We start from the raw sequence: 57,348 nt of genomic DNA on the forward strand, positions 1-57,348 counted from the left end.
GCCGCCCGCCTGATTGCTGTAGCTGCTTCTGCGCCAGGCGGCGCCGTTCAGATCGGGACGGGAGATTCGCGCCACGGTAGTTGCCCTCCAGCTCAGGGACGGTTGGGCCCGGCCTTCAACTCGCGTATGAAGGCGGTCCAGGAGGCGGTTTCGAAGCACAGCGCCGGGCCGTGCGGGGCTTTGCTGTCACGAACGGGGATGACGGCCTGGAACTCGTCGGCCACCTCTACGCAGTTGCCGCCCGCCTGATTGCTGTAGCTGCTTCTGCGCCAGGCGGCGCCGTTCAGATCGGGACGGGAGATTCGCGCCACGGTAGTTGCCCTCCATCGTGGACCGGATCACGTCGAGCGACATGAGCGGGGGCAGGGCTGCCGCCCGCAGCCGATCGTAAATCACCGTGTAGCGGCTGACGTCGGCCGGTTCCTCGATGAGCTGCCCGTAGTCCGCACCCTCGGTGTAGGCCATCTCCAAGCCGTCCGGCAGGGTCAGGATCGTCAGCGAGCCGCCCATCGCCTCGTGCCCGCCTTGAGCGAATGGCAGCACTTGCACGGTGATGTGCCGCTCCATCGCAGCGTCGAGCAGGCGCGCCAACTGCTTCCGCATCACGGCATCTCCGCCGATCGGACGCCGTAGTACCGCTTCATCCAGGACGACCCACAGCTCTGGGCGGTCAGGCGACCTCAGTCGATCCTGCCGTCCCATACGAGCTGTGACGCGCTCCTCCAACTGCTCCTCGCTGTCCAACAGGGCATCCAGGCTCAGAACAGCGCGCGCGTACTCCTCCGTCTGCAACAGCCCCGGCACCACATGAGCCGCGTACTCGCGGATGGCCACCGCCCGCTCCGACTCCTCCATGAACCTCCGCGACCAGTCCGGGAACGCCTCCCGGTACACGTACGGCCACAACTCGATCAGCAGGTTGTCCGCACCGAGGGCCGCGTCCAGCGCACGCGCCAGCTCCAGCGTCGGCTTCGCTCCGGACGCCCGCTCGATCTGTGTGATCCGCGTGCTCACTACATGGACCAGGGCGCCGAGTTCGGCCTGGGTCAGTCGCGCCGCCGTCCGGAGCCTGCGTACCCGTGCGCCGAACAGGGCGGCCATCGACACGCTGGAGTCAATTTCGTTGGCCAAGGCGTCACTTCCGTTCCTTACAGGCGGAGAAGTAAGGCCGTTATACCTGTCGAGCGTAGGGCGATCGGACGACTCTTGAGCACGGAACGTGACGACTGGTGTGCGTCGCGGGATGCCCGACTCGACGGAACGGACGGACAAACCGTGCTGACAGGAACGACCACTGAGGGAGACGAGCCGCGCGGGAGCGTCGTGCCGCCCGCGGAAGCCGTGAGGCTCGACGGCGAGAAGGGCGAACGACACACGCTCACCGCGCAGTTCGCCGACTCCCCGCAAGGTGCGCGGCTCGCCCGGCGGCTCGCCGTCCGGTGGATGGAGGAGTGGGGCTACCCGCCGGAGTCGGACGTGTCCTGCGCCGTCGCCCTCGTCGTCGGTGAACTCGCGGCCAACGCCGTACAGCACGGTCATGTCCCCGGACATGACGCCGGTCTTCTGCTCGCACTCGACGAGGCCGCGGGCCTCGTGCGTGTCGAGCTCGCGGACGCCGCCTCCGCGGAGGGGCTGCCTACGGCCGCGCCCTCCTCGTGTCCCGAAGGAGAGTCCGGCCGAGGGCTGCTCCTGGTGGACATCCTGGCTGTGCGCTGGGGGGTGGTGCCTCGACACCCTGCGGGCAAGACGGTGTGGGCGGAGCTGTCCTCAGTCATAACTGCCCCTCAATAGCGATGAGTTGATAACCAGGGTTACCGCGAAATTCCTGGTCCCCAACAACCCTCCGTCCCTAACGTCTGTCCCGTCACCACGGGCTCGGCAGAGCCGTCGGAACGGACCGCGGAAGGGCGGAGAGCGCCATGACGGAACACCCGCAGGACAACGAGTCCCCGGAGTACAGGGATCAGGCCGGGCGGGTCCCCGGCGCTGAGGGCGGTGACCCCGGCACCGGAGGCTCGGGCTCCCCGACGCTCTCCAGGCTGGCCGACCGCCTCGAAGCGTCCGCCCTCGCCGAGCCGGCCCGGGAACTCCTCCGCGAGGCGCTGGACGGCTCGGGGGCGGGAGCGGGGGCGGGCGCTGACACGTCCGTCGGCCCGCACCCGAGCCACCGGGTGTTCCTGGAATCCATCAGCGTCAGCGGCTTTCGGGGCATCGGCCGCACGGCACGTCTGCCGCTGAGCGCGAAGCCCGGTGTCACCCTCGTGGTGGGGCGCAACGGTTCGGGGAAGTCCAGCTTCGCCGAGGGCGTCGAGACGGCGTTCACCGGACGCACCGCCCGCCTCGACAAGCAGCGCGGTGAGGTGTGGCGCCGGCACTGGCGCAACCTGCACGACGGAGCCGACCCGAAGGTCGAGGTGCGTCTCGCCCTCGCCGGTGACTCCCGGCCGTCCACGCTCACCTGCACCTGGCCGGGGGACGACGTCACCGCTCCCGACATCGAGTTCAGGCGGCCGGGACACGGTCGGCGGCCCTTCGAGGACGTCGGCTGGGGGCAGGGGCTGAACGACTACCGGCCCTTCCTGTCCTACTCCGACCTGGACAAGGTGATCAGCGGCAAGCCCAGCGAACTGTACGACTCCGTCGCCTCCATCCTCGGACTCGGCGAACCGGCGGCCGCCGACGGGCGTCTCCAGGCCACCGAGAAGACGCTCAACTCCGCGGTGAAGACGGCCGAGGCGGAGCTGCCCGCGCTCGTCGAGGCGCTGTCCGTGCTGGACGATCCCCGGGCGGCACGTGCGCTCGCGGCCGTCAGCGGGGCGGGGACTCCCGACTTCGACGCGCTGGACGCCCTCGTCACCGGACTGCCCGACGCGGACGACGACCGTCTCCGGGAGCTTCGAGCGACCGTTGACCTGACCGGTCCCGACCTCGGCGCGGTCGGCGCGGCCGTGGACCGGCTGCGCGAGGCCGTCGCCGTACTCGACGACGTACGCGCCTCGGGTGCCGAGGACGCCCACCAGCGCGCCGAACTGCTGTCCAAGGCGCTGGATCACAGCCGTCAGCACGCGGACGAGGAGACCTGCCCGGTGTGTGGATCCGACCGGCCGCTGGACGAGGCGTGGGCCGAGCGGGCCGCCGAACAGGTGGCAGCCCTGCGGCGGGAGGCCGTCACCGCGCGGGAGGCGCGCACCGAGCTGCGGGGCGCGATGGACGCCGTCCGTTACCTCGTCACGCGGGTCCCCGCGTGGCTGCCCGCCCCGCTGGTCGTTCCGTGGGAGGAGTGGGCGGCCTGCCGGGCGGTCGACGACGCCGAGCGGCTCGCCGCCCGCGCCGAGACCGCCGCACTCGTCCTCGCCGACGCGTGCGCGGCTCTGCGGGAGGAGGCCGCCCGGGAGCTGGAGAAACTCGACGAGGAGTGGCGGCGCTGCGTCACCCGCCTCGCCGCCTGGCTCGACCGGGCCAGGACCGCGCAGGCCGGCAAGCCCCGGCTGCGCCAGGTCAGGGCGGCCCGCAAGTGGCTCAAGGAGGCATGCGCGGAGCTGCGCGAGGAACGGCTGCGGCCCTTCGAGGACCACTCGCAGCGGATCTGGGAGGAACTGCGCCAGCAGAGCAACGTCGACCTGCGCTCCGTACGCCTGACCGGCAGCGAGAAGGCGAGCGTCCGCAAGCTCGTGATGGACGTCGCCGTGGACGGTACGGAGGCCGCGGCCCTCGGCGTCATGAGCCAGGGCGAACTGCACTCCCTCGCGCTCTCGCTCTTCCTGCCGCGTGCCGCCGCACCGGACAGCCCCTTCGGGTTCGTCGTCATCGACGACCCCGTGCAGTCCATGGATCCCGCGAAGGTCCACGGCCTCGCGAAGGTTCTGCACGACCTCGGCGAGACCCGCCAGGTCGTGGTCTTCACCCATGACACGCGGCTCCAGCGGGCTTTCACCAACCAGGAGCTGCCGGTGACGGTCCTGGAGGTGGAGCGGGAGGCGCGTTCGGCGGTGACCGTGCGCCGGGTGACCGATCCGGTCGGCCAGGCACTGGACGATGCACGCGCCCTCGCCCGTACGCCGAACCTCCCGCCGGCCGCCACGACCCACGTCCTGGCCGGCCTCTGCCGCACCGTCCTGGAACGCGCTTTCTCCGAGGCGGCGTGGCTGCGCCTGCACCGCGCCGGACTGACCGAGCACGAGGCGGAGAAGTCCGTCACGGCCGCCGTCAAGCTGATGGACATCGCGGCCCTGGGGCTCTTCGGGGACCAGTCCAGGACGGGTGACGTCTACCGCGAGCTGCGCAGACGGTGTGGTCCGGGGGCGGTGGACCTCATCCGGCGGTGCCAGGAGGGCGCCCACCCGTCGGGCACCTCGATCCCCGACTCCCGCCGGTTCGTGGACGACATCGAGGCCGTCGCGCGGACCGTGCGCAAGCCGGAGGAGACCGCCCGGTGAACGCGACGATCCGTCAGTTGCTCGACACCGCCGATCTGCTCATCGAGGACGACGGCGGTCCCGCCGCCACCAGTCCTGTCACGGGCGGTCCCGCCACCACGGGGGTCGGTGCGGCCGTACCCGCCCCGCCCACCCCGCGCACCGCCACCGCGGCGAGCCGGTATCGCGGAGCCGCCTTCGCCCTCCGGGCCGCGCTGGAGAGCGCGGTTGCCGCACGGCTCACCGCGCACGGCGCCCCGCGCACGATCCGTGAGGGCCCTATGCGGGCCGCTCTCCTCTGGCTCCGCGGCTGCGCCGAAGCCGGCACCGCCCGCCGGGCGAAGGCCGCGTGGAGTCAGCTCTGCCTCGGCTGTCACTACCACCAGTACGAGATCGGCCCCACGGAGGAGCAGGTCCGCGCCTGGCGTACCGAAGTCGTGGCGATCGTCGCGCTGTTGACCCGCTGATGACATCCGGTCGGCGCACCTTCTGCCGGCTCGGCCACCAGGGAGGCGGGCCCTCGCCAGGGGCGCCGCCGGAAGGAGACCCACGTGAGACACCACCGGGGGCGGGTATCGCCACCGCGCAAAAGGAGCGGCACCATGGCCACCCGTACGTCCAAGCGCACCCTGTACCGGCTCAGGGGCGTGTCTCCCACCGTCGACGCGATGTTCGATGCCCTGGACACGGATCAGCTGGAGCGGGTCCACGCCGATTTTCATGTCCCAGAGAATCTCGGGGTACCGGCGGTCCTGGTCACCGGCAGCTTCGAGCAGCCCGTCGCGAGCTGGTGCGACGAGATCTTCCGTACGACGGGCATCGAGGTGTCACGGCAGGTCAACCGCTCCGCTGGACTGCTGATGCTCGCCGTCGACGGTGAGGTGTACGCCATCGGCTACGACCAGGGCTTCCGCCTGGTGCCCGACCGGCTGAAGGACCACCGCTTCGGGCTGAGCTTCGCATCCCGCCGGGTAGACCCCGGACGAATCCGGGACCTGGTGTCGCACACCCCGGGCGCAGGGCGCACCGACATCACCCTCATCCCGAGCGGTGCCTCGGTATGGAGCCTGGGAGTCGTTGAGCACGCCCAGATCGTGCGCCGCCTCGGCGGCCACCTGGACGACGTCCCGCTCACCATCTCCCGCGACAACCCGGCGAAGATCTCCAGCGCCGAGGGTGGTGCCGGCCTGCGCCTGCGGCTCGGTGTGGAGGGTGCCGACCTGATCGCCGACATCCGCGCGATCGCCCGCGTGCTGAGTGAGGAGAAGCCGAGCCCGGAGCTGGAGTTCGTCGAGCACGTCGTGCCCGTCGACGATCCCGGCCTCCTCACCCGCCTGGAGACCGCCCTCGATGACCTCCTGGGCCAGGAACCTGACGGGAGGATCGGCGTCGCCGTCCCCGCTGACCATTGGGACGACTACAACGCCGCCCGGGGGTTCAGGGCCAGGATCAACAGCGACGCGGCCGGCCGGTCGACCGACGACTTCGATCTCGACTACGTCCTCTGCCGGGCCCGCGTCCAGCGTGCCGGCAGCCGCGTGGCCGCACTCCGGGAAGGAACCGTCACCCTCTACCGGCACAGCCGCGCCGACCGGACCGACGAGGTGTGGACGTCCAGCGCGCTCCGGTGGATCGAGGCGGAAGTGTCTCTCGACTCCCACCGATTCTTCCTGATGGACGAAGACTGGTACGAGATCGACCAGGAGTATCTGAAGGCGAACCGCTCGCACGCCGAGCGGCGGCGGGTCGCTGGTTGGTCGCAGACGATGGCGCCCTGAAGTCCCTTCGGCCCGTTCTCGACCTTCCACGAGATGTACCAGCCCCCGGAGTGTGCCGGGGGCCACCCGGCACACTCCAGGAACGCGATCAGCGCCGGTCTCCCCGAAGGGGACCGGCCCCTTCGGCTGATGTGTCGCTTACCTGCTGCGACGGTCCATAGGCGTACGCAGTTGTCCGCCGCTCTGTATGGGTGTTGTCACGCAGTTGAAAACTCAGACTACTACCCGCCTTCGACGGGTCAGATAGCTCGCCATCGAGCGTTCTTCGAGCGAGCCTTGCCGACGAGCTCGACCCGGCCTTTATCGCGCAAAGCCTTCAGAGCTCCCCTTACCTGGCCGAAGTCCAGTCCCGTCTGTTCCTCGATTTCGTTTCTGAGAAGAGACTCAGACCCCAAGGCAGAAAGCACTTTGTTCTGTAGATCGCTCAGAGGTTCCGTGGCGTCCGATGCGCCCATCAGGGGGATGGGCACATCCACATATTCAGCCAGCAGGTCCTCGGCCTGATCCTGGACCTGTCCCGCAAGCGTGTAAATGGTCGATCCCCTGGTGCCGACCTGCTCAACGATATCTCGATCGACTAGGTCCTTCAGATCCCTGCTAGCAGCTCGACTGTCTTGTACCCCTGTGGCCGCGCGATACGAGCTGTTGGTCATGACTTCCCCGTTTCGCATCATGACCAGTGCTGTCATTTGTGGTCTAGAGAGAGGATCAGAGGAAAGGCTGCTAAGCCAATTCAAAGCCTCTTCGTCGACTAGAGCATGATTTGGGAATTCTGCTGTGAAGGACGAGATGTCATCGGTGAATCGCGGAGGTTCCATGCCTGCATCCACGAGAGCAATACGCATCCGCGCGATCCCGCTGCCGCGATTCTCGCAAACCATCCGGTTGTCGCTGTAGGGGGTATCCTCAAGAATTTTGAGCAGTGCCTTGTTTCGCGAAGAGGAGATAGTCTCGGTGCCAAGTGAGCTAACCTCGACCGGTCCGTACAATCCTCCAGGATTGCGGATGACCAGTCGATCCGGGTACATCTCAACCTGAACCTGCATGCCTCTGGCGAACTCGGAGTAGTCGCGATGCACTAGCGCGTTCACTAGTGCCTCACGTAGTACCTCTTCAGGATATTCCCACTCGTCGGTCCTGAAAAGGCCTGTCACGATGCTGCGGCGTCGCATGTTCCGCTTAAGAATGCGGATACATTCGCTCACCATCTCGGGAATTGACCCATCGATGGATCTGTTCTCGGTGAAACGCTCACCCGAAGGTCCTAGCACGCCGGCTTCAGGTGTGGGGTAGGCTACGAATGTGATGTCCAGTTGGGGTTCGAACTGCTGCGGATAGATTCCGAACACCAGCAAGCCGGCAAGCGAGGGAACTAGCTCGTCGTCATTATTTACGAGGACGTTGAGCATTCTCAGCGCTTCGGCATCGCTAATCCTGCTGAAGATTGGTGACTTTGTTTCGCGAACGCGGCGGAGGAACGCCCGGATCAGTTCACTGTCGAGGTTCTCTAGTGAGGCTTCAGTGACTGGCTTCAGATCTTGCTTCTGCTCATTCCTATTTGCCAGGAGAAGTGAAACTTCGTAGTCGGTTAGTTTTCGGTCGCCATCGCTTACGCGAACCCTTGATCCACCCCAAGGGCCCAGGTTCTTCTTATGGCAGGGCCTTTGATCCTTTGGGATGGATGGAATGTGGCACGTGATTACGTGCTTCCCATCTGTCTCGAACGTCCGAATTTCGGCGCGAACTGGTGGCTCCATCTCGCTGCATACCGCTGCGAGATTGGCCTCAATTTTCGCAGGTTCATGCACTCCGACGACGGAGAAGTCGCTCTTCTCGTCCACGCCAAGAACGATGAGTCCGCCTTGAGCGTTCGCGAAAGCGCTGATCGTTTCCCACATGCTCGCGGGCAGACCACCCTGAGAACGCTTCACCTCACATGTGAAGTGATCACCGCCGAACCGGCGCAGCTTCGCAAGCAACTCTTGCAGGTCAGCTTCGGTCACTTGCCTGTCTCCTGCCAGGTCTGGGGAGCCTCAGAGTAGCGTCTTGGTAGTCCGTCACTCTCATGACGTACCCATGATGATTGAAAAACTTGCATGATGGCCCCTAGCTACTGAACTTGATTGGGTGATGTCGGAACCGTTCACCTGACGGCGGCGGGTCCGCTCCGGTAGCCCTGGACCGTGAGATACGCACAGGGCGGCGGGTTGACCGACGCCGGGCGGGCCGCGAGGGAGCGGGTCCGGCTGCGGGCCGTGGAACGCTTCGAGGGTGGGCAGAAGAACAGGGCGATCGCTGCCATGCTGCGGGTCAGTGAGCGGTCGGTGGAGCGGTGGCGTCGCCGCCAGTGGCGCGAGCGCGGCGGGGGTCCTGTCGAAGGGATCGCCGGGGCGGCCGAGGCTCTGCGACGCGCAGGTCGCGAGGCAGGAGCAGGAGCAGGAACGCGGTCCGCTGGTCCACGGCTGGGCCGATCAGCGGTGGACCCTTGCACGGATCAGGACGCTGATCGGTCGGCTGTTCCACGTGAGCTACACGGTGGAGGGCACGTGGCTGCTGCTGAAGCGGCACGGCTGGTCCTGGCAGCAGGCCGCCCGGCGGGCGATCGAGCGTGACGACGCGGCGGTCGAGGTCTGGAAGGAGGAGACCTGGCCGCGGGTAAGAGCGCCGCGGCGGCGGGTGACGGCTGGATCGTCTTCGAGGACGAGGCCGGCCAGTCGATGACGCCGCCGCGCGCGAGAAGACTGGGGACGCAAGGGCTCAACGCCATTGGTGCGGGTCCGTGGCCGGGGCTCGGGTCGGGTGTCCATGGCCGGGCTGACCTGCTATAAGCCGGGGAAGCGGTCCCGGATGTTCTACTCGGTCCGCGAGTACCGGGGCCGCAAGGGCGAGCCGAAGGGCATCGGCTGGTGCGACCTGCGCGACCTGCTGGTCAGAGCGCACATCCAGCTCGGCGGCCCGATCGTGCTGGTCTGGGACAACCTGCGCATGCACCTGGCCGAAGAGATGCGCCGATTCATCGCCGACCACACGGACTGGCTCACCGTCTTCCAGCTTCCGAGCTACACGCCGGATCTGAACCCGCAGGAGGGCATCTGGTCGCTGGTCAAGCGTGACATCGGCAACTTCGCCGCAGCCGACCTCAGCCAGATCACTCGCGCCGTCAAGCGCCGGCTCAAGCAGATCCAGTACCGCCCGGACCCGGACCTGGTCGACGGCTGCCTGACCAGCACCGGTCTGAGAATGGACGACTGACCAACATCACGTATACGGAGTCAGCACCGCCCACCGAGTGACTGTTGGAACGTGATCACTGCACCACTCTGGGGGTATGACCACGACCCCGGCCCCCACCCTGTCGGCACGCCTTCACTCTCTGGACACCGGAGCCTCGAAGCCGCCGAAAACGGATGGCCGGCAGCCTCCCGCCCGGTCATCCTGACCCAATGGGAGACAGAGCCAATGTCATCGTGGTCCGCGAGAATGGCACACATGAGTTGTACCGGACCGGCTGGGCGGTAGGAATCGACCTCGACCTGCTGGAAGGGCCGACGCCGGTTCTCGCCATGCTTCCCGGACTCCGCCAAGACGGCTGGTGGTTGGACGACACCATGGCCCAGGGCGGGATACTGCTTGACCTCGGCCGGAAGGTGCTCCTGTTCTTCGCCTGGGAGGGGCCTAGCACTGAGCTCCGCCACCGCGCGGCCATGTTCGAGTTGATCCGAGCCGCGTGGCCGGGCTGGGAGGTCCGCTGGCTATATGACGGCCCGGCCGAACTGCGTGAGTACGTCGGGCTGGACCCGGAGTACGTCCGCTGCCGCGATTCGGACCCTTCTTTGGCCCCGCTCCTCGCCCCGGACGACGAGGACTTGGCCGGGCTTGACCCAGGCGGTGTGGTGATCACGGTCAGCACCGGCCTCTGCCACGTCGCCTCTGACGCCTTCGACCACCCTGTCCGCGAGGGCGCCGCTCTGCTCAACCGCCTGGCGGACGCCCCCAGGCACGGAGGCTGCCACCTGCACGTCAACTCCGGCATCCACCTCGACCCGGAACGCCGCCACCTGGGCTGGTGGTCCCTCTACTCCTCGCCACAGGCTTACCAAGTACCAGAGTTGTGGTCGGGCTGGACGGTGGAGTTCTGGCAGGACAACTGGGAACGGCACGTTGGAGCCAGTGACCGCTTCTCTCCGGCGGCGTTCGACGCCGGAGAGGAAGCCAGAGCCGCAGTGCTCGCCGAGGCCGGGGAACGCCGGGCTATCCGGGCCCGCAACCGCGCCCAGGTCACCCGCCTACGGACCGCACCGGCTCGATCCTAGGTGGGAGGACCGCAACCGGCCTGATCATGGACGACTGGCCGACATCACGCATTCAAGCTCAGTAGTCGGTGGAGTCTCAATGGCGAGGCCAAGCCGTGTGTGTGCCCGGCGGGGTGGGGGTGAAGGTTCGGTTGCCGTTGAGAAGGGCCCACAGGACGTCGGCTCGTCGGAGGGCCAGGGCGATGACGGCCTGGATGTGTTTGCGGCCTCTCCTCGGCCGTGAGCAAGCCGCTCGATTCGGCGAATGTCCGACGTGCCTTCCGCCAGGCGCTCAAGGGCGTCGAAGGGATCAACGCCGACGAGCGGACGCCCCCGGGGCTCCGGCAAAGCTTCGTCTCCATGCTCTCTGACCGTGGCGTGCCGCTGGAGGGATCTGCCGGCTTGTCAGGCACTGCGGTACGGCCGTGACCGAGGAGGTCTACCGAAAGCAGATCCGGCCGGTGATCCAGACCGGTGCCGTGGTCATGGACGGGATCTTCGGCACAGACACGCAGCGGTCGTAGTCACTCGGCAAGCACTCGGGAATCGACAGTCACGCAAAATAGACACGCAGCAACACCAGAGGGCCCTCACCGATTAGGTAAGGGCCCTCTGACCTGGTACTTCACTGTCGGGGTGGCGGGATTTGAACCCACGACCTCTTCGTCCCGAACGAAGCGCGCTGCCAAGCTGCGCTACACCCCGATGTCACCGTCTTCACGGCGACATCGATTACTTTAGCCCACCCGCGCGCCCAGGCGAAATCCGGTTTTCGCGGGGTCCCGGCGGTGCGAGATGGTCGGGGGACGGTCGGCGGAGCGGGCTAGGCGGGGCTCACCAGGGTGAGGAGGGTGGCCTCCGGGGGGCAGGCGAAGCGGACCGGGGTGTAGCGGTTGGTGCCGCAGCCGGCGGAGACGTGGAGGTGGGACGTGCGGCCGGCGGTCTGGTGGGTGGAGAGGCCCTTGACGCGGTCGGTGTCGAGGTCGCAGTTGGTGACCAGGGCGCCGTAGAAGGGGATGCAGAGCTGGCCGCCGTGGGTGTGACCGGCCAGGATCAAGGGGTAGCCGTCGGCGGTGAAGGCGTCCAGGGTGCGCAGGTAGGGGGCGTGGACGATGGCCAGGGAGAGATCGGCGCCGGATTCGGGGCCGCCCGCGACCTCCTCGTAGCGGTCGCGCTTGATGTGCGGGTCGTCCAGGCCCGTGAACGCGATCTCGCCCGCCTCCAGCTTCAGACGGCCGCGGGCGTTGTTCAGGCCGACCCAGCCCGCCGAGTCGAACGCGTCCCGGAGGTCCTCCCAGGGGTTGTGCACCGCGCCGACCGCGGGAGCGTTGCCGTTCAGCCCGTGGCGGCCCTGGGCCTTCTCGAGGAGGTAGCGGGCCGGATTGCGCAGCTTGGGGCCGTAGTAGTCGTTGGAGCCGAACACGTACACGCCCGGGAACTCCATCAGCGGGCCGAGCGCGTCCAGGGCCTCCGGCACGCCCTCCGGGTCGGACAGGTTGTCCCCCGTGTTCACGACGAAATCAGGGCGGAGCCCCGCGAGGGACTGCAACCAGGCCCGCTTCTTCCGCTGCCCCCTGACCATGTGGATGTCGGAGACCTGGAGGATCCGCAGCGGGCGCATCCCGGGCGGGAGCACCGGGACCGTCAGCCGTCGGAGCCGGAACGACCGGGCCTCGAAGGCGGCGGCGTAGACCAGGCCGACCGCTCCGACCGACGTGATTCCCAGAGGTACTCCGTAGCGTGCGCGCATGTGTCCATCGTCGCAGACCGGCGCACGCGGGCAGCCTGTCGGGCGGGCATTTGCCCGGCCGCGGTCCGTCGTACGTGTCGGTGGTCGCCGCCATGGGAACCGGGTGCCGACGGTCCGGTTACGGGGACCCGGCAGCCGTGCCGCCCGTCCCTTTCCGGTGTCAGCCCAGGTACGGCCGGTCCCGGTGATCAAGGAAGCGTCGCAGCGGAGCCGCTGGCGTGGACAGGAGATCGGGGAGATCGCCCGGGGCGACGAAGCGCAGCTCGGCGGACTTCCGCGGGATCGCCACTCCCCGCGGGTAGGCAGGCAATGAACCGTCGGGCTGCCTCACCGTCCGTACACGTGATCACATGGCATGGGCCGGTGCCCCTTCGGCCAGTGCGGTGACCTCCGTATGAACCGCACACCGTGCCGCCGTCCTCGGCAGCGAGCCGGTCATGTCCATGCCTCAGTGTGGCCCTCACCGTTCCTGGCGGTCCCGCCGCACATCCTCGCTGTCCTGGTCGGGAGGCCGTTCAAGCCGTTCAGCCGCGTCCGATCAGTTACGGGAGTGCTGGTCCCGGGCGCTCCACAGCTGTGCCATGGGCCCGGGACTGGCGAGATGAGACGGGTTCGAGAACGAGTGTCAGTGGTCAGAGCCAGCCTGGCTGTGATGGTGGGCCGACCCGATGCCCGCAGGCTCAGGGCATGGCGGCCAAGGGGGGTGGCCCCTTAGGATCCCCGAACCTGATGGTTCCGGGGCGCCGAGCAGCTACGACCCCACCCCCCTTTCCACTCTCCGGCCCGGCCGGCCTTCTCCGCCGTGGTTCACGCCGGATCGGTCGGTGACGGTCATACGGGTCGCTCTGTGAACGGCCACCGCTTCGACCCGTCCGAACGGACCCGAACAGCGCTGAACGAGACGGAAAGCCGTGACTGTCCTCCGCCCCCGGCTGAGCGGGCCGGCCGCCACACCGTCGGGAAGCCACCGTCGGGAAACCATGGCCGTACCGGCCGGCTCCTCACCGACCCGCAATGACCGATGCGGTGGTGACGAAGCCGGGAAGGCTGCCCCATGCGCTCGCGACCGCCGTCGGGGAAAATCTCGCGCACGATCTCTGCCTCTGCGGGAATGATGGCGGTGCCGCTCTTGTCATAGCCGTAGCACTGCGTGCCGGTGTGCGGCTTGCCGTCCCGGAGGCGGTTGATCAGAGCATCCGCGTCAGCCTGCCAGAATCTTCCTTACCCCTTCTGACCTGCGAATCCTCATTGACCGGGTCCATGAGAAAAGGCTATGAAGAAGTCATGACTACGCTCAAGGCCACGCTCCAGCAAGACCTCACCGAGGCGATCAGGGCGCGCGACGAACTGCGCTCGTCCACGCTCCGGCTGACCCTCTCCGCGATCACCAAGGAGGAGGTTTCGGGTAAGACGGCCCGGGAGCTCTCCGATGACGAGGTGCAGAAGGTGATCGCCAAGGAGGCGAAGAAGCGCCGGGAGGCCGCCGAGGCGTTTGCGCAGGGCGGACGGGCCGAGCAGGCGGAGCGGGAGAAGGCGGAGGGGGTGCTGCTGGACGCGTACCTCCCGCAGCAGCTCAGCGATGACGAGCTTCGCCAGATCGTCGCCGAGGCCGTTGCGGAGGCCAGGGCCGGCGGGGCGGAGGGGCCGCGGGCCATGGGGGCGGTCATGAAGATCGTCAATCCGAAGGTCGCCGGGCGGGCGGAGGGCGGCCGGGTCGCCGCGACGGTGAAGCAGCTCCTCGCGGACTGAACACGCTCAAGAAACCGAGTGGGCGGAACACGCTCAAAGAACTGAGCGGGCTCAATACGCTCAACGAGCCGAGGTAAGTGAGTGCGCTCAACGAATCGAGTGGGCCGAGTGCGCTCGACGAACCGAGGAGTGAGCACCCCGCCGCGCAAGCCCGAGGGGCCCGGGTCGTCGTGACCCGGGCCCCTCGGTGCGTATTCAGGAAGGCGGTAGCCGGCAGGCGGGTCGGCGGCGGCTCACCCCGTCGCGCGCTCGGCGATCCCACCCTCCGCGCTCACCTTACGGTTCGAAGCCGTCCTGGCCGCCTCCGTTGCCCTCGCCGCCACCGCCGGTGCCTCCGTTACCCCCGCCTCCATTACCTCCGCCTCCGTTGCCCTGGCCGCGGTTGTCGGCGCCGCCGATCAGGTTCGGGGGGAGGGAGATGCCGGGAATCGGGCCCTCGCCGTCACCGTCGCCCCCGTCGCCGGGCTTGCCGTCGTCCGGGCGCTCGGGGCGCTCCGGGGGCTTGGGGGCGTCCGGGATCGGGACCTTGTTGAAGGTCGGTGCGGCCTCGCCCTGGAGGGCGCCGCTCATCATCTCGCGCCAGATGGATCCGGGGACCTCACCACCGAAGACCTTCGGCTTGTAACGGCCGCCGATCGTGATGTTCTCCATCTTCACCTGCTGGCTGGCGCTGCCCACCCAGACCGATCCGGCGAGGTTCGGGGTGTAGCCGACGAACCAGGCGTTCTTCCGCTCGTCCGTCGTACCGGTCTTGCCCGCGTTGTCACGGCCCGTCAGGCCGGCCCGCTGACCCGTACCGGAGTCGATCACACCGCTCAGCAGCGAGTTGATGGTGTCGGCGGTCCGCTCGCTCATCGCCCGGGAGCAGTTGCTCTTGGGCAGTTCGAGGTTCTTGCCGTCGGCGGTGCGGATCGACTCGAAGACGACCGGTGTGCAGTACGTGCCCCGGTTGGCGAAGGTCGCGTACGCGTTGGCCATGGTCAGCGGGGAGATTCCGCGCGCACCCAGCGACATCGCCGCGGGGGAGACGGGCAGCTTCTCGTCGTCGCCCTGGATCACCCCGAGCTTGTCGGTCATCTCCACGACCGGGCAGAGGCCGATGTCCGCGATCATCTGGACGAAGTAGGTGTTGACCGACTTCGCCATCGCGTCCTTGAGGACGTAGGGACCGACCTCCTCCTCCAGCTCGTTCTCCACCTTGCTTCCCTCGGTGTTCACCCAGGGCTTGCCGCCGTCACACGTCTGGATCGGGCTCGGATACGGCATGGAGTACGGCGCCGGATACGACTGCCCCGGCGATTTGCCCTGCTCAAGTGCCGCGGCCGCCACAAAGGGCTTGAAGGTCGAGCCGACCGGGAAGCCGAAGTAGGACCCCTTCATCTTCTTGTCGACGGAGTAGTTCATCGTGGTCTCGTTGTTGTCGAAGCCGTACGGCTTCGACTGGGCCATCGCCAGAACCTTGCCGGTTCCCGGCTGGACCAGGGTCACCGCGCTGGCGACCTTGTCCGACTTGTAGACGTACTCCTTGATGGCGTCCTGGGCGGAATTCTGCGCCTTCGGGTCCAGCGTCGTCCTGATCGTCAGACCGCCGCGGTTCCAGAGTTTGGCCCGGTCCTCAAGGGTCTTGCCGAAGACCGGGCTGGACTTGAACACCGCTTCGATGTAGTCGCAGAAGAAGCCTGCGCCCATTTCCGCCGTGATACAGCCGTTCTTGGGCTTGCTGACGTTGAGCTTGATCGGGGTCGCCTTGGCCTTGTCCGCCTGGTCCTGGGTGATGTCCCGGATGTCGGCCATGCGCTGGAGCACGATGTTCCGGCGCTTGGTCGCCTCCTCCGTGTCATTGACCGGGTCATAACGGCTGGGGGACTGCACGATGCCCGCGAGCAGCGCCGACTCCTCCAGCGTCAGATCCTTGGCCGGCTTGGAGAAGTACCGCTTGGCCGCCGCCTCGACGCCGTACGCCTGCTGGCCGAAGAAGGTGATGTTGAGATAGTTCTCCAGGATCTTCTTCTTGCCCAGCTCCTCCTCGACCTGGATCGCGTACTTCAGCTCCTGGATCTTGCGGCCGAGCGTCTGCTGGGTGGCCTCGGCGACCTTGTCGGGGTTGTCGCCGGCCTCCTCCACGAAGACGTTCTTCACATACTGCTGGGTCAGCGTCGAAGCGCCCTGGGCGACACCGCCCGACTGGGCGTTGCGGTTGAGCGCGCGCAGCACGCCCTTGAGGTCGATCGCGCCGTGCTGGTAGAAGCGCGAGTCCTCGATGGCGACGATGGCCTTCTGCATATACGGCGAGATCTTGGCGAGCGGTACCACCGTGCGGTCGCGGCTGTAGACGGTGGCGATCGTGCTTCCGCCGGCGTCCTGGATGGTGGTGCGCTGGCTGAGCGGGGGCTGCTTGAGGTTGGCGGGAATCTCGTCGAATCCCTGGACCGTCCCCTTGGCCGCCAGTCCCAGCGCCCCGGCGGCCGGCAGGGCGATGCCGGCCAGTACTGCTCCGGAGAGCACACTGACACCGAGGAACTTGGCGGCTTGCTGGGTCCCGGTCAGACCACCGCCCGAGCGCTTCTTCGACATGTAGGCAGCCTACGTTCTCATTCGCCGGACATAGGTATAGGCCATGGCCTAAGCTGCTCTCAACTGTCACAGCCGTGCGGTTTTGTATCAAGGCATTCCAGGAATCCACAGCAACTTCGTGGCGTGTCCTCTAGTCATCGGACGCCTCTGACGGCGAAAGTGGAACCTGAGACTCCGCGCCCGAATTCCACCGGAATCTTCCTTGTGCGTCATCAGATGCCCGCTGTGACTCAGCCGATCTGCCCCGCTTTGTCGGGTTGTTCCACTATGCCTTTACCTCACTCCCCTGGGTGATCTGCCACGGACCCATAGTCCGTTCGGGCCATTCGAGATTGGGCCCGCAGGGGGTGTTGCGCCGCGCCCGCCTTCCGTAACGTCCTCAACTGGCAGCGGTGAATATGCCGCTGCCGCCGTGGGGGAGCCTCGATTCGGGAGAGGACGGCAGCCGGAATGGGCTGGGTAACCGACTGGAGTGCGCAGGCAGCCTGTCGCACTACCGATCCGGATGAACTGTTCGTACAAGGGGCAGCGCAGAACAGGGCCAAGGCGGTGTGCACCGGATGCCCGGTGCGGACCGAGTGCCTGGCCGATGCCCTCGACAATCGCGTGGAGTTCGGCGTGTGGGGGGGAATGACCGAGCGGGAACGGCGCGCGCTGCTGCGCAGGCGTCCCACGGTCACCTCCTGGCGCAGACTCCTTGAGACGGCGCGCACGGAGTACGAGCGCAGCGCGGGCATCCTGCCCGTGGGCCTCGACGACGACGAGACATACGCGGCGTACGCGGCTGTGGGATAACTCACAGCAGCGGGATGTGGTTCAGGGGTCCGTCCGGAGACGGTTCGGAGCCTCGCCCCCCGGGGTGTCGCCATGTCCCGTGTGCGCCGGGCCCTTCGTCCGGTGGATGCGCGCGACCTGCGCATCCGGGGCAGGGCGCGTGGTGTGGCGCGGTGAGCACGGCGGACAGGCCGTTGCGACTCCGCGCCTCACACTCGCCTGCCCCTATGCCCTCGATTGCTCGTTCTTGCTCACGTTCCCCACGCACGTCTTCCCGCTCAGGGCTCCACGGACGGGCGTCCCTCGGCAATCGGGTCGGCAAACGGGTCCCATGGCGTGATCTGACCGGGGGGTCGTACCCCGCTGAACCCGTCACCTGCCGAGCCGCCCGGGCCCGGTGTCACCGAGTCGGCTGAGGTCCACCGAGTCGGCCGGGCGGATCTTCACCGCAGGTCCATCGGCCTGGGGTTTCGTACCCGTTCGTACCACCCGTTCGTACGTCGTACGGGCCGCCGTTCCCACGGTGCCTGCCGTCGTGGTCGGCCCCTCCGGGCGGGGGTGCCGCCGGGCCGTAAGGTCGTCTCTACGGAACCGGCCGCGGGCCGGCCCCGGTCACCTGGACGCCCGGCCGGTACCGCGGGTGCCGTCGGTCGTGCCGGCCGCGAGCTGATCACCGATGGCCCTCAGGCCCGCCAGATCGTGTACGTCGCCAGGCAGGGCCGCCACATGGGCCACCGCCACCTCGGGGTGGAGCGCGGTGAAGCGGTCGCGCGTGCGCTGCTCACGCGCGAGCACCTGCATCCGTTCGGCATGCAGGCGCAGCAGACCGGCCGTCAGTTGTTCCGTGGTGTGTTCGGTCGGATCCTCGCGATGCTCGGTGGGCTCGGGACGGTCGCGATGCTCGGGGGTGTGGTCCGGGGAAGGGTCCACGGGCGGGGGTTCGGGAGAGGCGCCCGTGGCCTCACGAACACCAGTCTTCCCTGTCCCCTGATCGACAATGCCGCCCGCCCCAAGATTTTCTGCTCCGGTTTCCGAAGCGTCCGTTCCGTCCGCCGCGGATCCCTCCGCCGGATCCACGGCCGCGTCGACGGCGGCACCCGGTTCCCACGCGTCCTCGGCGGCGGCCAGGGTCTCCGCGGCGGACAAGGCCCGTTCGGCGGAGAGCCGGGCTGCGCCGCTGCCGTGCACCCGGTTGAGGACCAGCCCGGCCAGCGGCATCTCCTCCTCCGCCAGCCGCTCCACGAAGTACGCCGCCTCCCGCAACGCGTCCCGCTCCGGCGCCGCCACCACGAGAAAAGCGGTGCCGGGGGCCTGGAGCAGCCGGTAGGTGGCATCGGCACGCGTACGGAAACCCCCGAACATCGTGTCCATCGCGGTCACGAAGGTCTGTACATCACGCAGCAGTTGGCCGCCGAGCAGCTTGCCCAGGGTCCCGGTCATCATCGACATACCGACATTCAGGAACTTCATCCCCGCCCGGCCGCCCATCTTCGCCGGGGTCATCAGCAGCTTGATGAACTTCCCGTCCAGGAACGAGCCCAGCCGCTTGGGCGCGTCCAGGAAGTCCAGGGCGCTGCGCGACGGGGGAGTGTCGACGATGATCAGGTCCCACTCGTCGCGGGCGCGGAGCTGGCCGAGCTTCTCCATCGCCATGTACTCCTGCGTACCGGCGAAACCGGCCGACAGGGACTGGTAGAAGGGGTTCTCCAGAATCGCGCGGGCTCGTTCGGCGTCCGCGTGGGCCTCGACGATCTCGTCGAAGGTCCGTTTCATGTCGAGCATCATGGCGTGCAGTTCACCGGCGGGACCGTCGCCGTCCGCCTCTATGCCCTTGACGCGGCGGGGCGTGTTGTCGAGGGAGTCGATGCCCAGGGACTGGGCCAGCCTGCGGGCGGGATCGATCGTCAGCACGACGACATGGCGGCCGCGCTCGGCTGCGCGTACGCCGAGAGCCGCGGCGGTCGTGGTCTTGCCGACTCCTCCCGCGCCGCAGCACACGATGATGCGGGTGGCCGGGTCGTCGATGAGCGGGTCGACTTCGAGGGGCGTGGCCGACGCGTCCAGGGTCATGAACCGGTCCCTTGCTTCGTTTGCTTCCCGTGCTCTTGCTTCCCGTGCTCTTGCTTCCCGGTCCCTTGTTTCCCGTGCTCTTGTTTCCCGTGCGCCTGCTTCTCGGAATCGCGCTTTCCGGACTCCCGCCTCCCGGACTCGCGCTTTCCGGAATCCTGCTCGCCGGTCTGCTCCCGGAGCAGCCTCGCCAGCCGGTAGAGCCCGGCGAGGTCGACCCCCTCGCTCAGCAGCGGGAGTTCGTACGACGGGAGGGCCAGACGGCTCAGCGCGGACCGTTGCTCGCGCTCCAGCTCGACCCGCCGGGCGTGGTCGGCTGCCTGGTCGAGCAGCGGGGTGACCAGACCGGCCGCGCGGCTCACGCCGGCCGCCGTCAGCGCCTCGGCGATGTCCCGGCGTCGGCCGTCCGCGGCGTGGCGCACCGCCTCCTCGTCGAGGATGTGCGGGCGGACCATGTTCACGATCACCCGGCCGACGGGGAGATCGGCCGCGCGCAGTTCGGCGACGCCGTCCGCCGTCTCCTGGACCGGCATCTCCTCCAGCAGCGTCACCAGATGGACGGCGGTCCCGGGCGACTTGAGCACCCGCATCACGGCCTGGGCCTGATTGTGTATCGGGCCGAACTTCGCGAGTCCCGCCACCTCGTCGTTCACATTCAGGAACCGGGTGATGCGGCCGGTGGGCGGTGCGTCCATGACCACGTAGTCGTACGCGTACGAGCCCTGCTTGGTCCGGCGGCGTACGGCTTCGCAGGCCTTGCCGGTCAGCAGGACATCGCGCACTCCGGGCGCGATGGTCGTGGCGAAGTCGATCGCGCCGAGCTTCTTGAGGGCACGGCCCGCGCTGCCGAGCTTGTAGAACATCTGGAGGTAGTCGAGAAGCGCCCGTTCGGCGTCGATGGCCAGCGCGAAGACCTCGCCGCCCCCGGAGGAGACGGCGATCTTCCGCTCCTCGTACGGGAGCGCTTCCGTCTCGAAGAGCTGTGCGATGCCTTGCCTCCCCTCGACCTCGACGAGAAGAGTCCGCTTTCCCTCGGTCGCGAGGGCGAGCGCGAGGGCGGCGGCCACCGTGGTCTTACCGGTGCCGCCCTTGCCGCTGACGACCTGGAGCCTGCTCACGCTTTCGAGCCTAACCAGTCGGACCGTGCGCTACGCACGAGGCTGCGTGCGGGCTGCGTCACTCGTGTAACCGGTACGTCCCGGAGCCCCGTGGCCGGAACCGGGTCCGGTGTGCCACCGAGGGTGCGGGGCGCGGTCCGGGCGCGGGGTCCGGGTCCGGACCGGGCTGCGTCACGGGCGGGTCCGGCCGGGCGGCTACAGTCGGGCCCATGACCAAGTGGGAATACGCGACCGTGCCCCTTCTCGTGCACGCGACCAAGCAGATTCTGGACACCTGGGGCGAGGACGGGTGGGAGCTCGTCCAGGTCGTTCCCGGGCCGAACAACCCCGAGCAGCTCGTGGCGTATCTGAAGCGGGAGAAAGCGTGAGCGGGGTCATTGACGCGAAGCTCGCCGAACTGGGGCTGACACTGCCCGAGGTGGTGCCTCCGCTGGCCGCCTATCAGCCCGCCGTGATCTCGGGACGGTATGTCTACACCTCGGGGCAGCTCCCGATGGTCGAGGGCAAGCTTCCGGTCACCGGCAAGGTCGGTGCCGAGGTCACGGCGGAGGAGGCCAAGGAATTCGCCCGTATCTGCGCGCTCAACGGTCTGGCCGCCGTGAAGTCGGTCATCGGCGACCTGGACCGGATCGCCGCTGTGGTGAAGGTCGTCGGCTTTGTCGCCTCCGCGAGCGACTTCACCGGTCAGCCCGGGGTCATCAACGGCGCGAGCGAGCTGCTGGGTGAGGTACTCGGCGACAAGGGCGTGCACGCGCGCAGCGCTGTGGGCGTCGCCGTCCTTCCGCTGGACGCGCCCGTCGAGGTCGAGTTCCAGATCGAGCTCGTCCAGGAGTGAGCCCGCGCGACCGGGACTGAAGGGTCCGTCCGTACATCCATGGCCCCGCGCCTCCCGATGAGGGGAGGGCGCGGGGCCTTGTTCATCCCCGGAGGGCTCCACCGGTCCTGTCCACCCGCCGGCTGACGACGCTGTGGGCGGTGGCGGTGGCGGTGGCGGTGGCGGTGAAGGGGTACGGGCGGTGCGCGTCGAGGCTCGTCGACGGCGTAGGGGATCGTCGGGCGGGCTCGGCTCTCCGGGTGGGACCGCCGGGTGGGACCGCCAGGTGGGCTGGGTCCTCCGGGCGGGCTCCCCGGGCCCTTGTCAGCGGCGGTGTCTATCGGCAGTCGTGGTGACCTTGAAGGCAGCCGGTGGGGTGCGCTGTTCCACGTGAAACCAAGCGCCTCTCGAACATCCCGACGGATGCACATAGCATCCGGTCATGTCCAATGGTCAGTGGTACCCACCGGAGTGGCCGGACCGGATTCGCGCGCTCGCGACCGGTGAACTCGCGCCAGCGACGCCGAAGCAGGCCGCGACCGTGATGCTGCTGCGCGATACGCCGGACGGCCCCGCCGTGCATATGCTGCGCCGCCGGGCCTCCATGGCCTTTGCCGGAGGTGCATACGCCTATCCGGGTGGCGGGGTGGACGCCCGGGACTCCCGACCGGTCGGCTGGGCGGGTCCTTCGGTCGCCGACTGGGCCACTCGGCTCGGCACGAGCGAGGCGACCGCCCAGGCCGTTGTCTGTGCGGCGGTGCGGGAGACATATGAGGAGGCGGGCGTACTGCTCGCGGGCCTGACCCCCGATACGGTCGTCGGTGACACGACGGGCGACGACTGGGAGGCCGACCGGCAGGCGCTGGTCGACCGCGAGCTGTCGTTCGCCGACTTTCTGGACCGGCGGGGGCTGGTTCTGCGCTCTGATCTGCTGGGCGCGTGGGCCCGCTGGATTACCCCGGAGTTCGAGCCCCGCCGCTATGACACCTGGTTCTTCGTGGCCGCACTCCCGGAGGGCCAGCGCACCCGGAACGCCTCCACCGAGGCCGACCGGACGGTGTGGATCCGGCCGTCCGACGCGACCGCCGGATACGACAAGGGCGAACTGCTGATGATGCCGCCGACGGTCTCGACGCTGCGGACCCTCACTCCGTACGCCACGGCGGCCGATGTGGTGGCGGTGGCGGGGGAGCAGGATCTGGCCCCCGTACTGGCGAGGGCCCGGATGGACGGTGGCACGCTGGTTCTGAGCTGGCCGGGCCATGAGGAGTTCACCAAGCGCATCCCGACGGGAGCGGTGCCACCGGGGACAGCGGGACCGGGGACAGCGGACGCGCCGGAGACACCAGCGGGGACGGGCACACCTGGTCCGTCCGACACACCAGGGCCGTCCGGAGTGAGCGGGGCGGCGGAGACCACGGGACCGTCCGGCGGCGGCGGACCCGCAGGCCACGGTGAGGGGACGGGGTCCACCGGCGGGACGCCGGGGACACATGGCACGGGCGCGACGGGCGCACTCGACGGGACAGACGCGCCGCGCTCCACCGCAACGCCAGGACCAACAGGAACGTCAGGACCATCAGCCGGAGCCGGAGCCGGAGCCGGAGCCGGAGCCGGGGCCGCGGAGGCCGTCGGTCCGGTGGCGGGAGGGCCTCGATGACGGACGCCGCCGCGCTGCCCGGACAGCCGCGCGGCGGTGTGGTCACCGGGCCCGCAACCGCCCGCGCGATCAATGTCCTCGCGCCCAATCCGTCCGCGATGACGCTTGACGGCACCAACACCTGGATCGTCTCCGAGCCGGACTCCGAACTGGCCGTCGTCATCGACCCCGGACCGCTCGACGACGCGCATCTGCGCGAGGTCATCGGCACCGCCGAGCGCGCGGGCAAGCGGATCGCGCTGACCCTGCTGACCCACGGCCACCCCGACCACGCCGAGGGCGCGGGCCGCTTCGCCGAGCTGACCCGTACGAACGTCCGCGCCCTCGACCCCGCCCTGCGGCTGGGCGACGAGGGCCTCCGTGCGGGCCAGACGATCCGCGTCGGCGGCCTGGAGCTGAGGGTCGTCCCCACCCCCGGCCACACCGCCGACTCGCTCTGCTTCCATCTGCCCGCCGACCGGGCCGTACTGACCGGTGACACCATCCTCGGCCGCGGTACGACGGTGGTCGCGCACCCGGACGGACGGCTGGGCGACTACCTCGACTCCCTGCGCAGGCTCCGCTCCCTGACCGTCGACGACGGTGTCCATACGGTGCTGCCGGGCCACGGCCCCGTCCTGGACGATGCCCAGGGCGCCGTCGAGTTCTACCTCGCCCACCGGGCCCATCGTCTCGCCCAGGTCGAGACCGCCGTCGAGAACGGCCACCGTGAACCGGCCGAGGTGGTGTCGTACGTCTACGCGGACGTCGACCGCTCCCTGTGGCCCGCGGCAGAGCTCTCGGTCCGCGCCCAGCTGGAGTATCTGCGTGAGCACGGTCTGATCTGAACCACCCACGACCCGGTGTGCGGTACCGGTGTACGCGGGTGCGGGCGGCCCCGGCAGCCGCAACCGGCTGATCACCGACGGCACGGACAGCGCCCACCTGGGCCCCGGGCGGCGGAACGAACCCGTCCGCCCGGACCGGCGGGCGCCCGGGCGGGGAGAGGGCGCCCCGGAAGCGACCGGGGCGCCCTCTCGGACGTACGAGGCGGTGGTGTCAGCGCGAGCGCTTCGCGAGGCGCTCCACGTCCAGCAGGATGACCGCGCGGGCCTCCAGCCGCAGCCAGCCGCGCTGGGCGAAGTCGGCGAGCGCCTTGTTCACGGTCTCGCGGGAGGCGCCGACCAGCTGGGCCAGCTCCTCCTGGGTCAGGTCGTGGACGACGTGGATGCCCTCCTCCGACTGCACACCGAAGCGGCGCGACAGATCGAGGAGCGCGCGGGCGACCCGGCCCGGCACATCGGAGAAGACCAGGTCGGACATCTGGTCATTGGTCTTCCGCAGCCGGCGTGCGACAGCGCGCAGCAGCGCGGTGGCCACCTCCGGCCGGGCGTTCAGCCAGGGCTGGAGATCGCCGTGGCCGAGGCCGAGCAGCTTCACCTCGGTCAGCGCGGTGGCGGTCGCCGTGCGGGGGCCGGGGTCGAAGAGGGACAGCTCACCGATCAGCTCACCCGGGCCGAGGACGGCGAGCATGTTCTCGCGTCCGTCCGGGGAAGTGCGGTGCAGCTTGACCTTGCCCTCGGTGACCACATAAAGGCGGTCACCGGGGTCGCCCTCGTGGAAGAGCGCGTCACCTCGGGCGAGTGTCACCTCGCTCATCGAGCCGCGCAGCTCCGCGGCCTGCTCGTCATCGAGCGCCGCGAAGAGCGGGGCGCGCCGCAGAACGTCGTCCACGAGTTCTCTCCTTGTCGACCTGCTCAGGGACCGTGGCCCCCATGATGCCGGACCGCAGTGTGCCCGTCCGGGGGACACCGCGTACGAAGCTTCGCCGCGGCGGACCAGGCAAGTACATATTCGTGCGATCAATCACAACAAGTTTGACGCACCGGTGCGCCTGTTCGTGCGGCAGGGGCCCGATTGGGTCCGGAATGCTCGGGGCCGGGGCGGATGTCAGTCACGGCCCGTAGGCTGGCCGGGTGTCCAATTCGCCGGTGAGAGCGCAGGCCAAGGGGGCCGTACGAGTGTCCGGAAAGCAGAATTCCGCTGTGGGCGAACAGGAGTCCAACGCTGCTCGAAATGCCTCACAGCGGGGCAAATCGGGCAAGAGGGCGGCTCGGGCGGGTAAGGCGGCCGAGGGGGCGGCGCCCGCTCAGGCGGCCGTGCCGACGAGCGGGGCCAAGGGAGCCTCCGGCGGCTCCGGCAAGGGGGCCGGGGCGGGCAAGCCGAGGCAGTCGGGGAAGCCGGGGAAGCCGGAAACGCGTCTGGCGATGGTCCGCCGTGCCCGCCGGATCAATCGCGAGCTGGCCGAGGTCTATCCGTACGCCCATCCGGAGCTGGACTTCCGCAACCCCTTCGAGCTGCTGGTCGCCACGGTCCTCTCGGCCCAGACGACCGACCTGAGGGTCAACCAGACGACGCCCGCGCTCTTCGCGAAGTACCCCACGCCCGAGGACATGGCCGCGGCCCCGCCCGAGGAACTGGAGGCGCTCATCCGCCCCACGGGCTTCTTCCGTGCCAAGGCGAAGTCCCTCATCGGGCTCTCGACCGCGCTCCGGGACGACTTCGGGGGCGAGGTCCCCGGCCGGCTGAAGGACCTGGTCTCCCTGCCCGGCGTGGGCCGCAAGACGGCGTTCGTCGTCCTCGGCAATGCCTTCGGAGTGCCCGGCCTCACCGTCGACACCCACTTCGGCCGCCTGGTGCGGCGCTGGAAGTGGACCGAGCAGGAGGATCCGGAGAAGGTCGAGGCGGAGATCGCCGCGATCTTCCCGAAATCCGAGTGGACGATGCTCTCGCACCGGGTGATCTTCCACGGCCGCCGTATCTGCCACTCCCGCAGGCCCGCGTGCGGCGCCTGTCCGATCGCCCCCCTCTGCCCGTCGTACGGGGAGGGCGAGACCGACCCGGAGAAGGCGGAGAAGCTCCTGAAGTACGAGAAGGGCGGCTACCCCGGCCAGCGGCTGAATCCGCCTCCGGACTATCCGGGCAAACCCGCCCCCGCGCTCGGGGAGCCGACCGCCCCGGAGACCGGGTGACGGAACGATCCGTGTGCCTCGGGGCGTTGTGAACGAGGGGGTGCCCATGCACACAGGGGAAGACACGTACAGCGGGGTCTGTGAGGCCGGAGTGCACAACAGTCAGGCGTACGGCGAGCCGTCGCCCGACGGCGGCGGCCGACGGGACCACGAGCCGCCCGTGAGCGGAGGTGCGCCGGGGCGCCAGGGGGACGAGCCCGGGCCCCGGGACGGTGTCGCCACGGCCCGGGACGACGTCCGGGCAGCTCAGGAGCGCGTCCGCGGAGTTCGGGACGGCGGGCCCGGCAGCGGGGTGTACGGAAGTCGTGAGGGCTCCCCGGGGCCCTCCGGCGGGAGAGGCGGCACCGGGGGAGCCGGACCCGGCCGGCCCGGCGGGGCCCCAGCCCCCGTGTCCGCCCGTGGTGCCTCCACCGTCGGCGCACCCACCTCCTCCACCCCGGCTGCCTCCGCTCCCGGGCGCCTCTCCGTTGCCGCTCCTGGTTCCGTTCCCGCCCCTGGTTCCGTTCCCGTTCCCGTCTCCGTCGACGGACTGCCCGAGTGGCTCGATCCCGTCGTACGCGTCAAGGACACCATCAGACCCGCGCAGCTCAGCCGGTTTCTGCCGCCCGTGACCGGAGGCCGCCAGTCCGCCGTCCTGGTCCTCTTCGGCGAGGGCCCGACCGGCCCCGAGCTGCTGCTGATGGAGCGTGCGGGCAGCCTGCGCTCGCACGCCGGACAGCCCGCGTTCCCCGGCGGCGCACTCGACCCCGAGGACGGCGACCCGGCCACCACCGGACCGCTCCGGGCAGCTCTGCGGGAGGCGGAGGAGGAGACCGGACTCGATCCTTCCGGGGTCCAGGTTTTCGGGGCGCTGCCGAAGCTCTACATTCCGGTGAGCGGTTTCGTCGTCACGCCCGTATTGGGTTGGTGGCGTGTCCCGAGTTCCGTCGGTGCGGTCGATCCCGCCGAGACGGCTCGTGTGTTCACCGTGTCCGTGGCAGATCTCACGGATCCGGTCAACCGGGCCGTGGCCGTGCACCCGCGCGGTCATCTCGGTCCGGCGTTCACTGTCGGAGGTGCTCTGGTCTGGGGTTTCACGGCCGGTGTGATCGACCGGATCCTGCACTACGCCGGCTGGGAGCGGCCATGGGACCAGGACAAGCGGGTCCCACTGGACTGGCGCGCATGACAGGCTGACTCCCCGGACCGACCTGGCCGGAGCGACCCGGCGACACCATCCGGACCGCACATCCGGAGATGGAACTGCGAGGCTAATGACGGTGAACGTGCTGGACATCCTGTTGCTGGTCGCCGCCGTATGGTTCGCGATCGTCGGCTATCGCCAGGGCTTCGTCGTCGGCATCCTGTCGGTGATCGGCTTCCTCGGTGGCGGACTGGTGGCGGTCTATCTGCTGCCCGTGATCTGGGCCGAGTTGTCGAACGACTCGGAGGTCTCCACCGCGGCCGCGGTCGTCGCCGTCGTGATCGTGATCGTCTGCGCCTCCGTCGGCCAGGCGTTCACCACCCATCTGGGCAACAAGCTGCGCCGGAACATCACCTGGTCGCCCGCCCGCGCGCTCGACGCCACCGGGGGCGCGCTGGTCAATGTGGTTGCGATGCTGCTGGTGGCCTGGCTGATCGGCTCCGCCCTCGCCGGGACCGCCCTGCCCACGCTCGGCAAGGAGGTCCGTAATTCCAAGGTGTTGCTCGGTGTCTCCCGGGTGATGCCGGGTCAGGCGTCGACCTGGTTCACGGACTTCTCCTCCGTCCTGGCGCAGAACGGATTCCCGCAGGTTTTCAGCCCGTTCTCCAACGAGCCCATCACCAAGGTCAAGGCCCCCGACCCCGCGCTCGTCGGCAGCCCGGTTGCCGCCCGCGCCAAGCAGTCCATCGTCAAGGTCGTCGGCACGGCGAACAGTTGCGGCAAGGTCCTCGAAGGCACCGGCTTCGTCTTCGGCCAGCGCCGGGTCATGACCAACGCCCATGTCGTCGGCGGTGTCGACGAGCCGACCGTGCAGATAGGCGGTGAAGGGCGGCTGTACGACGCGAAGGTCGTCCTCTACGACTGGCAGCGCGACATCGCCGTACTGGACGTCCCCGACCTCCGGGCCGAGCCTCTGCGCTTCGCCGACTCCGACGCCCGTACGGGCGACAGCGCGATCGTCGCCGGCTTCCCCGAGAACGGCTCCTACGATGTGCGCTCGGCGCGCGTCCGCGGCCGGATCAACGCGACCGGCCCCGACATCTACCGCCGTGGCACCGTCGGCCGCGATGTCTACTCGCTCTTCACCACGGTCCGCCAGGGCAACTCCGGCGGCCCCCTGCTCACCCCCGACGGCCGGGTGTACGGAGTCATCTTCGCCAGGTCGCTGGACGACGCGGACACGGGATACGCCCTGACGGTGGACGAGATCGCCGGAGACATCTCGGCGGGCCTGGAGGCCAACCAGGCGGTCGACACGGAGGGATGCGCGCTGTAGAGCCGGGCGGACGGGTGCCCGGCTCTGCCCGGTGGGGCCCGGCCGGCCGCGGCGGCGCGGTTCCGCCCGGCGGGGCTCGCCGCGGGGGTGCGCGGCTCGCAGCCGGGCCGACGCAGCGGATTCTCCCAGCTCAGCGCGTGTTCGGCGCGGGACCGGCCCTGACGTACGGGCGCGGCCCGACGCAGGGCAACGGCTCCCTGTGAGGCCCGGCCCGGCACGGGCGTACGGCTCGACCCCGGCGTACGACTCGACCCACACGTACGACTCGACCCCGGCGTACGGCTCGGTGCGGCGCGGGTTTCCGGTGCGTGGCCGCCCCGCGCTCGTCCCGACTCCGAATGGCCTCGCGGTCCCGGTGGTGTCAGGAACCCGTAGAAGTCATCACCCCGGCGGGTGACGGCGGCTCAGCCGCGGGTATGCCGCAGACGGGCGGAAACCCAGCGGGCGCGACGCCTCAGGATCCTGGGAATGCCGATCCCTTGCGGGGAATGATCATGACCCTGGCCCTGAGGGCCATCGCTGTCATGGGTGCTCGGCCCAGTGGCCGAGCGACGGTTGCGTGCCGCGTCACCATAGTCGTACGTCCAACCCATACCGGGACGTCTGCCCGTGCCCCAAGGTCGGTAACCGTGTCAGGGGCGGCCAATTGGCCTATGCGCCGGGCACTTGGCTGTTCGCAGGACATGCGTTCCCCGGGGTGCCGCCCGGGGCCCGGGCCCCGGGCCTCACCGGTCGGGTTCGGGGTCCTTCAGCCAGTTGATGAGTTCCGAGGTGAACGCCACCGGATCCTCCTCGTGCGGGAAGTGCCCGAGGCCGTCGAAGAGGCGCCAGCGGTAGGGGGCCTCCACATACTCACCCGAGCCCGCGGCGCTCCGGGTGCGCATCGCCGGGTCCAGGGAGCCGTGCAGATGCAGAGTCGGCACCCGTACCGGGCGCTTCATCCGGCGGTTGAACTGGATGCCGTCGGGCCGCGCCATCGAACGGACCATCCAGCGGTACGGCTCGATCGAGCAGTGCGCCGTCGACGGGATGGACATCGCCCGCCGGTACGCGTCGAGCGCGAACTCGTCCGGCGGCTTCGGCCCCGACCACTCCTCGATCAGCTCGCCCACCAGCGCGGCGTCGTCCGCGACCAGCCGGCGCTCCGGCAGCCACGGCCGCTGGAAGCCCCAGACGTAGGACCCGGCCCGCGTCTGCGCGAAGTCGGAGAGCATCGCCGAACGCCAGCGCCGGGGGTGCGGCATCGAGGAGACCGCGAGCCGGCGCACCAGCTTCGGCCGCATGACCGCAGCGGTCCACGCCAGATAACCGCCCAGGTCATGCCCGACGAGCGCCGCGTCCGGCTCGCCGAGCGAGCGCACCACGCCGGTGATGTCGAGCGCGAGGTTGGCGGGGTCGTAGCCCCTGGGCGTACGGTCGCTGCCGCCCACGCCCCGCAGATCCATGGCCACCGCCCGGAAGCCCGCGTTTGCGAGCGCGGGCAGCTGATGCCGCCAGGTCCACCAGAACTGGGGGAAGCCGTGCAGCAGCAGCACCAGCGGACCGTCGCCCATCTCGGCGGTATGGAAGCGCGCGCCGTTGGCCGCCACATCGCGATGGGTCCAGGGACCTTCGATGCGTACGGGGTCTCCGGTGCCGGTATCAGGGGCCGTCATGCTGACGAGCGTGCCACACGGACGGGGTCCGTGTTGGCCACGTACCGTCCGGCCGGGGCGGCGGGACCGGCCCGGAGCGCGTCTTTGCCACGGGGAGCCGTGCCGGGCTCACCGTCCGCGAGCCGCCCCGGCCCACCCCGGCCCGCTTCTGTCCGCCTCGATTCCGCCTCGATCCGCCTGTGAATCCTCCCCCGGACTTCTCCTCCGCCCCGTCCGCCCGCTCCCTCCCCGAGTCGCTCGGGATCCCTGATGAACCGGTTGAAGCCCCTCCCGGCGCGGTACGGCGGCTCCTCGGCGTCCGGGCCGGGCGGAAGGCCCGCCCACCGCCGTGTGAACGTGCTTCGGGAGTGCCGGATCAGCGCTTCGTGAGGGCGGGTACGGAATCCCCGGGCAGCTCCTGGGGCGCCCGCGGATGCGGCTTGACGTTCTGGAGTACGGCGGCCGTCTGCTTGGCCGAGGCGATCGTCTTCTCCGGGGGCTTGACCTTCTTGAACTTCGACACGGCCAGCAGCGCCAGCACGGCCGCGAGCAGGACGAACGCCCCGCCCACGATCAGAAAGGACCAGGCGAGTCCCAGACCCAGATTGTGGATCCCGTACGCCGCCGCGAAGCTGAACACCGGCAGGGAGAACAGCAGGAAGACACCCGCGACGCTGATGGAGATCCCGCCGGTCGCCCCCCGCTTGACGTCCTGCCGCAGTTCCGCCTTGGCCAGGGCGATTTCATCGTGCACCAGCGCGGACATCTCGGCGGTCGCCGAGGCGACCAGCTGGCCGAGACTGCGCTCGGCGCTGCTGCCGGGGTCGCTCATCGCTGCTCCCTCTCCTCTGAGGTCTCTCCTGAGGTCCGACACTTCATCTGAACGCGTCTTTCCCGAATCTGCTGAATCATCCAGGGTCCGACATCAGATCATGCCGGACCGTCGCCGTCGGCGCGCGTCGCCCCCGCGACTTCCGCGAGGCGGCGGTGCTCGGCCGCCTTCTTCTCGTAGATCTCGGCCATGCGCAAGTGATAGGCGGGGTTGTCCTGCTCGTAGATGTCGGGGATGCCGTCCTGGTCCTCGTCGCGCTCCTCCTCGTCGTACAGCGCCTGGTAGGTCCGTACGCGCAGCTTGAGCAGTACCCCGGCCAGTACCGCCGCGATCAGCGAGCCCATCAGGACCGCGGCCTTGACTTCTTCCATGAGCACGGGGTCGTCGGCGAAGGCGAGTTCGCCGATGAGGAGCGAGACGGTGAAGCCGATACCGGCGAGCGTGGCCACGGCGAAGACGTCCGGCCAGGTGAGTTCCTCGTTCAGCTCCGCCCGGGTGAAGCGGGCCGCGAGCCAGGTGCCGCCGAAGACGCCGAGAGCCTTGCCGAGGACCAGCCCGAGCACGACACCGAGGGTCTCCGGCCGGGTGAAGACCTGGCCGAGCGCGCTGCCGGAGACGGCGACACCCGCGGAGAACAGGGCGAACAGCGGTACGGCGAGACCTGCCGAGACGGGCCGCACGAGGTGCTCGATGTGCTCGCCGGGGGAGTGCTCCTCGCCTTCCCGCCGGGTGCAGCGCAGCATCAGGCCCATGGCGACACCGGCGATGGTGGCGTGGACCCCGCTGTTGTACATCAGACCCCAGATGGCGAGGGCCAGGGGAACGTACACGTACCAGCCCCGTACGTCCTTCCTCAGCAGGAACCAGAAGACCGCCAGGCCGATCACGGCGCCGCCGAGCGCGGCGAAGTTCAGATCGCTGGTGAAGAAGACCGCGATGATCAGGATCGCGAAGAGGTCGTCGACGACGGCCAGCGTGAGCAGGAACGCGCGCAGCGCGGACGGCAGGGAGGTGCCGATGACCGCGAGTACGGCGAGCGCGAACGCGATGTCGGTGGCCGTGGGGACGGCCCAGCCGCCCGTGTCGCCGCCGCCGACTGTGGTGACCACGAGATAGACCAGCGCGGGCGCGGCCATTCCGCAGATCGCGGCGACGACGGGGAGCGCCGCCGCCCGGGGGTCGCGCAGCTCACCGGCGACCAGTTCGCGCTTGAGCTCGATCCCGGCGACGAAGAAGAAGATCGCGAGGAGTCCGTCGGCAGCCCAGTGCTGGAGGGACAGGTTCAGGCCGAGGGACGCGGGGCCTATGTGGAAGTCGCGGACGGTGTCGTAGGTGTTGCCCAGCGGGGCGTTCGCCCAGATCAGCGCGGCGATGGCGGCGGTGAGGAGCAGTACGCCGCCGACGGTTTCGGCGCGCAGGGCGTTCGCCACGAACGTTCGCTCGGGCAGGGAGAGGCGGCCGAGGAACTTACGGGGGCTGGGCGCGGGCATGTCGGGAAACCTCCGGTCGGTCGGGCAGGGCGGAGCACATGCCGACCAGACTTCCCGGCGCACCTAGGTTTTCTTGTCGTGTCGTCCTTGTCGTGACGTTGACGCGTTCCTTACTTTACCTAAGAGGTGCACATGGGTATCCGGCTGTTCTCGCTGAGGACCGTGCGCCGTTCTTCCACGGCGGTCACCGGGCCTCAGCCGCGGGAATGTCGCTGACAAGAGGGACCTTACGACCTTACGCAGCAGAACGGGCACCCGCGCGTCGGGGGACGCGCGAATGCCCGTTCGGGGCGTTGCGGGGATCGGCTGCCCGGGCTGTCGACTCGGGGACCACCGGCCGCCGAGGAGCCGGGGCCGGTGTCCGACATCGGGAGGCGGACCCGGCGCGAAAACGCGTGCCGGGCCGGGCAGGTCATCGCACGCAGGGCCGGGCACGTCATCTCGTGCAGAGCCCGGCCCCGCGGCAGCCCGGGGACTCGACCTCGGGCGGAGCCGGATCAGTCCTCGGAGGGGGCGCTCGGCAGACGCGTCTGGATCAGGTCCATGACCGAGGAGTCGGTGAGGGTGGTGACGTCGCCCAGCTGGCGGTTCTCGGCGACATCGCGCAGCAGCCTGCGCATGATCTTGCCCGAGCGGGTCTTCGGCAGCTCCGCCACCGGCAGGACCCGCTTCGGCTTGGCGATCGGTCCGAGGGTGGCGCCGACGTGGTTGCGCAGCTCGGTGACCAGTTCCGCGTCATCGGCGGACCCCGAGGCCGTACCGCGCAGGATGACGAAGGCGACGATCGCCTGACCGGTCGTCTCGTCCGCCGCGCCCACGACGGCCGCCTCGGCGACCTTGGGGTGCGAGACGAGTGCGGACTCGACCTCGGTGGTGGAGATGTTGTGGCCGGAGACGAGCATGACGTCGTCGACCCGGCCGAGCAGCCAGATGTCGCCGTCGTCGTCCTTCTTGGCGCCGTCGCCCGCGAAGTAGCGGCCCTCGAAGCGCGACCAGTAGGTGTCGATGAACCGCTGGTCGTCGCCCCAGATCGTCCGCAGCATCGACGGCCACGGCTCGGTCAGTACGAGATAGCCGCCTCCGCCGTTCGGCACCTCATTGGCCTCGTCGTCGACGACGGTCGCGGAGATACCGGGCAGCGCGCGCTGCGCGGAGCCGGGCTTGGTCTCGGTGACGCCCGGCAGCGGCGCGATCATCATGGCGCCGGTCTCGGTCTGCCACCAGGTGTCCACGATGGGCGCCCTGCCGGCGCCGATGTGCTCCCGGTACCACATCCACGCCTCCGGGTTGATCGGCTCACCGACCGAGCCGAGGACGCGCAGACTGGAGAGGTCGAACTTGGCGGGGATGTCGTCGCCCCACTTCATGAACGTACGGATCGCGGTCGGCGCGGTGTAGAGGAGCGTCACACCGTACTTCTGCACGATCTCCCAGAACCGGCCCTGGTGCGGGGTGTCGGGGGTGCCCTCGTAGATGACCTGGGTCGCGCCGTTGGCCAGCGGCCCGTACACGATGTACGAGTGGCCGGTCACCCAGCCGATGTCGGCGGTGCACCAGTAGACGTCCGACTCCGGCTTGAGGTCGAAGACAGCGTGGTGGGTGTACGAGGTCTGGGTGAGATAGCCGCCGGAGGTGTGGAGGATGCCCTTGGGCTTTCCGGTGGTGCCGGAGGTGTAGAGGATGAACAGGGGGTGCTCGGCCTCGAACGCCTCGGGGGTGTGCTCGCTGGACTGACGGCCGACGAGGTCGTGCCACCAGACGTCACGGCCCTCGGTGATCGCGGTGTCCTCACCCGTGCGCCGGACCACGAGCACATGCTCGACCTGCGGACACTTGGTGACGGCCTCGTCGATGGCGGGCTTGAGCGCGCTCGGCTTGCCCCGGCGGTAGCCGCCGTCGGCGGTGATGACCAGCTTGGCGTCGGCGTCCTGGATACGGGAGGCCACGGCGTCCGCGGAGAAGCCGCCGAAGACCACCGAGTGCGCGGCACCGATACGGGCGCAGGCCAGCATCGCCACGACGGCCTCGGGGATCATCGGAAGGTAGACGGCGACCCGGTCGCCCTTGGTGACACCCAGCTCGGTCAGGGCGTTCGCGGCGCGCGAGACCTCGTCCTTGAGCTCGGCGTAGGTGATGGCCCGGCTGTCGCCCGGCTCCCCCTCGAAGTGGATCGCGACACGGTCGCCGTCGCCCGCCTCCACATGGCGGTCCACGCAGTTGTACGCGACATTGAGCTTCCCGTCCGCGAACCACTTGGCGAAGGGCGGGTTGCTCCAGTCGAGGGTCTCGGTCGGTTCGGCGGCCCACGTGAGCCGCCGCGCCTGCTCGGCCCAGAAGCCAAGCCTGTCCGCCTTGGCCTGCTCATACGCCTCCGCCGTGACATTGGCGTTCGCGGCCAGCTCGGCCGGCGGCGCGAACCGCCGCTCCTCACGAAGCAGGTTGGCCAGGCTTTCGTTGCTCACGACATCTCCCTTTCCCAGGGCGTCCTATGTGCCTATGTGTCCCAGGCCATAGCTCACCAGCCGCAGGGCCGGGTGACAAGTGCCTTCCGAAAATTGGTTTAGACCTATCAAGCCGTTCTTCCGGGCCGTACGGGGAGCCATGGGCGGCCCCTCCCTCCCGGGCGGTGGAAAGAAGGGGCCATACCCTCCCACGGATGCCATCGTGGATCGGTTCGGCGCCCGGCGGCTGTAGCGATGGTGACTCAATTCATAGCCGGGCGGGGGCCGCCTCGACCTGGTGTCACGCGGGCCCGGCCCCGTGTGACGAGGGGGCGGGCCCTGGTAGCGGGGCCGGGGCGGGCCCCTTTGCCCCAGGGGCTTGCGCCGGGTTCGGCCACCGGAAGCGGGGGACGGGGGTGCGCCCGGTTTCGCGCGTTCGTGCCGGGGGCAGGAGTGCGCCTGGTCGGTGCACCCGTGCTGGGGGGCCGGGGTCGCGCCCGGGGTCGAGATGGTGCCCGGGTCCTGCCTCTGTGGCCGGGCCGGAGTGGCGCTCGGTGGGCGGGCCGGGGTTGAGCCCCCGTTCGGCGTTCGTGCCGGAGGCCGAGGCTGTGCCGGGGGTCGAGGTGAGACGGGGTCCTGCCTCCGTGGCCGGGCCGGGAATGCCCGGCTTTTCGTCCGGTCCCGTGCCCGGGGCCGCGCTGTCGCCCTCCGTCCGCGCCCAGAGGTTACGCCCGGATCCTCCTGCCTCCTGACCGGGTGCGGGCTGCGCCGGGGTCGTGCCCCCACCTCCGTGCCCCGGCCCGGGCCGCCCGCTTGCACGCGGCCCGCCTTCCGCACTGGGGGCCGCCCGCTCAGATCCTGGCGGCCCCGCCTCTTACCGGCCGCTCACACCCGGGCCCGTACCAGCGCCGACGACGCGGGTGCGACCCGGTCGAAGACCGCGTCGAAGGCGTGCTCATCGCTGCTCGCGAGCAGATACGCCTGCGCCTCGCCGACATGGAAGTACATCCCGTGCAGCTCCAGCGTGCCCTCGGCGAGCCGCCGGGCCACCGATTCATGGGCGCGCAAGTGCTCCAGCTGCTGTACCACATTCGTCAGGCACAGCTGCTCGATCACATCGGCGGGCAGCCTTCCCGAGATCCTGGCCCAGGAGCGGTCGCGGCTCCTCATCCGCTCCAGGCTCGGCAGGCCGTGGCGCAGCCAGCGCCGCAACGGGGTCCCCCCGCCTCCGGGCGGGATGTTCAGCAGGGCCTGCATTGCGGCGCAGTCCGAGTGGCCGCAGACGGTGATCGAGTCGACCTCCAGCACATCCACGGCGTACTCGATCGCCGCGGCGACGGATTCATCACTGTGCTCGGCTCCCGGCATCGGTACCAGATTGCCCATATTGCGCACGGTGAACAGATCGCCCGGTCCGCTGGCCGTGATCATGCTGGTGACCAGCCGGGAGTCCGTACAGGTGAGAAAGAGCTGCGAGGGCCGCTGCCCCTCCCGCGCCAGCCGTGCCAGCTCGTCGCGGACGAGCGGAGCCGTATCGCGCTGGAACGAGCTGAGGCCGTCCGCCAGCCGGTGCGCGGTGGCCCCCTCGGGGTGCTCGGGCCGGTCGTCGCAGTGGTGGTTGCGCCATGGTGTCCAGGGCCGGCAGCAGCCGTGGGTCTCCGAGGCGGGCTCGCTGATCCGGCCCCCCGCCCGGCCGGTGAACTCCACCGTCCCGCCCCGTGCCACATGCGACGCCTGCCAGTCGTGCAGCGCCTCGTACGCGGCGTGGTCCATGAAGGAGCCGTCCAGCTCGACCACACAGTCGGTTCCCTGGGGCACCTGGCTCAGCGCCCGGCTCAGCCGGGGCACGGCGAGGAACGTCAACTGGCCGCGCACCCGCACCCGGTGGACGCCTTCCTGTTCCTCCTCGGTGATCCGGGTCCGGGTCAGCCGGTGCAGTGCCACCGCGACCGCCACCGCGATCCCGATGACCACCCCCTCCAGCACTCCGGTGACGACGACCGAGACCAGGGTCACCGCATACACCAGCATCTCGCGGTTCCGCTTCACGGTCCGCATATGCGTGATGCTGACCATCTGGATACCCACGACCATCACCAGCGCGGCGAGTGCCGCCAGTGGGATGAGATCGAGGACGGGCACCAGGAGCACCGCCGCGAGCACGATCCACAGGCCGTGGAGCATGGTCGAGTGGCGGCTCACGGCTCCCGCGGAGACATTCGCCGAACTGCGTACGGCCACCCCGGTGATGGGCAGCCCGCCGAGAGCTCCGGAGAGCATATTGGCCGCTCCCTGTCCGGCCAGCTCCCGGTCGAGGTCGGCGCGCGGAATGCGTACGTCCGGCTTCTTGCGGGCGGCGACCAGCTTGTCGACGGCGACCGCCGACAGCAGCGACTCGACACTGCCGACGAGGGTGATGGTCAGGACGGCGGCGATCAGGCCGAGCACCGGGCCGTCGGGCATCGCCGGCAGGGCGTGGCTGCTCCACGAGGGCAGATCGACGCGCGGCAGCTGTAGTCCGGCCACCACGGCGAGCGCGGTCGCGCCCGTGACCGCGGCGAGGGCGGCCGGCACCGTCCGTACGATCCGGCCCGCGCGGCCGGGGATCCGGGGCCAGGCGAGCAGCACGGCGATGGTCAGAACGCTGGCCGAGAGCGCGTCCGGGTGCAGTGTGGCCAGCTGGGCGGGCAGCGTGAGGATGTTGTCGGTCGCGGAGCTCTGAGGGGTGCCGCCGAGCACGATATGGAGCTGTGCCAGGGCGATCGTCACGCCGATGCCCGCCAGCATGCCGTGCACGATCGCCGGGCTGACGGCGAGCGCCGATCGGGCCACCCGGATGGCGGCCAGGGCGAGTTGGGAGAGTCCGGCGAGCACGGTGATGGCGCAGGTCACGCGCCAGCCGTACTGCTGGATCAGATCGGCGGTGACGACGGTCAGTCCCGCCGCGGGGCCGCTGACCTGGAGCGGTGCCCCGCCGAAGCGGCCGACGACGATGCCGCCGACGGCGGCCGCCACGAGCCCGGCCTGGAGGGGGGCGCCGGTGGCGAGGGCGATGCCGAGGGAGAGCGGCAGCGCGATCAGGAATACGGAGATCGATGCGGACAGATCGGCGCCCGCCGGACGGAAGCGGCGGCGGTCGCCCCCCGTGGGTGGGGGTGGGCTGTGTGGTCGGCCCTGGCGGGTCTTGCGGGGCCGGCGGGGCATTCGGGACTTACGAGGGGGTGTGTCGGTGCGGGTGGGGACGCAGGCGGACATGGTTCCCGTCTCCTCCGGGGCAGCGCGGTCGCGGAATGTGGGGGACGCGGCCGTGGGTCACGGCGTGCAGCGGCGGGATAACTCAACTCTCAGTAAATGAATCGTAATGGAGAGTAAAGAGCTCGGCGGGATGGGCCGGGCAAATAGGGCAATCTTTCACCCATTCCAGTGATTAGTAAGTTAATGCGGCCCGTCATGAGCCCCCTGATGTCACCGGGGTGCGACTTTGTCGATTCGGTTCAAAACCGGTCCTAAGAAAACAAAGTCGGACGAAAGTGGGTGGGCGGATGAAGGCCGTCACACAACGGGTCGCCGTCGGCGCGGTGGCCACGGTGCTGGTCGCGGGACTGGCGGGCTGCACCGGGCTCTCGGACCAGGAAACGAAGGAAGGCGCGCCCGGAGCCAAGAAGGCACCCGCCCCCAAGGCCGCCGCTCCGCGGCTGATCGGTGACGGCTCCACCGCCTTCACCGGAGTCCAGCCGCGTCAACTCAAGCCACAGCGGCTGAAACCCGGCCAGAAGCCGCCGCAGTTCGTGGTGTTCTCCTGGGACGGCGCCGGTGAGGACAGCCAGAAGCTGTTCTCCCACTTCCGCAAGGTCGGCAGGAAGTACGACATGACGATGACGTACTTCCTCAGCGGTGTGTATGTGCTGCCCGAGGACAAGGCGTCCCTGTACCTCCCGCCGAAGCACTCCGCCGGGCGCTCCGACATCGGTTTCAATGACACCCAGGGCATCAAGGACACCGTGCGTGAGCTGCGCGGCGCCTGGCTGGAGGGCAATGAGGTGGGCACCCACCTCAACGGGCACTTCTGCGGCAAGGACGGCGGCGGGGACTGGTCCGTCGAGGAGTGGAAGAGCGAGATCGGCCAGGCCAAGTCCTTCGTGAAGAACTGGAAGACCAATTCCGGTCTGGTGGGCGAGCAGCCGCTGCCCTTCGACTACGACAAGGAACTCGTCGGCGCCCGCACTCCCTGCCTGGAGGGCCGGAAGAACTTTGTGAAGGCCGCGAGCCAGCTGGGCTTCCGCTATGACACCAGCGGCGTCAACGACCAGATCTGGCCCGAGAAGGACACCGGGATCTGGGACCTCTCGCTCCAGATGGTCCCGTTCCCGGGCCGCGCTTTCGAAACCCTCTCCATGGACTACAACTTCATGGTCAACCAGTCCGGAACGGTCAAGGGCGACCCCTCGCAGCACGAGTTCTGGGGCGACCAGATGCGTGACGGCCTGCTCCAGGCCTTCGACCGCGCGTACGAGGGGAACCGGGCCCCGCTGATCATCGGCAACCACTTCGAGTCCTGGAACGGTGGCACGTATATGCGCGCCATCGAGGAGACGATCGCCACGGTGTGTGTGAAGAAGGACGTGAAGTGCGTGTCCTTCAAGCAGCTCGTCGACTGGCTCGACGCCCAGGACCCGGAGGTCGTCGCCAAACTGGGCACGCTCAAGGTCGGTGAGGCGCCGAAGCAGGGCTGGCAGGCATTCCTCGGCACTCAGCCGGCGGGACCGGCGGGCAAGCCCGCCAAGCCCGCCGAGCCCGAGGCGAAGCCCGTGGAGCAGTCAGGGGCGAAGCCGGAGGCCGGGTCCGGGGACGCGCCGGAGGACGTGTCCGATGCCGATGCCGGAGTCGATGCCGGTGCCGATGCGGAGGCAGGCCGGACCTCGGATCAGACGGAACACGGTGAGCCCCCGGCCGTGGCGGCGCCCCCGTTGTAGGCCGGGTCAGGCCGGCAGCGGAGCGCCGAAGTCCGCGATCCGTTCTCCCAGCATGAAGTCGGGGTCGACCTGGGCTGCCAGGTCGGCCCCCGTCCTGGCGTTGCCCCAGCTCTCGGCGTTCTTCAGATGGAAGTGCACCATCTGGCTGGTGTAGCGCTCCCAGTCGCGGTCGTCGTAGGTGTCCTCCGCGGTGTTCTGGAGGGTCTGGAGCGCCATGCGGTTGTCCGCCTCCAGCAGTTCGAAGCGCTGCGGCCGGCCCTTCTCCATCGCCCGCACCCAGTCGGAGTGGCCGACGGTGACGAGCAGGTCCTCGCCGACCTCCTCCTGGAGGAACTCCAGGTCGTCCCGGTTCTGCACCTTGTTGCCCACGACCTTCAGAGCGACGCCGTAGTCCCGCGCGTACTCCCGGTACTGGCGGTAGACGGAGACACCCTTACGGGTCGGCTCGGCCACCAGGAACGTCATGTCGAAGCGGGTGAACATCCCGGAGGCGAAGGAGTCCGACCCCGCGGTCATGTCGACGACCACGTACTCGTCGAACCCGTCGACGAGGTGGTTCAGGCACAGCTCCACCGCACCGACCTTGGAGTGGTAGCACGCCACCCCGAGGTCCGACTCCGTGAACGGGCCGGTCGCCATCAGCCGGATGTCTCCGTCGTCGAGCCGGACCGTGCGCGCGCAGGCTTGGTAGACCGGGTTGTCCTCCTGTACGCGCAGCAGCCGGGAGCCCGCGCCGGGCGGGGTGGTCTTGATCATGGTCTCGGCGGAGGCGATCCGCGGGTTGGAGCCCCGCAGATACTCCTTGATCAGCGGCAGATGCGCGCCCATGGCTGGCAGTGCGGCGGCCTCCGGCTCATCGAGCCCGAGCGCGGCCCCCAGGTGCTGGTTGATGTCCGCGTCCACCGCGACCACGGGGGCTTCATTGGCTGCCAGATGGCGGATGAACAGCGACGACAGCGTCGTCTTGCCGCTGCCGCCCTTCCCTACGAAAGCGATCTTCATGTTCACCTAGGGTAGAGGCTTGATCCCCGGGAGTCGTCAACGTGCGTGAAGAAGACCACTCCAAGGAGGGGCGTGCGCCGAGGGCGCGTAGCCTCGCTGCCTATGAGCACGAATGCCACGCCCGCCTCGCCGGACCCCTCTCCCGCCCCGGGACCGCCGGGTTCCCCGGTGCCCCCGGGGCCCTCGGATCAGCCGGGGGGCGGGCCCGGTTCCCCGGCGTCACCGGTTCCGCCGGGTGCGCGGGCCCCGTCGGCCGACCCGCTTGCCGCTCTCGGCGCGCTGCCGGGGGTCGCCGACTCCGTGGACTCCGTACGCAAGGCGGTCGACCGGGTCTACGGGCACCGGATCATGCGCAGACGGAGCCATGAGATCACCTCGGAGGCGGCGCTGCGCGGGGCGCGTGGTTCTGCCGCGATGTCCGGCGCGGACTGGGCGCTGGAGGAGGTCCGCAGGCGTACCGACTTCAGCGGCGACCCCGAGGCCCGTACGGTCGGCGCGGCGCTCCGGCTGACCGCCGAGGCCGGTCAACTCCTCTCCGTCTGGCGGCAGTCACCGCTGCGGGTACTGGCGCGGCTCCATCTGGTGGCGGCCGGCGGTGTCGGTGACGACCAAGCCGTGGGGCGGCCGCGACTGGTGGGGGAGCCGGTCGACGAGCCGCTGATCGAGGCTCCGCTTCCGGACGCGGACGAGGTGAGCGGCAGGCTGGACGGTCTGGCCGGGCTGATCGTCGCGGGCGGCTCCGCCCCGGCTCTGGTGATCGCGGCCGTCGTCCACGGCGAGCTGCTGGCGCTGCGGCCCTTCGGCTCGCACAACGGCCTGGTCGCACGTGCCGCCGAGCGGATCGTCCTGGTCGGCAGCGGGCTGGACCCGAAGTCGGTCTGCCCCGCGGAGGTCGGGCACGCGGAGCAGGGCCGGGAGGCGTATACGGCCGCCTTCGGCGGATATCTGTCGGGCACCCCGGAGGGCATGGCCGCCTGGATCGCCCACTGCGCGCGCTCGGTGGAGCTGGGTGTCAGGGAGTCGACGGCGGTCTGCGAGGCGCTTCAGCGCGGGGCGGCCTGACGGAGCCTCTGTTTTCACTGGTCGGCGTTCAGTCAGTCGGAGTCGTCCATGGGGCCCGTGCCGGACGCGGGACGAACGGGCCGGTGTGCTCGTGGTCGGCCCACCGGCCGGCCCGTTCGGTCCGTTCGGCCTGGCGTCTGCGAAACCCCGGCGGCCGGGCGGTGCCCGGGCACCGCCCGGGGTGCCGGCGAGCGGGTGCGGTGTCCGGTGCGCCCTGGGCTCCCCGAAGCGTCTGAACAGGGTTGCGGCGGTACCGCTTCCGGTACCGCCGCTGGCATGTCCACCGAGTTACCAAGCGTCCTCGAATATGTGCCCATCAGGCCGGGACTCTGCCCGTCACCTGGTGCGGCTGGCCCGTAATCGACGGGTCGACGTCGCGTGGGTGCTCGGCTTCCATGCTCGGTCCGTGGGGCCATCTGCGTTTTCTAGGTGATCCTTTCGGATGTCCTTGGTCTCGCGGGCCGTTGACTCCTTTGTACTCCAGCCCGGGGGGAAGCGGAACCCTTCACTGCACTTCTTTACTTTTATGTTCAAATACGGGCGGACGGGGTGAACTGGGCGAACTGGTTGAGCTTCCGTGTCATGATCCGCTCGGCGGCGGTCCGGGCCGCCGCGTTCCTGCGGCGGCTGGCGTACCAGACGAGCCCCGCGGTCGCCGCCGCGGCGCCCACCGCTGCCGCCGCCACCAGCGCCGGCCTCGGCGGCAGGGAGAGCGCGGGCAGCCGCTGCTTCAGCCGGACCGGCCGGTTGAAGACGAGAATCGGCCAGTCCCGGGCGGTCGCCTCCCGGCGCAGCGCGCGATCCGGATTCACCGCGTACGGATGTCCGACGGATTCCAGCATCGGCACATCCGTGACGGAGTCGCTGTAGGCATAGCACCGGGAAAGGTCGTAACCCTCGGACTCCGCCAGCTCCTTGATGGCTTCCGCTTTTGTCGGGCCGTAAGCGTAGTACTCCACTTCACCCGTGAAACGGCCGTCGTCGCCGACCACCATCCGGGTGGCCACCACCCGGTCCGCGCCGAGGAGCTCGCCGATCGGCTCCACCACCTCGGCGCCCGAGGTGGACACGATGACGACATCGCGGCCGGCCGTGTGGTGCTCCTCGATGAGGGACGCCGCCTCGTCGTAGATGATCGGGTCGATCAGATCGTGAAGGGTCTCGGCGACGATCTCCCTCACCTGCTGGACGTTCCAGCCCTTGCAGAGCGCGGAGAGGTACTCCCGCATCCGCTCCATCTGGTCGTGATCGGCGCCGCCCGCGAGAAAAACGAACTGGGCATAGGCGGTCCGCAGGACGGCCCGTCGGTTGATCAGGCCGCCTTGGTAGAAGGACTTGCTGAAGGTCAGCGTCGAGGACTTCGCAATGACCGTCTTGTCCAGGTCAAAGAAGGCAGCTGTGCGAGGCAAGGAGTGGTTATCCACGAGCAGAGCATAGGTGGCCGCCATTCGGCGTACGCGGGGGCGTGTGGGTTTGCCTGAGAAGGCTCTCGGGTACACCATGGAAGTCACGGATCGTTCGCGACCGTGCTAACCCGGTCCGGCTCCTCCCCCCCCGAGTCGGCCGGAGAGACGACCCCCGCTCTCCCCCCCGGCGGGGGTCGTCGCATGTCCGGGCGGGTTTCTGCCGTCGGGTCGAGATCAACTTCCATGAGTCTTTCCTTCCGTCGGTTCCGCTTGCAGGGCCTTCCCCTCACTCTGCATCGTCACTGTGCGTAGCGGAAGGGGTGCTCTCCGGGAGTCACTGGTATGAGCTACCGAGTTATTCACAGGCAGGTAGTTGTCCACAGTTTTTCAGCAAGATCCACACGATTTTCCAGTGCCCCGCACCGTGATTCCACCCGCGTAGTCCGCGGGTGCCGGGAATCACGGATCTCGTATCGCAGCGAGATCGAATCAAGCGAGGGGCGGAGATCGTGGCCGGATCCATCACATCGAAGAGGGACCCCGTCGTCGAAGGTCGGCGGGACCGACCTCTGATCGTCACCGAGGACGTGGAGCTGCTGGACGATCTGCTGCGGCTGTGCGCCGCGGCGGGCGCCGAGCCGGACGTCCACCACCGGGTGCCGGAGCACGCGGACGACTGGCAGGGGCCACCCCTCGTCCTCGTCGGTGACGACGCGGCCGCGCGCTGCCGGGGCGCCACCCGCAGGCGCGGTGTGCTGCTCGTCGGGCGGGATCAGGACGCCCCCGACGTCTGGCGCCATGCCGTGGAGATCGGTGCGGACTGCGTGCTGAGGCTGCCCGACGCGGAGGGCTGGCTCGTCGACCGTATCGCCGATGTCGTCGAGGGCGTGGGCGAGCAGGCGCTGACTGTCGGGGTGATCGGCGGCCGGGGTGGTGCCGGGGCGTCAACACTGGCCTGCGCGCTGGCCGTCACCTCCGCGCGGTCCGGCCGGCGCACCATGCTCGTCGACGGCGACCCGCTCGGCGGCGGTATCGATGTACTGCTCGGCGGTGAGTGTGCCGAGGGCAGACGGTGGCCGGATTTCGCCGCCTCCAAGGGGCGGGTGGCCGGTGGCGCGCTGGAGGAGTCGCTGCCCGAACTGCACCGGCTGCGGGTACTCAGCTGGGACCGGGGGGATGCGGTCGTGGTCCCGCCCGAGGCGATGCGCTCGGTGCTGGCCGCCGCCCGCAGGCGCGGCGGAGTGGTCGTCGTCGATCTGCCGCGCCGCGTCGACGAGGGTGTCGCGGAGGCTCTGGCCCAGCTCGACGTGGGGCTGCTGGTCGTGCCGGGCGAACTGCGGGCGGTCGCCGCCGCCGGCCGAGTGGCGTCGCTGGCTGGGATGGTTCTCCAGGATCTTCGCGTGGTGACCCGCGGGCCGTATGCCCCGGGGCTGGACGACCAGTGGGTGGCGGCCGCGCTGGGGCTGCCCCTCGTGGGTGAACTGCCCTGGGAGCCCGCCCTGTCGGCGGCCGAGGACACGGGCGCGCCCCCGGGAGGCGACCGCGGTCCGCTGGCCGGGTTCTGCGCGGCTTTCTGGGACAGGGCCCTGGCAGGAGGTGCGCTGTCATGAGCACAGGACTGCTGGACGCGGTGCGGCAGCGTCTCGCGGAGAGCGGGGCCGAACCGACCCCCGCACGGGTCGCGGCCGCCCTGCGGGCCCAGGGGCGGCTGCTCGGGGACGCCGAAGTCCTCGGCGGGACGGAGACGTTGAGGTGCGAGCTGGTGGGGACCGGGCCGCTGGAGCCCCTGCTCGGCGACCCTTCCGTGACCGATGTCCTCGTGTCCGCGCCCGACCGGGTCTGGGTGGACCGGGGCCGCGGTCTCGAACGGACCGGGGTGACCTTCACGGACGCGGCGTCCGTGCGCCGGCTCGCCCAGCGGCTCGCCGCCGTCGCGGGCCGTCGGCTGGACGACGCCCGCCCGTGGGTGGACGCCCGGCTGCCGGACGGGACCCGGATGCACGCCGTGATCCCTCCGGTGGCGGTCGGGTCCACCTGTCTGTCGCTGCGGGTGGTGCGCCCCCGGGCGTTCTCGATGGAGGAGCTGACGGCGGCGGGGACGGTGCCCCCGGGTGGTGACCGGGTGCTGCGGGCGCTGATCGAGGCCCGGCTGTCTTTCCTGATCAGCGGGGGCACGGGCACAGGGAAGACGACGCTCCTGGCCGGCCTGCTCGGGCTCGTGGGGGAGCGCGAGCGGATCGTCATCGCCGAGGACTCGGCCGAGCTGCGGCCCGACCATCCGCATGTGGTGCGGCTGGAGTCCCGCACGGCCAACCAGGAGGGCGCCGGCGGGGTCACCCTGCGGGACCTGGTACGCCAGGCCCTGCGGATGCGGCCGGACCGGCTGGTCGTCGGTGAGGTCAGGGGTGCCGAGGTCACCGAACTCCTCAACGCGCTGAACACCGGTCACGAGGGCGGCTGCGGCACGGTCCACGCGAACGCGGCAGCGGATGTGCCGGCCCGTCTGGAAGCCCTCGGGACGGCCGCCGGACTCGACCGGGCCGCGCTCCACAGCCAGCTCGCGGCGGCCCTGTCGGTGGTGATCCATCTCGTACGGGACCGGGCCGGCCACCGGCGGATCGCCGAGGTCCATGTGCTGGAGCGGGACCCGGCCGGGCTGGTGGTCACCGTGCCCGCACTGCGGTGGGGAGCGGACGCCTTCGTCCGGGAGCGGGGCTGGGAGCGGCTCGGCGCGATGATCGGGGGTGCGCGGTGATCACCCGGGAACCGATGTACGCGGCGGCCCTGTGCGCGGGAGCGGCCGCCTGGTTCATCGGCGGCCGGGATCGGGGACAGGTGCGTGCGCGGCTGCTGGTCGCCGGGGCCACGGTCCAGGAACCGCCGCCGTGGTCGTGGGAGCGGCTGGTGCCGGTGGTGCGGCTCCGGCCGGAGTGGCTGTGCCTTCCGGTGGCGCTGCTCCTGTCCGTGCTGGGGGAGTCCGTCCTGCCGCTGCTCGCCGGTGCGGTGGCGGTGCCCCTGGTGAGGCGTCGGCTGGCGGCCCGGGAGCGCGGGCGGGAGCGCGAGCGCCGGGCCGCCGCGGTGATCGACCTCTGCGGGGCCGCCGCCGGGGAACTGAGAGCCGGACTCCAGCCGGGGCCGGCTCTGGTCGCCGCCGGAACCGGCGGAGCGCTCGGGGAGGCCGAACCGGCCGTGATCGCGGCGGCCCGCTTCGGCGGCGATGTGCCGCAGGCGCTCCGGGCGGCGGCGCGGGAGCCGGGCGCGGACGGACTGGCCGGTGTCGCGGCCTGCTGGCGGGTGGCCGTGGACAGCGGTGCCGGTCTGGCGGCCGGGCTCGACCGTCTGGAGGCGGCCCTGCGGGCGGACCGGGACCAACGGGACGACCTGACCGCCCAGTTGGCGGGAGCGCGGTCCACGATCGGCCTGCTGGCCCTGCTCCCGGTGGTGGCGCTGGCCATGGGCTGGGCCATGGGGGCCGACCCGCTGCGCGTACTGCTGCATACACCGGCGGGCCTGATGTGCCTGCTGATCGGCGCGGTGCTGGAGGCCGCCGGTCTGTGCTGGGCGGCGCGCATCGTGAGGGGAAGGCGGGCCCGATGACCTGGGATGCCGTCCACCGGCAGGCGGCGGTGGTCTACCTGCTCGCCCTGATGGTCCCTCTGGCCCGTGCCATCGCCGCACGACGCCTCGGCCGCCGGACGCGAGGGAGGGGCGAAGCGCTCTTCGCGGCGGAGCGGCCGCCTCGCGGACGGCGGCCGGAGTACGGGATGCGGATCAGGCGCTGGGCGCCACCCGCGAGCGCGGTGATCACCGGGTACGTCCTGGTCGGAGGTGCGCTGGGCCTTGCGGCCGGAGTGGCGGCGGCCTATGCCGTACACCGCTGGCGGCTCACCCGGCGGCCCGCCCCGGCGGGCGAGGAGCCTGACGAAAGGCTGCCCCTCGCCGCCGACCTGCTCGCGGCCTGCGTCTCGGCGGGGGCGGGCCCGCGTGAGGCGGCCGAGGCCGTCGGCGAGTCCCTGGGCGGCCCGCTCGGCGAACGGCTGCTGACCACGGCGGCCGAACTGCGCCTCGGCGGCGAACCCGCCCGGGCGTGGGGAGGGTTCGCCCGGATACCCGGCGCGCTCGAACTGGCCCGCTGTCTGGAACGGGCCGACACCACGGGCGCCCCGGCCGCGGAGGCCGTGTCACGGCTGGCCCGGCGCCTGCGGGCCGCCCGGTCCCGTGCGGCGATGGCACACGCCCGTCGCGCCCAGGTCCTGATCACCGCGCCGGTGGGGCTGTGTTTCCTGCCCGCCTTTCTCGCGGTCGGCGTGGCACCGGTCGTCATCGGGCTGGCCCGCGGACTGATCGGCGGCGGGTGAACCAGGACCGCAAAGACCGCGAATAACGCAAGAACCTCACAACCGAACGGGAACTGACCGAGAACTCATGGGGGTTGACATGGTGAATCCGGTACATCGGGTGAATCCGGTACGGACATGGCTGCGGGCACTGTCCCGGGCGGGGCGGCGCCGGGACGCGGGCATGACCACGTCCGAGTACGCGATGGGGACGATCGCCGCCTGCGCCTTCGCGGCCGTGCTCTACAAGATCGTCACCAGTGGCGCTGTCTCGGACGCGCTGCGGTCGGTGATCGGGAAGGCGCTCGATGTGCAGTTCTGAGGCGCGTGACCGAGGGTCGGTGACGGCGGAGGCGGCCGTGGCCCTGCCTGCCCTGGTGGCCTTCGTCATGGCGCTGGTGTGGGCGCTCACCGCGGCATCCGCCCAGATCCGGTGTGTGGACGCGGCCCGCGCCGGGGCCCGGGCGATGGCCAGGTCCGAACCCAGGGAGAGTGCCGTGGCCGTCGCCCGCTCGGCCGCGCCCGAGGGGGCCCGGATCGCCGTGCGGCGTGAGGGAGACCTGTGGCTCGTCCGGGTGGAGGCCCCGACACCGGGCCCGGGCGCCCTCGCCCTGACCCTCACCGCCGAGGCGGCGGCCCACACGGAGGAGGCGGTGCCGTCATGACCGGGGGAGCCGTGGGCGGATGCGGTGTCCGGGAGCCCGGGGAGCCGGGGCCGCGGGGTGGACGGGAGGGCACCTCGATGAAAAGCACGAGAAACATCGGAGGTCCCGGAGGTCCCGGGGGTGCGGTGGGCGCCGGGCGGCCCGGGCGCCTGAGGTGGACCGGGCCGCCCGGGTGGGCCCTGGGTCTGCGGCGGTCCGGAGGCTGTCGGGGCACTCGGGACATCCGGGGCACCTGGCTCAGGAGACGGACAGTGCCCGTCGGGGACAGCGCGGACGGCGGAGACAGCGGAGACGGCGGGGACGCTCGGGCCCCGAGGCCGGCCCGGGGCGCAGGCAAGCGCGATCGGGGTGCCGCGACCGTGTGGGCGGCCCTCGCGGCGACCGTCCTGTGCGCCGTGTTCGGGACCGTCCTGGCGATGGGCCAGATCGTGGTGGCGCGTCATCGCGCGGGGTCCGCGGCGGACTTGGCTGCGCTGGCCGCCGCAGACCACGCTGTGGAAGGCCGTGCGGCGGCGTGTGCCAGGGCGGCGGAGGTGGCCCGCGCCCAGGGGGTGACGGTCGTCCGCTGTGTGATCCGCGGTGAGGTCTCGGAGGTGACGGCTGAGGCCCGGCTCGGCCCCTACACCCCGTCCGTCAGATCCCGGGCCGGCCCGGCAGGGCGCGCCGCCCCCGTGGAAGCCCCTGTGCCGCCCTCTCCGGCGCTCAGGGCACCCTCCCGGGCCCGCTTGTCCCACCACGTCGTTCACGCCGGGGGAGGGCCACTCACAGGCTTCTCCCGGCTCCTGGAGCGCCGCCGGCCCACCGTCCTCCGGGGCGCTCCGGGGAGGCACCCGGGCCCGTGGACATCCCGGAGCCCCGGACTCCCGGCCCGGCACGCCTGGCCGGGTCGACTCCCTCCGGCGGTACGAGGAGGCGCCGCCGCTCTCCTCCCCTCCCGGTCCCACGGGCCCCCGGGCCTTCCTGGGCTCACGCAACGCCGGGGGCACCGTCTCCCGCCGGCACCGGGCGTACCCGCCGGACCGGGCCCGGCCACGCCCACGTCCATGCCGCTCGCCGTCCGCCCAAGTGCCGTATGCCCGTCCGCCGTGCGCCCAAGTGCCGTATGCCCGTCCGCCGTGCGTCCGGGTGCCGTCCGCCCAGGTGTCGTCCGCTCAGGTGTCGTCCGCTGGTGCCGCACCCCTCAGCAGCTCCGTCAGCAGCCGCACCGCACCGCGCTTGTGCAACGGCTCGTTGCCGTTGCCGCACTTGGGGGACTGGATGCAGGACGGACATCCCGCCTCGCACTCGCACGAGGCGATGGCCTCGCGCGTCGCGGTGAGCCAGTCACGGGCCGTGTGGAAGGCCCGCTCGGCGAACCCCGCGCCACCCGGATGCCCGTCGTACACGAACACCGTCGGCAGCAGGGTGTCCGGGTGCAGCGGGACGGAGACCCCGCCGATGTCCCAGCGGTCGCAGGTCGCGAAGAGCGGCAGCATTCCGATGGAGGCGTGCTCGGCCGCGTGCAGGGCGCCGCCCAGCTGCTCCGGATTGATCCGGGCCGCGTCCAGCTGTTCCTCGGTGACGGTCCACCACACGGCCCGGGTCCGCAGGGTGCGCGGCGGCAGATCGAGCTTGGTCTCGCCGAGCACCTCCCCGGTGATGAGCCTGCGGCGCAGGAAGGAGACGACCTGGTTGGTGACCTCGACCGAGCCGTGGCACAGGCGCCCCCCGCCCCAGGGGATCTCGGTGTCGGTCGTGAGCACGGAGACGGAGGTGGTGTCACGGGCGGTGGTGGAGTACGGCGGGACCGCCTCCTCGACGAGGGCGACGGAGCCGTGGGGATCCGTCAGGTCCAGTCTGCGCACCAGATACGTACGGCCCTGGTGGAGGTGGACGGCCCCCTCGTGGACCGTGGTGTGGGCGGCGGATTCGTCGACGGTGCCCAGCAGCCGGCCGGTGCCCTCCTCGACGATCTGGACGGGGCGGCCCCCACCGCCCCGGATGTCGGTGAGGTCGGCCGCCCGCTCCCGGCGGGTCCAGTGCCAGCCCGACGACCGGCGCCGCAGCAGCCTCGCGGCCTCCAGCTGCGGCAACAGATCGCCGGTCGCGGGGCCGAAGAGCTCCAGATCGGCCTCGGTGAGCGGGAGTTCGGCGGCCGCGGCGCACAGGTGGGGCGCGAGGACATACGGATTGTCGGGATCGAGGACGGTGGACTCCACGGGCTGCCGGAACAGTGCCTCGGGGTGGTGTACGAGGAAGGTGTCCAGCGGGTCGTCACGGGCGATCAGTACGGCCAGCGCACCCTGCCCGGCGCGTCCCGCCCGGCCGGCCTGCTGCCACAGGGACGCCCGGGTGCCGGGATATCCGGCGATGAGGACGGCGTCGAGGCCGGCGACGTCCACGCCCAGTTCCAGGGCGGTCGTGGCGGCGAGGCCGAGGAGTTCGCCGGAGTGCAGGGCCCGTTCCAGGGCGCGGCGCTCCTCGGGGAGATAGCCGCCCCGGTACGCGGCCACCCGCGGGGGCAGCGAGAGATCCACCTCGGCCAGGCGCTCCTTGCTGATCACGGAGATCAGCTCGGCGCCCCGCCGGGAGCGTACGAAGGCCACCGTGCGGACCCCCTGCACGGTCAGATCGGTGAGGAGGTCGGCGGTCTCCGTGGTGGCGGTGCGGCGGACCGGTGCGCCCTTCTCGCCGTGGAGTTCGGTGAGCGGGGGCTCCCAGAGGGCGAAGACGAGTTCACCGCGCGGCGAGGCGTCGTCGGAGACCTCCCGGACGGGCAGCCCCGTGAGCCGCCTGGCCGCCACCGCCGGTTCCGCCGCGGTGGCGGAGGCGAGGAGGAAGACCGGATTCGCACCGTAGCGGGCGCATATCCGGCGGAGCCGGCGCAGGACCTGGGCGACATGGGAGCCGAAGACACCCCGGTAGGTGTGGCACTCGTCGATGACGACATAGCGCAGGGCGCGCAGAAAGGAGGACCAGCGGGGGTGCGAGGGGAGGATCCCGCGGTGGAGCATGTCCGGATTGGTGAGGACGTACGTGGCGTACTGACGGACCCATTCGCGTTCCTCGACGGGGGTGTCGCCGTCGTAGACCGCGGGCCGGATCCGGTTGCCCAGGGGCGAGGCGAGGTCCTTGACCGCCCGGCACTGGTCGGCGGCCAGCGCCTTGGTCGGGGCGAGGTAGAGGGCGGTCGCGCCCCGCCCGTTCGGGGCCTCGGCGCCGTCGAGCAGGGTGCTGAGGACGGGTGCGAGATAGGCCAGCGACTTGCCCGACGCGGTGCCGGTGGCGATGACCACGGACTCGCCGTTCAGAGCGTGCTCCGCGGCGGATGCCTGGTGGGCCCAGGGACGGTCGATCCCGGCCCGCCGAATGGCGTCGATCACTTCTGGCCGGATGTGATCGGGCCAGGCGGCATGGCGGCCGGGTCTCGGGGGCAAGTGCTCCGTATGAGTGATGCGCGTAGCCCTGTTCCCGCCCGCGGCGAGCCGGTCGAGGACCGCGCCGGGGGCGGGGCGGGTTTCCCCGTTCTCGGGCGGTCGTCTGGGGCGGAGATTCTTGGCCATCGGCACCGAGTGTGTCACCGGCGTGACGGACAATGGTCTCAAGGCGTCGTGCATGGCTGCTGGTAAGTGATTGAATGCCATCGCGGCTGGCGACCGTCCTCCGGCTCCGCCGGGGAGACCTCAGGGGGCGGCCGCTCGATAGCAAGGTGCTGGAGGATCCGTGGACCTGTCCCTGTCGACTCGCAATGTGTCCGGCCCTGGTGGCGACCGTACGGTCGTCGAGGTCGGTGGCGAGATTGATGTGTATACCGCGCCCAAGCTGCGCGAGCAGTTGGTCGAGTTGGTGAACGACGGCAGCTACCACCTGGTCGTCGACATGGAGGGCGTCGACTTCCTCGACTCCACCGGACTCGGCGTCCTGGTGGGCGGCCTGAAGCGCGTGCGCGCGCATGAGGGCTCGCTGCGCCTGGTCTGCAACCAGGAGCGCATTCTCAAGATCTTCCGGATCACGGGTCTCACCAAGGTGTTCCCGATCCACACCACGGTCGACGATGCCGTCGCGGCCACCGACTGAGGTCGGCCCGGGACTTTCCGAGACCACCGGAAGAGGAGGGGTACCGGGCAGCCAGCCCGGGCCCCCGAGATGCACGCCCGTACGTCCGAGGGGGATGGCATGGCCACCGTCGAACTTCGTTTCAGCGCTCAGCCCGAGCATGTGAGGACCGCCCGCTTGGTGGCCGCTGCCGTGGCGCGCCGGGCGGGGGTCGACGAGGCAGTGCTGGACGAGGTCCGGCTCGCGGTCGGTGAGGCGTGCAGCCGTGCTGTGGGGCTGCATCGCGGCCATGGCATCACGGCCCCCATCAAGGTCGTGCTGACCGAGGAGGACAAGACCTTCTCGATCGAGGTGGGGGACGAGGTCCCCGGCCCGGGCACCGAGGGATCCCGGAGCGGATCCGGCGGGCGCGTCGGCGGTGACGAGGAGGCCGAGGGCGAGGACGAGATGGGCCTGGCGGTGATCAGCGGGCTCGTCGACGACATGGAGGTCTCCACCAGCGACGAGGGCGGTGTAATCCGTATGAGCTGGCCGACGGCGCCCGTCAGCGCCCTGCCCTGATCCCGCGGGGACCCCCGACCCCGTTCTCGTACGGCGGTCCCGGCGGTCCATTTGTGTGAAGAGGCCCTGCTCAGCAGGGCCTCTTTCGTTTTATATCTAGATCATTTCATAGATCATCGATCATGTGTCAATGCCTTTGCCCCATTACTTCTTTCGGGGTCGCTTGGGGAACCTGATCATTTGCTGGATGGCAAGCGAAGGTCAATTGCATTTGTCGTGCCCTGTTTAGATCGGGTTCCGCTCCCTACAATCCGTCCACATCTTGAGCTCTGAACGACGTCAAGGAGGACGAATGGCGGGGCTCTTTAAAACGGAAATGATCGATCATCCGACTTCCCTCTCGGCCGCGGTGCTGACAAACGACAATCGAATGATCGTCGTCGTCATCGCCGTGGTGGCGCTGGCGGCTCTGGTCGTGGCCCAGCTGCTGGTACGCCAGGTGCTGGCCGCCGACGAGGGCACCGACTCCATGAAGAAGATCGCGGCGGCGGTACAGGAAGGCGCGAATGCCTATCTGGCACGGCAGTTGCGCACCCTCGGCATCTTCGCCGTCGTGGTGTTCTTCCTGCTGTTGCTTCTTCCGGCGGACGACTGGTCACAGCGTGCCGGACGCTCGGTGTTCTTCCTGGTGGGTGCGCTTTTCTCGGCGGCCACCGGATACATCGGTATGCGTCTTGCCGTACGGGCCAATGTGCGTGTGGCCGCAGCCGCGCGTGAGGCGACTCCGGCAAAAGGCGAGCCGGAAAAGGATCTGACGGCCGTGGCGCACAAGGCCATGAAGATCGCATTCCGTACGGGAGGTGTGGTCGGCATGTTCACGGTGGGCCTCGGCCTGCTGGGTGCCTCCTGTGTCGTCCTCGTCTACGCCGCCGACGCCCCCAAGGTCCTGGAGGGCTTCGGCCTCGGCGCTGCCCTGATCGCCATGTTCATGCGGGTCGGGGGAGGCATCTTCACCAAGGCCGCCGACGTCGGCGCCGACCTCGTCGGCAAGGTCGAGCAGGGCATCCCCGAGGACGACCCGCGCAACGCCGCCACCATCGCCGACAATGTGGGCGACAACGTCGGCGACTGCGCGGGCATGGCCGCGGACCTCTTCGAGTCGTACGCCGTCACGCTGGTCGCGGCCCTCATCCTCGGCAAGGCGGCCTTCGGCGACGCCGGACTCGCCTTTCCGCTGATCGTTCCGGCGATCGGGGTGCTCACCGCGATGATCGGCATCTTCGCGGTCGCCCCGCGGCGCGCCGACCGGAGCGGTATGACCGCCATCAACCGCGGATTCTTCATCTCCGCGGTGATCTCCCTCGTCCTCGTGGCCGTGGCCGTCTTCCTCTATCTGCCCTCCTCCTACGCCGATCTGGAGGGTGTGACCGAGGCCGCCATCAGTTCGCACGGCGGCGATCCGCGGATACTGGCGCTCGTCGCCGTTGCGATCGGCATCGTGCTGGCGGCTCTGATCCAGCAGCTCACCGGCTACTTCACCGAGACCAGCCGCCGTCCGGTGAAGGACATCGGCAAGTCCTCGCTGACCGGCCCGGCGACCGTGATCCTCGCCGGTATCTCCATCGGGCTGGAGTCCGCCGTCTACACGGCGCTGCTGATCGGGCTGAGTGTGTACGGGGCGTTCCTGCTCGGCGGCACATCGATCATGCTGGCCCTCTTCGCGGTGGCGCTGGCCGGTACCGGTCTGCTCACCACCGTCGGCGTCATCGTCGCCATGGACACCTTCGGACCCGTCTCCGACAACGCGCAGGGCATCGCCGAGATGTCCGGTGACGTCGAGGGCGCGGGCGCGCAGGTGCTCACCGACCTGGACGCCGTCGGCAACACCACCAAGGCCATCACCAAGGGGATCGCCATCGCCACCGCCGTACTGGCGGCCGCCGCGCTCTTCGGCTCGTATCGCGATGCCATCGCGACCGCGGCCAGGGACGTCGGTGAGAAGGTCGGGGACGGCGCGCCCCTGAATCTCGTCATGGACATCTCCCAGCCCAACAACCTGGTCGGGCTGGTCCTCGGCGCGGCGGTCGTCTTCCTCTTCTCGGGGCTGGCGATCAACGCGGTCTCCCGCTCGGCGGGGGCGGTGGTCTACGAGGTGCGGCGGCAGTTCCGCGAGCACCCCGGGATCATGGACTACTCCGAGAAGCCCGAGTACGGGCGGGTCGTCGACATCTGCACCAAGGACGCGCTCAGGGAACTCGCCACCCCGGGGCTCCTCGCCGTGCTGACCCCGATCGTGGTCGGGTTCTCCCTCGGTGTGGGGGCGCTCGGCGCGTTCCTCGCGGGCGCGATCGGCACCGGCACCCTGATGGCGGTCTTCCTCGCGAACTCCGGAGGCGCCTGGGACAACGCCAAAAAGCTCGTCGAGGACGGCAGCCACGGCGGCAAGGGCAGCGAGGCCCATGCCGCGACCGTCATCGGCGACACCGTCGGCGACCCGTTCAAGGACACGGCCGGACCGGCGATCAACCCCCTGCTGAAGGTGATGAACCTGGTGGCGCTGCTGATCGCGCCCGCGGTGATCCAGTTCAGCTACGGGGACGACGCCAGCGCCCCGGTCAGGGCCCTGGTGGCGGTCCTCGCCATCCTGGTCATCGTCGGGGCCGTCTACATCTCCAAGCGGCGGGGCATCGCCGTCGGGGACGACGAGACCGGTTCCGCCGAGCGCAATGCCACATCGTCCGACCCCGCGACCGTGACCTAGGGCCCGGCAGGATCCATCGGGCGCGCCCCGGTCCGGTCACAGCACGAGACCGGATCCGAACCCCCTCAGCACTCCCACTTCCGCTCAAGAGGCGAACGGACGGCGTGTCCTGACACGCCGTCCGTTCGTTTGCCCGCTCCGGGTGAGTCTTGTCTCCCTTGGTGCAAATGGTTACAAGAGTGGATGAACCCGGCGACTGGCATGCGTTTGCCGCCCACACGGCGTGTATGTTCCGGGGCGCGAGGAGCCTTGGAAGGGACCGAATCCGGTGAACAAGAAGCTTGCGGCCGCCCTGTCCGGCAGCGTCGTACTGGTACTGGCACTGTCCGGTTGCGGCGGTGATGACAAGGACTCGGTCGACGACTGGGCCGCGAAGTACTGCGATCTGGCGAAGCCGCAGATCCAGAAGCAGGCCCAGGTCGAACAGCTCATCCGCTCGACCGCGTCGGACGGCAAGCCGGGCGACATCCAGGCCGCCGACTCCAAGGCCTTCCAGGACCTCTCCGATGTGAACAAGGCGTTCGCCGCCGCCTACCGCACCGCCGGGCAGACCCCCGTCAAGGAGGACCGCGAGTTGGTGGACGCGGCCGTCGCCGAATTCGACGCCAACGCCAAGTCGTATCTCGACCTGAAGAAGCAGATCGACGCGCTCGACGCGCAGGACCAGCAGAAGTTCGCGGACGGTCTGAAGCCGATCGCCGACGGGCTGGCGAAGATCGAGCAGAACCGCGCCGCGTGGAACAAGCTGCGGGTGAGCACCACGGGCAAGGCGATGGCGAAGCAGCCGGGCTGCAAGCCGGTCGCGCCGCCGAGCCCCAAGGCGGTCTCGGCTCCGTAGGACCGCCGCTGCCGGGCCGCCGGGTGCGCCCGGCGCGAGAGGTCCCGGTCCGGGGGCCGGCCGCTCTCCGGGCCCGGCCCAGCCCGGGCCGGGCTGAGCTGAGCCCTCGGGCCGAGCCGGGGCGGGGGCGGCGATTGTCAGTGGCGGCGGACACAATGGTCGGGTGAGTACGACCCGTGCCGTTCCGGACATCCCCTCGCCCGACCACGCGCTCAGGCTGCGCGAGGCCCTTCTCGCCGGCGATTTCACCGCCGACGGGCTGCTCGACCTGCTCGGCGCCTCCGCGTACGCGGCGCTCGCCCGCAGCGAGACCGTGCCCGCACAGCGCGCCACCCGGGGGGACGGTCCCCTGCAGACCCTGGTCCGGCTGTTCCTGCTCCAGCGGCCCGTGGCGTACGACAGAGCCCGGGCCGCCCTGCCGCTGGAGGAGTGCCTCGCCGGCGGCTGGGTGGTGCGCGACGGTGACTCGCTCCGCGCCACGGTGGACGTACGGCCCTACGGCGGGCCCGAGGGGCAGGACTGGTTCATCGTCTCCGACCTCGGGTGCGCGGTCGGCGGCGCGGCGGGCGCGGGCGGTCAGGGCGCGGGGGTCGTCCTGGGTGTCGGCGGCGCGTCCACGACCCTCGCCGGGATCACGGTCCGTACGCCGGTGGAGTCCGCCCTCGACCTCGGCACCGGATCCGGCATCCAGGCGCTGCACGCGGCGCAGCACGCCACCCGGGTCACGGCCACCGATCTGAACCCGCGCGCCCTGGCCTTCACCCGGCTCACGCTCGCGCTCTCCGGCGCGCCCGGGGCCGAGCTGCGGGAGGGTTCCCTCTTCGAGCCTGCCGGGGAGGACCGGTACGACCTGATCGTGTCGAACCCGCCGTTCGTGATCTCGCCCGGGGCCGTGGACGGCGGCACCCGT

47 protein-coding genes, 1 tRNA gene and 3 pseudogenes (1 of these 51 cut by a window edge) are annotated in these 57,348 nt (G+C 70.1%); 32 read left to right on the top strand and 19 right to left on the bottom strand.

The window, feature by feature from the left end:
• Positions 1-92: 92 nt before the first annotated feature.
• Both ACIBCM_RS21775 and ACIBCM_RS21780 read right to left on the bottom strand, forming a co-directional pair.
• Positions 93-224, bottom strand: a complete 132-nt coding sequence (locus ACIBCM_RS21775) for a DUF397 domain-containing protein (protein WP_399245581.1) — start codon at positions 222-224, stop codon at positions 93-95.
• Positions 187-1,101 carry a Scr1 family TA system antitoxin-like transcriptional regulator gene (locus tag ACIBCM_RS21780; RefSeq protein ID WP_399245750.1) on the bottom strand — a complete coding sequence of 305 codons (915 nt, stop codon included), beginning with the start codon at positions 1,099-1,101 and terminating at the stop codon, positions 187-189. Before ACIBCM_RS21780 ends, ACIBCM_RS21775 begins: the two co-directional genes overlap by 38 nt.
• A 240-nt stretch (positions 1,102-1,341) precedes the next feature.
• Here ACIBCM_RS21780 and ACIBCM_RS21785 point away from each other — a divergent pair, with 240 nt between their 5' ends.
• The 4 genes from ACIBCM_RS21785 (at position 1,342) to ACIBCM_RS21800 (ending at position 6,193) form a co-directional block, all read left to right on the top strand.
• A complete protein-coding gene (locus ACIBCM_RS21785) occupies positions 1,342-1,791 on the top strand; it encodes an ATP-binding protein (RefSeq protein ID WP_399245752.1) in 450 nt (149 codons plus the stop codon).
• Between the two features lie 128 nt (positions 1,792-1,919).
• Positions 1,920-4,436, top strand: coding sequence for an AAA family ATPase (locus ACIBCM_RS21790; RefSeq protein WP_399245583.1), 2,517 nt, complete (start codon positions 1,920-1,922; stop codon positions 4,434-4,436).
• Positions 4,433-4,882, top strand: a complete 450-nt coding sequence (locus ACIBCM_RS21795; RefSeq protein ID WP_399245585.1) for a hypothetical protein — start codon at positions 4,433-4,435, stop codon at positions 4,880-4,882. Before ACIBCM_RS21790 ends, ACIBCM_RS21795 begins: the two co-directional genes overlap by 4 nt.
• Positions 4,883-5,017: 135 nt before the next feature.
• Positions 5,018-6,193 carry a TIGR04141 family sporadically distributed protein gene (locus ACIBCM_RS21800; RefSeq protein WP_399245587.1) on the top strand — a complete coding sequence of 392 codons (1,176 nt, stop codon included), beginning with the start codon at positions 5,018-5,020 and terminating at the stop codon, positions 6,191-6,193.
• A 239-nt stretch (positions 6,194-6,432) separates the two neighbouring features.
• Here the strand turns inward: ACIBCM_RS21800 and ACIBCM_RS21805 are convergent, their stop codons facing one another.
• Positions 6,433-8,196, bottom strand: coding sequence for an ATP-binding protein (locus ACIBCM_RS21805; protein WP_399245588.1), 1,764 nt, complete (start codon positions 8,194-8,196; stop codon positions 6,433-6,435).
• 140 nt (positions 8,197-8,336) lie between these two features.
• Positions 8,337-8,495, bottom strand: coding sequence for a hypothetical protein (locus ACIBCM_RS21810; RefSeq protein WP_399245765.1), 159 nt, complete (start codon positions 8,493-8,495; stop codon positions 8,337-8,339).
• On the opposite strand from ACIBCM_RS21810, the gene ACIBCM_RS21815 reads away from it, so the two are divergent.
• From ACIBCM_RS21815 to ACIBCM_RS21835, 5 genes and pseudogenes are all read left to right on the top strand, one after another.
• Entirely contained in the window at positions 8,449-8,805 is a 357-nt protein-coding gene (locus tag ACIBCM_RS21815) for a hypothetical protein (protein WP_399245754.1), read from the top strand. The two genes, ACIBCM_RS21810 and ACIBCM_RS21815, sit on opposite strands and share 47 nt — an antisense overlap.
• A complete protein-coding gene (locus ACIBCM_RS21820) occupies positions 8,717-8,914 on the top strand; it encodes a winged helix-turn-helix domain-containing protein (RefSeq protein ID WP_399245590.1) in 198 nt (65 codons plus the stop codon). Before ACIBCM_RS21815 ends, ACIBCM_RS21820 begins: the two co-directional genes overlap by 89 nt.
• Before the next feature lie 48 nt (positions 8,915-8,962).
• Positions 8,963-9,445: a transposase gene (locus ACIBCM_RS21825; protein ID WP_399245756.1), complete on the top strand. Its 483-nt coding sequence runs from the start codon at positions 8,963-8,965 to the stop codon at positions 9,443-9,445.
• Positions 9,446-9,636: 191 nt separating this feature from the next.
• Complete coding sequence (locus ACIBCM_RS21830) at positions 9,637-10,506, top strand: hypothetical protein (RefSeq protein ID WP_399245592.1); 870 nt, start codon at positions 9,637-9,639, stop codon at positions 10,504-10,506.
• A gap of 210 nt (positions 10,507-10,716) precedes the next feature.
• Positions 10,717-11,009: pseudogene (locus tag ACIBCM_RS21835) on the top strand (site-specific integrase); the annotation flags it as partial.
• 107 nt (positions 11,010-11,116) lie between these two features.
• On the opposite strand, the gene ACIBCM_RS21840 reads toward ACIBCM_RS21835, so the two are convergent.
• Both ACIBCM_RS21840 and ACIBCM_RS21845 read right to left on the bottom strand, forming a co-directional pair.
• Positions 11,117-11,190, bottom strand: a tRNA-Pro gene (locus tag ACIBCM_RS21840).
• Positions 11,191-11,308: 118 nt separating this feature from the next.
• Positions 11,309-12,235 carry a metallophosphoesterase gene (locus ACIBCM_RS21845; RefSeq protein ID WP_399245594.1) on the bottom strand — a complete coding sequence of 309 codons (927 nt, stop codon included), beginning with the start codon at positions 12,233-12,235 and terminating at the stop codon, positions 11,309-11,311.
• A 1,284-nt stretch (positions 12,236-13,519) separates the two neighbouring features.
• Here ACIBCM_RS21845 and ACIBCM_RS21850 point away from each other — a divergent pair.
• Positions 13,520-13,984 carry a GatB/YqeY domain-containing protein gene (locus ACIBCM_RS21850; RefSeq protein ID WP_399245596.1) on the top strand — a complete coding sequence of 155 codons (465 nt, stop codon included), beginning with the start codon at positions 13,520-13,522 and terminating at the stop codon, positions 13,982-13,984.
• 276 nt (positions 13,985-14,260) lie between these two features.
• On the opposite strand, the gene ACIBCM_RS21855 is transcribed toward ACIBCM_RS21850, so the two are convergent.
• Entirely contained in the window at positions 14,261-16,558 is a 2,298-nt protein-coding gene (locus ACIBCM_RS21855) for a transglycosylase domain-containing protein (protein ID WP_399245598.1), read from the bottom strand.
• A 450-nt stretch (positions 16,559-17,008) separates the two neighbouring features.
• On the opposite strand from ACIBCM_RS21855, the gene ACIBCM_RS21860 reads away from it, so the two are divergent.
• A complete protein-coding gene (locus tag ACIBCM_RS21860; protein ID WP_389265486.1) occupies positions 17,009-17,353 on the top strand; it encodes a WhiB family transcriptional regulator in 345 nt (114 codons plus the stop codon).
• A gap of 591 nt (positions 17,354-17,944) precedes the next feature.
• Here ACIBCM_RS21860 and ACIBCM_RS21865 read toward each other — a convergent pair.
• Both ACIBCM_RS21865 and ACIBCM_RS21870 read right to left on the bottom strand, forming a co-directional pair.
• Positions 17,945-19,402: an ArsA family ATPase gene (locus tag ACIBCM_RS21865; RefSeq protein WP_399245600.1), complete on the bottom strand. Its 1,458-nt coding sequence runs from the start codon at positions 19,400-19,402 to the stop codon at positions 17,945-17,947.
• Complete coding sequence (locus ACIBCM_RS21870) at positions 19,399-20,517, bottom strand: ArsA family ATPase (RefSeq protein WP_399245601.1); 1,119 nt, start codon at positions 20,515-20,517, stop codon at positions 19,399-19,401. The genes ACIBCM_RS21865 and ACIBCM_RS21870 overlap by 4 nt, the downstream gene beginning before the upstream one ends.
• 209 nt (positions 20,518-20,726) lie before the next feature.
• Here ACIBCM_RS21870 and ACIBCM_RS21875 point away from each other — a divergent pair, with 209 nt between their 5' ends.
• The 4 genes and pseudogenes from ACIBCM_RS21875 (at position 20,727) to ACIBCM_RS21890 (ending at position 23,818) form a co-directional block, all read left to right on the top strand.
• Complete coding sequence (locus ACIBCM_RS21875) at positions 20,727-20,885, top strand: DUF4177 domain-containing protein (RefSeq protein ID WP_003967454.1); 159 nt, start codon at positions 20,727-20,729, stop codon at positions 20,883-20,885.
• Entirely contained in the window at positions 20,882-21,352 is a 471-nt protein-coding gene (locus tag ACIBCM_RS21880) for a RidA family protein (RefSeq protein WP_399245602.1), read from the top strand. The genes ACIBCM_RS21875 and ACIBCM_RS21880 overlap by 4 nt, the downstream gene beginning before the upstream one ends.
• Positions 21,353-21,773: 421 nt before the next feature.
• Positions 21,774-22,625, top strand: a pseudogene (locus tag ACIBCM_RS21885) (NUDIX hydrolase); the annotation flags it as partial.
• A 362-nt stretch (positions 22,626-22,987) separates the two neighbouring features.
• Positions 22,988-23,818, top strand: a complete 831-nt coding sequence (locus tag ACIBCM_RS21890) for an MBL fold metallo-hydrolase (RefSeq protein WP_399245604.1) — start codon at positions 22,988-22,990, stop codon at positions 23,816-23,818.
• Positions 23,819-24,029: 211 nt separating this feature from the next.
• Here the strand turns inward: ACIBCM_RS21890 and ACIBCM_RS21895 are convergent, their stop codons facing one another.
• On the bottom strand, positions 24,030-24,704 hold the full coding sequence (locus tag ACIBCM_RS21895) for a Crp/Fnr family transcriptional regulator (protein ID WP_003956804.1): 675 nt from the start codon (positions 24,702-24,704) through the stop codon (positions 24,030-24,032).
• Positions 24,705-25,015: 311 nt separating this feature from the next.
• Between ACIBCM_RS21895 and nth the strand changes: the two genes are divergently transcribed.
• The 3 genes from nth to ACIBCM_RS21910 all read left to right on the top strand — a co-directional run bounded on the left by nth (position 25,016) and on the right by ACIBCM_RS21910 (position 28,461).
• Positions 25,016-26,002, top strand: a complete 987-nt coding sequence (gene nth, locus ACIBCM_RS21900; protein ID WP_399245606.1) for an endonuclease III — start codon at positions 25,016-25,018, stop codon at positions 26,000-26,002.
• A gap of 388 nt (positions 26,003-26,390) precedes the next feature.
• Positions 26,391-27,170, top strand: coding sequence for an NUDIX domain-containing protein (locus tag ACIBCM_RS21905; protein WP_399245608.1), 780 nt, complete (start codon positions 26,391-26,393; stop codon positions 27,168-27,170).
• Positions 27,171-27,261: 91 nt separating this feature from the next.
• Positions 27,262-28,461 (top strand): MarP family serine protease, encoded by a 1,200-nt coding sequence (locus tag ACIBCM_RS21910; RefSeq protein ID WP_399245758.1) that lies wholly within the window; start codon positions 27,262-27,264, stop codon positions 28,459-28,461.
• Positions 28,462-28,865: 404 nt separating this feature from the next.
• Here ACIBCM_RS21910 and ACIBCM_RS21915 read toward each other — a convergent pair whose 3' ends face one another.
• The 6 genes from ACIBCM_RS21915 to ACIBCM_RS21940 all read right to left on the bottom strand — a co-directional run bounded on the left by ACIBCM_RS21915 (position 28,866) and on the right by ACIBCM_RS21940 (position 38,113).
• On the bottom strand, positions 28,866-29,054 hold the full coding sequence (locus ACIBCM_RS21915) for a hypothetical protein (protein WP_399245609.1): 189 nt from the start codon (positions 29,052-29,054) through the stop codon (positions 28,866-28,868).
• A 132-nt stretch (positions 29,055-29,186) separates the two neighbouring features.
• Positions 29,187-30,116: an alpha/beta fold hydrolase gene (locus ACIBCM_RS21920; RefSeq protein WP_399245611.1), complete on the bottom strand. Its 930-nt coding sequence runs from the start codon at positions 30,114-30,116 to the stop codon at positions 29,187-29,189.
• A 355-nt stretch (positions 30,117-30,471) separates the two neighbouring features.
• Positions 30,472-30,927 carry a phage holin family protein gene (locus ACIBCM_RS21925; RefSeq protein ID WP_399245612.1) on the bottom strand — a complete coding sequence of 152 codons (456 nt, stop codon included), beginning with the start codon at positions 30,925-30,927 and terminating at the stop codon, positions 30,472-30,474.
• 98 nt (positions 30,928-31,025) lie between these two features.
• The gene (gene nhaA / locus ACIBCM_RS21930) at positions 31,026-32,417 is read right to left on the bottom strand and encodes a Na+/H+ antiporter NhaA (protein ID WP_399245614.1); all 1,392 of its coding nucleotides are present in this window, start codon (positions 32,415-32,417) and stop codon (positions 31,026-31,028) included.
• Between the two features lie 497 nt (positions 32,418-32,914).
• Positions 32,915-34,879, bottom strand: coding sequence for an acetate--CoA ligase (gene acs, locus ACIBCM_RS21935; protein ID WP_399245616.1), 1,965 nt, complete (start codon positions 34,877-34,879; stop codon positions 32,915-32,917).
• An 864-nt stretch (positions 34,880-35,743) separates the two neighbouring features.
• Positions 35,744-38,113, bottom strand: coding sequence for a bifunctional SulP family inorganic anion transporter/carbonic anhydrase (locus ACIBCM_RS21940; protein WP_399245618.1), 2,370 nt, complete (start codon positions 38,111-38,113; stop codon positions 35,744-35,746).
• A gap of 287 nt (positions 38,114-38,400) precedes the next feature.
• Between ACIBCM_RS21940 and ACIBCM_RS21945 the strand changes: the two genes are divergently transcribed.
• Entirely contained in the window at positions 38,401-39,831 is a 1,431-nt protein-coding gene (locus tag ACIBCM_RS21945) for a hypothetical protein (RefSeq protein ID WP_399245620.1), read from the top strand.
• 6 nt (positions 39,832-39,837) lie between these two features.
• On the opposite strand, the gene ACIBCM_RS21950 is transcribed toward ACIBCM_RS21945, so the two are convergent.
• Positions 39,838-40,833 carry an ATP-binding protein gene (locus ACIBCM_RS21950; protein ID WP_399245622.1) on the bottom strand — a complete coding sequence of 332 codons (996 nt, stop codon included), beginning with the start codon at positions 40,831-40,833 and terminating at the stop codon, positions 39,838-39,840.
• Positions 40,834-40,935: 102 nt separating this feature from the next.
• Here ACIBCM_RS21950 and ACIBCM_RS21955 point away from each other — a divergent pair, with 102 nt between their 5' ends.
• Positions 40,936-41,895 carry an oxidoreductase gene (locus ACIBCM_RS21955; RefSeq protein WP_399245624.1) on the top strand — a complete coding sequence of 320 codons (960 nt, stop codon included), beginning with the start codon at positions 40,936-40,938 and terminating at the stop codon, positions 41,893-41,895.
• Positions 41,896-42,425: 530 nt separating this feature from the next.
• On the opposite strand, the gene ACIBCM_RS21960 is transcribed toward ACIBCM_RS21955, so the two are convergent.
• Entirely contained in the window at positions 42,426-43,343 is a 918-nt protein-coding gene (locus tag ACIBCM_RS21960; RefSeq protein ID WP_399245627.1) for an HAD family hydrolase, read from the bottom strand.
• Between the two features lie 467 nt (positions 43,344-43,810).
• Between ACIBCM_RS21960 and ssd the strand changes: the two genes are divergently transcribed.
• From ssd to ACIBCM_RS21995, 7 genes and pseudogenes are all read left to right on the top strand, one after another.
• Entirely contained in the window at positions 43,811-44,911 is a 1,101-nt protein-coding gene (gene ssd, locus ACIBCM_RS21965; RefSeq protein WP_399245629.1) for a septum site-determining protein Ssd, read from the top strand.
• Entirely contained in the window at positions 44,908-46,056 is a 1,149-nt protein-coding gene (locus ACIBCM_RS21970; RefSeq protein WP_399245631.1) for a TadA family conjugal transfer-associated ATPase, read from the top strand. The genes ssd and ACIBCM_RS21970 overlap by 4 nt, the downstream gene beginning before the upstream one ends.
• A gap of 14 nt (positions 46,057-46,070) precedes the next feature.
• Positions 46,071-46,898 (top strand): type II secretion system F family protein, encoded by an 828-nt coding sequence (locus ACIBCM_RS21975; protein ID WP_399245760.1) that lies wholly within the window; start codon positions 46,071-46,073, stop codon positions 46,896-46,898.
• Positions 46,895-47,659 carry a type II secretion system F family protein gene (locus ACIBCM_RS21980; protein WP_399245633.1) on the top strand — a complete coding sequence of 255 codons (765 nt, stop codon included), beginning with the start codon at positions 46,895-46,897 and terminating at the stop codon, positions 47,657-47,659. The genes ACIBCM_RS21975 and ACIBCM_RS21980 overlap by 4 nt, the downstream gene beginning before the upstream one ends.
• A 79-nt stretch (positions 47,660-47,738) precedes the next feature.
• Positions 47,739-47,960, top strand: coding sequence for a DUF4244 domain-containing protein (locus tag ACIBCM_RS21985; RefSeq protein WP_399245635.1), 222 nt, complete (start codon positions 47,739-47,741; stop codon positions 47,958-47,960).
• Between the two features lie 37 nt (positions 47,961-47,997).
• Positions 47,998-48,303 (top strand): TadE family type IV pilus minor pilin, encoded by a 306-nt coding sequence (locus ACIBCM_RS21990; RefSeq protein WP_399245637.1) that lies wholly within the window; start codon positions 47,998-48,000, stop codon positions 48,301-48,303.
• A gap of 77 nt (positions 48,304-48,380) precedes the next feature.
• Positions 48,381-48,944, top strand: a pseudogene (locus tag ACIBCM_RS21995) (Rv3654c family TadE-like protein); the annotation flags it as partial.
• A gap of 510 nt (positions 48,945-49,454) precedes the next feature.
• Here the strand turns inward: ACIBCM_RS21995 and ACIBCM_RS22000 are convergent.
• Positions 49,455-51,926, bottom strand: coding sequence for a DEAD/DEAH box helicase (locus ACIBCM_RS22000; protein ID WP_399245639.1), 2,472 nt, complete (start codon positions 51,924-51,926; stop codon positions 49,455-49,457).
• 79 nt (positions 51,927-52,005) lie between these two features.
• Here ACIBCM_RS22000 and ACIBCM_RS22005 point away from each other — a divergent pair, with 79 nt between their 5' ends.
• From ACIBCM_RS22005 to ACIBCM_RS22025, 5 genes are all read left to right on the top strand, one after another.
• Positions 52,006-52,359 (top strand): STAS domain-containing protein, encoded by a 354-nt coding sequence (locus ACIBCM_RS22005; RefSeq protein WP_328318827.1) that lies wholly within the window; start codon positions 52,006-52,008, stop codon positions 52,357-52,359.
• A gap of 99 nt (positions 52,360-52,458) precedes the next feature.
• Positions 52,459-52,899: an ATP-binding protein gene (locus ACIBCM_RS22010; RefSeq protein WP_399245643.1), complete on the top strand. Its 441-nt coding sequence runs from the start codon at positions 52,459-52,461 to the stop codon at positions 52,897-52,899.
• Between the two features lie 292 nt (positions 52,900-53,191).
• Positions 53,192-55,600 (top strand): sodium-translocating pyrophosphatase, encoded by a 2,409-nt coding sequence (locus ACIBCM_RS22015; RefSeq protein WP_399245645.1) that lies wholly within the window; start codon positions 53,192-53,194, stop codon positions 55,598-55,600.
• Between the two features lie 268 nt (positions 55,601-55,868).
• Positions 55,869-56,438 (top strand): small secreted protein, encoded by a 570-nt coding sequence (locus ACIBCM_RS22020; protein ID WP_399245646.1) that lies wholly within the window; start codon positions 55,869-55,871, stop codon positions 56,436-56,438.
• A 163-nt stretch (positions 56,439-56,601) separates the two neighbouring features.
• Positions 56,602-57,348: the start of a methyltransferase gene (locus ACIBCM_RS22025; RefSeq protein ID WP_399245648.1), read on the top strand. It continues 786 nt past the right edge of the window; only the first 747 of its 1,533 coding nucleotides appear in the window; the start codon lies at positions 56,602-56,604; the stop codon falls past the right edge of the window.

It is taken from the genome of Streptomyces sp. NPDC051018, from assembly GCF_044456085.1.
Classification (GTDB): domain Bacteria; phylum Actinomycetota; class Actinomycetes; order Streptomycetales; family Streptomycetaceae; genus Streptomyces.

Excerpts from the sequence above, each read along its gene's own strand:
- ACIBCM_RS21780 (WP_399245750.1), bottom strand. The coding sequence starts at position 1,101 with ATGGCCGCCCTGTTCGGCGCACGGGTACGCAGGCTCCGGACGGCGGCG.
- ACIBCM_RS21790 (WP_399245583.1), top strand. The coding sequence starts at position 1,920 with ATGACGGAACACCCGCAGGACAACGAGTCCCCGGAGTACAGGGATCAG.
- ACIBCM_RS21800 (WP_399245587.1), top strand. The coding sequence starts at position 5,018 with ATGGCCACCCGTACGTCCAAGCGCACCCTGTACCGGCTCAGGGGCGTG.
- ACIBCM_RS21810 (WP_399245765.1), bottom strand. The coding sequence starts at position 8,495 with ATGGCAGCGATCGCCCTGTTCTTCTGCCCACCCTCGAAGCGTTCCACG.
- ACIBCM_RS21830 (WP_399245592.1), top strand. The coding sequence starts at position 9,637 with ATGGGAGACAGAGCCAATGTCATCGTGGTCCGCGAGAATGGCACACAT.
- ACIBCM_RS21845 (WP_399245594.1), bottom strand. The coding sequence starts at position 12,235 with ATGCGCGCACGCTACGGAGTACCTCTGGGAATCACGTCGGTCGGAGCG.
- ACIBCM_RS21850 (WP_399245596.1), top strand. The coding sequence starts at position 13,520 with ATGACTACGCTCAAGGCCACGCTCCAGCAAGACCTCACCGAGGCGATC.
- ACIBCM_RS21855 (WP_399245598.1), bottom strand. The coding sequence starts at position 16,558 with ATGTCGAAGAAGCGCTCGGGCGGTGGTCTGACCGGGACCCAGCAAGCC.
- ACIBCM_RS21860 (WP_389265486.1), top strand. The coding sequence starts at position 17,009 with ATGGGCTGGGTAACCGACTGGAGTGCGCAGGCAGCCTGTCGCACTACC.
- ACIBCM_RS21865 (WP_399245600.1), bottom strand. The coding sequence starts at position 19,402 with ATGACCCTGGACGCGTCGGCCACGCCCCTCGAAGTCGACCCGCTCATC.
- ACIBCM_RS21875 (WP_003967454.1), top strand. The coding sequence starts at position 20,727 with ATGACCAAGTGGGAATACGCGACCGTGCCCCTTCTCGTGCACGCGACC.
- ACIBCM_RS21890 (WP_399245604.1), top strand. The coding sequence starts at position 22,988 with ATGACGGACGCCGCCGCGCTGCCCGGACAGCCGCGCGGCGGTGTGGTC.
- ACIBCM_RS21915 (WP_399245609.1), bottom strand. The coding sequence starts at position 29,054 with ATGGGTTGGACGTACGACTATGGTGACGCGGCACGCAACCGTCGCTCG.
- ACIBCM_RS21920 (WP_399245611.1), bottom strand. The coding sequence starts at position 30,116 with ATGACGGCCCCTGATACCGGCACCGGAGACCCCGTACGCATCGAAGGT.
- ACIBCM_RS21925 (WP_399245612.1), bottom strand. The coding sequence starts at position 30,927 with ATGAGCGACCCCGGCAGCAGCGCCGAGCGCAGTCTCGGCCAGCTGGTC.
- nhaA (WP_399245614.1), bottom strand. The coding sequence starts at position 32,417 with ATGCCCGCGCCCAGCCCCCGTAAGTTCCTCGGCCGCCTCTCCCTGCCC.
- ACIBCM_RS21940 (WP_399245618.1), bottom strand. The coding sequence starts at position 38,113 with ATGTCCGCCTGCGTCCCCACCCGCACCGACACACCCCCTCGTAAGTCC.
- ACIBCM_RS21945 (WP_399245620.1), top strand. The coding sequence starts at position 38,401 with ATGAAGGCCGTCACACAACGGGTCGCCGTCGGCGCGGTGGCCACGGTG.
- ACIBCM_RS21950 (WP_399245622.1), bottom strand. The coding sequence starts at position 40,833 with ATGAAGATCGCTTTCGTAGGGAAGGGCGGCAGCGGCAAGACGACGCTG.
- ACIBCM_RS21955 (WP_399245624.1), top strand. The coding sequence starts at position 40,936 with ATGAGCACGAATGCCACGCCCGCCTCGCCGGACCCCTCTCCCGCCCCG.
- ACIBCM_RS21960 (WP_399245627.1), bottom strand. The coding sequence starts at position 43,343 with ATGGCGGCCACCTATGCTCTGCTCGTGGATAACCACTCCTTGCCTCGC.
- ACIBCM_RS21970 (WP_399245631.1), top strand. The coding sequence starts at position 44,908 with ATGAGCACAGGACTGCTGGACGCGGTGCGGCAGCGTCTCGCGGAGAGC.
- ACIBCM_RS21975 (WP_399245760.1), top strand. The coding sequence starts at position 46,071 with ATGTACGCGGCGGCCCTGTGCGCGGGAGCGGCCGCCTGGTTCATCGGC.
- ACIBCM_RS21980 (WP_399245633.1), top strand. The coding sequence starts at position 46,895 with ATGACCTGGGATGCCGTCCACCGGCAGGCGGCGGTGGTCTACCTGCTC.
- ACIBCM_RS21985 (WP_399245635.1), top strand. The coding sequence starts at position 47,739 with ATGGTGAATCCGGTACATCGGGTGAATCCGGTACGGACATGGCTGCGG.
- ACIBCM_RS22000 (WP_399245639.1), bottom strand. The coding sequence starts at position 51,926 with ATGGCATTCAATCACTTACCAGCAGCCATGCACGACGCCTTGAGACCA.
- ACIBCM_RS22010 (WP_399245643.1), top strand. The coding sequence starts at position 52,459 with ATGGCCACCGTCGAACTTCGTTTCAGCGCTCAGCCCGAGCATGTGAGG.
- ACIBCM_RS22015 (WP_399245645.1), top strand. The coding sequence starts at position 53,192 with ATGGCGGGGCTCTTTAAAACGGAAATGATCGATCATCCGACTTCCCTC.